Below are 55,881 nucleotides of genomic sequence, written 5' to 3'. Positions count from 1 at the left end.
GATCTGCTCCGACAAGACCGGCACGCTGACCCGCAACGAGATGATGGTGCAGACCGCTGTGACGGCGGTCGGCACCATCACGGTGGCGGGCGAAGGCTACGAGCCGCGCGGGGCGTTCCGGAACGACGGACGCGACATCGTGCCGGCCGACCTGCCGGTCCTCGACGACCTCGCCCGCGCGGCGCTCCTGTGCAACGATGCCGACCTGCGCCAGGCCGAGTCCGGCTGGATGATCGACGGCGACCCGATGGAGGGGGCACTGGTCTCGTTCGCCGTCAAGGCCGGGTACGACGCCGCGCTCGTGCGCAAGCAGATCCCCCGCACCGACGAGATCCCGTTCGACAGCCGCCATCGTTTCATGGCGACGCTGCACCACGCGCACGAGGACGCGGCGGTCGCGTATGTGAAGGGTGCGCCCGAGGTGGTGATCCGAATGTGCGCCCGGCAGGCCGGTGCCGACGGTCCGGAGCCGCTCGACGCCGCCCGCTGGGCCGACGCGGTGGAGGCGCTCGCAGCACAGGGGCAGCGCGTGCTGGCGCTCGCTCGCCGGACCATGCCGCACGGCGCCGTCACGCTCGACGTCGCCGATGTCGAGAGCGACCTGGTGCTGCTCGGTCTGCTCGGCCTCATCGATCCGCCGCGCGAGGAGGCGATCGCCGCGGTCGCCGAGTGCCGGAGCGCCGGCATCGGCGTGAAGATGATCACCGGCGACCATGCGGCGACAGCGAGCGCCATCGCGGCCCGGCTCGGCCTGCCCCGGCCCGACGCGGTGATCACCGGCGACCGGCTCGCCACCCTCGACGACGATGCCTTCGCGGCGGCCGCCCGCGACACCACGGTGTTCGCCCGCACGAGCCCCGAGGACAAGCTGCGCATCGTCACCGCCCTGCAGGCGGACGGCGGCGTGATCGCGATGACGGGCGACGGCGTCAACGACGCCCCCGCCCTGAAGCGCGCCGATGTCGGCATCGCGATGGGCCAGAAAGGCACCGAGGCCGCCAAGGAGGCGGCCGAGATGGTGCTGGCCGACGACAACTTCGCCTCGATCGTCGCCGCGGTGCGCGAGGGCCGCACCGTCTACGACAATCTCGGCAAGGTGATCGGCTGGACGCTGCCGACCAACGGCGGCGAGGCGATGGCGATCATCACGGCCATCCTGTTCGGGCTGGCGCTGCCGATCACGCCGGTGCAGATCCTGTGGATCAACATGGTCACGGCGGTGGCGCTCGGCCTGACGCTGGCCTTCGAGCCGACCGAGCCCGACGCCATGCGGCGGCCGCCGCGGGCCGCGGACGCGCCGATCCTGTCCGGGCTGCTGGTCTGGCGGGTCGTGCTGGTGTCGTTGCTGTTCGTCGCCGGCGCCTTCGGGATGTTCTTCTGGGCCGAGAGCCGCGGCCTGTCGATCGAGGAGGCCCGCACCATCGTCGTCAACACGATCGTCGTGATGGAGATCTTCTATCTGTTCAGCATTCGTTATCTCCACACGACGTCGCTGACCTGGACCGGCGTGGTCGGCACGCCCGCCGTGCTGATCGGCGTCGGCGTGATCACGGCCTCCCAAGTCCTGTTCACCTATGCGCCGTTCATGCAGGCCATGTTCGCGACCCGCCCGGTGTCGCTCCTGGACGGTGTGGCGGTGGTGCTGATCGGCGTCGCCCTGCTGCTGGTGCTGGAGGTCGAGAAGCTGGTGCGGCGGCGCCTGTGGCCGTGAGGCCGCGCGCGGCCGGCAGGGCACCGAGCGCGACGCGACGACCGCGGCCGGCGCCGCGTCAATACGACATCAGCACAGGCAGCGACGGGGCGGCCAAGACCGAGCGGGTGGCGCCGCCGAACACCAGTTGCCGCACCCGCGCGTGCCCGTAGGCGCCCATCACCATCAGGTCGCCCTCCAGGCGCAGGGCCTCGGTCATCAGCTGCTCGCCGACCGGCAGGCCGCCGAGCCCGACCGCGTGATGACGCGCCGCGATCTCGTGTGCCGCGAGATGCCGCACCAGGTCGTCGCCGCTCGGGCTGCGGTCCAGCGGCTTCTCGTCGGTGATCGAGACGATCTCGACGCGGCGGGCGCGGCGGAGCAGCGGCAGCGCGTCGTGCACGGCGCGGGTCGCCGCGCGGCTGCCGTCCCAGGCGATGCAGACGACGTCGAGACGCCCCTCCGCGGTCGTGTCCCGGGGGATCAGCAGGAGCGGACGGCCGGAGCCGAACAGCACCTGCTCGACGATCGGCGCCGCATGCCCGGCGACCATGTCGGCGGCCGGCACGACGACGAGATCGTGGACGCGGGCCAGATCGGCGACGAGGTCCGGCACGTCCTCGGGCGTGCCGTGACGGAGCATCACGTCGTGCGGGACTTCGCACGCCCCGGCGGCCGCCCGGACCGCCTCCTCGGCCCGGCGGGCCGCCGCATGCCCGGCGCGCCGTCGCTCCGCCAGTCGGGCGATCGCCTGCTCACGCTCGCTGTCGAACACGGCCCGGTCGAGCTCGGTGTAGTCGACCACATCGGCGTCGATCACCACCGCGCGGAGGCGGGCGGCGAAGCGCGCCGCCACTGCGACCGCAACGCTGGCCGGCCCCGCGGCCTCGTCTCCGGTACCGACATAGGCCAGGATCTCGCGATACCACATGGGACACCCGTCATGGTTGGGATCCGGCAGCCCCCGCCGGAACGAGCGTGATGGCGTAGGGCCGGTCACTCTTCGGGCGCCTCCGAGGCGCGCAGCGGCGGTACGGCCAGGACGTCGACATCGAGGCTGCGGAGCACCGCTTCCGCGACGCTGCCGAGCAGCAGCCGCGCGAGCGCGCCGCGTCCGTGCGTGCCGACGATGACGAGATCGGCTCCGAGCTCGCCGGCGACACGACCGATGGCATCGAACGGCGCGTCCTCGACCAGATGCACTGCGGTCTCGACGACGGTCAGGCGGCTCGCCTCGAGGAAGACGGACAGGTCGCGGCGCACCTGGTCGCGCTCGCGCGCCACGTAGTCGCCGAGCACCGCGCCGGGAACGTCGACAGCGGCCAGCTTGCCCTTCCCGGCCGCCGTGAAGGTATGGACCACGGCGAGCATGTCCGCGGCGACGAGCCCGAGGGCGAGCGCCGTGCGGACCGCGCGGACCGACGACTCCGACAGGTCGATCGCCGCCAGGGGACGGACGTGTGGGCCGGCCACCGGACCATTCACCATCAGCACCGGGAACGGCCCGCTGCGGATGACGCGCTCCACCGTCGTGCCGACGAAGATGTCGCGCAGGAGCTGCCGGCGATGCGGTCCCATCACGATCAGATCCGAGCCGCGCGACTCGGCGGCGCGCAGGATGCCCTGGAACGCCTCGCCGGTGACGACCAGCGCCTCGCACCGCACGTCGCGCAGCTCGGCCGTGGTCGCCGTCAGCCCCGCCATGATCCGGACCGCCTCGTCGCGCTCGACCGCGATCAGGCTGTCCGGCTGCTCGTCATCGACGACGTGGACGAGCGTGACGGCGCAGCCGGTCGTCCGGGCGATCAGCCCGGCGCGACGCAGGGCGCGCTGGGAGCGGGCGGAGAAGTCGGTCGCGACCGTGACGTGGCGCATCGCATCCTCCTCGCGGCGGATCATTTGGCGATGCTGGACGACGCCGGGCCGCCGCGCTTGATCCCGGTCAAGACGCGGCGATGCGTCGCGGTTCAGGACATCGTGAGTGCGGAGTGCAGGCGCCGCGTCGGGCAAAAGGTCGGGCGAGAGTCGCGGCCCCTTACTCTTCGACGAGGTGGGCGACGCCGACCAGATCCTGCACGGGCACGACGAAGGCGAGGCCCTTCCCGGGACCGTCGAGCTCGGCCGCCGCCACGATGGCGTCGAGGACGGCGGCCTTGATCTCGGTCGGAACGAGCGTGAGGACGATCTCCTTCTCGGGCTCGATCTGGATGCCGAAGACCCGGAGCTGCTCGTTGCGGCCGATGCCGCGGCCGAGCACGATGGTGCCGCCGTGCGCGCCGGCCGCCATGCTGGCCTCCAGCACCGCGTCGCCCCATCCCTTCCGCACGATGGTCACGATCAGGCAGCGGTCGTGCATGGTGGTCACTCCGGTAGGGGCCGCCGCGACGGCGGCGTCGCGGGCGGTCTCTCGGCCGTTCTCGCGCGGACCAGCAGCCCGAGCAGGCCGACCGAGATGATCGGCGCGACGGCGATCAACGCGACGAAGCCGAAGCCCTGCACCACCGGGTCGGCGCCGACCGCCGTCGCGGCCCCCAGCGCCAGCGCCAGCAGGAACGAGTTGGCGAGCGGCCCGGTGGCGACGCCCCCGGCGTCGACCGCCACGGCGACGAACTCGCGGTCGCCGAGCCAGACCAGCACGAGCACCACGAGATAGCCCGGCACGAGCAGCCAGAGGAGCGGAATGCCGAGCGTGATGCGCAGCATCCCGATCCCGACCCAGGCGGCGACCCCGACGCACACCGCGATCAGCACCATCCGGCCGCGGATCGCGCCGCTCGACGCGCTCTCCACCTGGTCGGCCAGGATGCGGACCGCCGGCTCGCCCCAGGTGACCAGGAACCCGAGCAGGCCGGCGATCGCGACGACCAGCCACATGCTGTCGAGCGCCCCCAGCGCCTCGCCGACCGCCCGGCCATAGGGCAGGAAGCCGACGCCGATGCCGAGCAGGAACAGGAACAGGCCGACGCCGGCGATCGCGGTGCCTTTCAGGATGTCGCTCACCTGCCGGCGCGGCAGGCGGAGCAGCGTCACCTGGAGGATCAGGAAGACGGCCCCGAGCGGTAGCACCGCGACCGCGACGCTCTCCGCGACGGCGACGACCTCGTCGATCAGAAGCGGGATCACGGCAGCAGGATCTCCATGATCAGGACGGCGATGATCGGGCCGATCGAGGCGAAGCCGAGGAGCCCGAACCCGTCCGATACCGCGGAGCGGCCGGCCAGCACCGAGCTGAGGCCGATGGCGAGCGCGATCACCACCGGAGCCGAGAGGATGCCGGTCGTCACGCTGCCCCCGTCGAAGGCGAGCGGCACGAAGGTGCCGGGGGCGACGAGGGCCAGCGCGAGCATCAGTCCGTAGGCGACCGTCAGGGCGTACTTCATCGGCCAGCCGGTGACGATGCGGGCCATCGCCAGCGCCGCGAAGACGGCGAGCCCGGTCGCGATGACGAGCAGCACGGCGAGCCGCGAGATGACGCCGTCGGACGCCGCGTCGATCTGCCGCGACAGCACCAGCACGTCCGGCTCGGCGACCGTGGTGGCGAAGCCGAGCGCGAAGGCGACCGCCAGAATCAGCGCCAGCGAGCCCTCCCGCGGCAGCGCTGCGCCGATGAACCGGCCCATCGGCAGGATGCCGATCTCGATGCCCATGAACAGCAGCAGCATGCCCACGACGGCGAGCAGCGATCCGGCGAGAAACTGCAGGAACAGCGCGGTCGGCGCCTGCACCAGCACGAGCTGGAGCACCACCACGACGACGATGAACGGCCCGACGGCTCTGAGCACCTCGAGCAGCTTGTCGCGAACGAGGGTCATCATGCGGCGACGGTATCGCCGCACGCGGCACACGGTCAACCGAGCTGCACCGGCCCTCCTGGGCCAGGTCCGATCGTGCCGGCATGCGCGCCGCGAAACCGCCCGATCGCGTCGACAAGATCGCATCCATGGTCCAACCGGAGCGCACCGAGCGGAAGCATATCGTGATCGTCGCCGTGTTCAGCACCAAGCCCTATGATCGCCATTTCCTCGCGGCAGCCGACCCGGACCGGCGACATCGCCTGATCTGGTTCGATGCTCGCCTCTCGGCCGAAACCGCCATGCTCGCCGCGGGAGCGGACGCCGTCTGCGCCTTCGTGAACGACGTGCTCGACCGCGCGACCCTCGAGGCTCTCGCGGCGCACCGGGTGCGTCTCGTCGCATTGCGTAGCGCAGGCTTCAACAATGTCGACCTCGCCACGGCTGCCGCGCTCGGCCTGACGGTCTGCCGGGTGCCGGCCTACTCGCCACAGGCGATCGCCGAGCACACGGTCGCCCTGCTGCTCGCCTTGAACCGTAAAATCCATCGCGCTTACAACCGCGTGCGCGAAGGCAACTTCGCGCTCGACGGGCTGCTCGGCTTCGACCTCGCCGGCAAGAAGGTAGGGATCGTCGGGACCGGCCGGATCGGCGAGGCGGTGGCGCGGATCCTCGCCGGGTTCGGGTGCCGTCTGCTCGCCCACGACATCGCCGAGAACCCGGCCTGTGTCGCGCTCGGGGCGCACTACGTTCCGCGCGAGGACCTGTTCGCCGCCTGCGACGTGGTGACGCTGCACTGTCCGCTCACGCCGGACACCTGGCACTTCGTGAACAGCGCCCTTCTGGAGCGTGCCAAGCGCGGCCTGATGCTGATCAACACCAGCCGCGGCGGCGTCATCGATACCCGCGCCGTCATCCGGGCCCTCAAGGACGGGACTCTCGGGAGCCTCGCCCTCGACGTCTACGAGGAGGAGGCCGACCTGTTCTTCGAGAACCTCTCCGACCAAGTGCTCCGCGACGACGTCTTCGCCCGCCTGCTCACCTTTCCCAACGTCCTGATCACCGGGCACCAGGCGTTCTTTACCCGCGAGGCGCTGAGCGAGATCGCCGCCACGACCCTCGCCAACATCACGGCCTTCGAGGACACCGGACGGCCGATCCACGGTGTGTCGACGGATGTGGTCGCGCCGCCACCGGCCGAATGAGACCGCGAGCGCGCCGCCGCTGCCCGCGCGCACATCGTGGCAATTACGGGACGCTCCGGTAAGCTCGAGCCATCGCAGCGTCGAAGCCGCGCGGAGGCCCCCTGTACGACACTCCTCTGTCGTCGCCACGATCGTCGCGGGTCTCGGACCGCGTTCTTTTTCGCGCGGGTGCTCCTGCAGCCGCGGTCACCGCCGATCGAAGGTCACTTATCCACCGGCGCGATGTTCGGCACTTCTGCGCCGGGCTTCGTCGCCGACCAGAAGCTCCCGAGTTCGTCGAGTTCGGCGTCATCTTCGTGACGTTCGGCGTCGGACTCCACTTCTCACTGTATTCTCCATTCGGTTCGGGCGGCTGCAGTCCCGGGCGCCCTGGTGCAGATCGCCGACGCGACCCTGTTCGGCATCGCGCTCGCATATCTGCTCGGCTGGGGCTTCCGGGTGGGGTGCTAATCAGCGTCGCCTTGTCGGTCGCGAGCACCGTGGCGCTCTAGCGCGCACTGCAGGAACGGCGCCTCATCAGACGAGCGCGGCCGGATTGCGGTGGGCTGGCGGATGGTCGGGGACATCAGGGGGGTGGAAGGTTAATATCACCTTATGAAGTTCACATTCAACCAACCACCTTGGGCCGAGTCCCAGATTCGTCAGGCGATTGTCGCCCTACATGTCGGCGGGTATTTCGGGTGTCGGCGTTGCCCCCTGCCCCTCGACCTCGATCGAGACCTCGTGGATGAAGCTATGGCCCTTGGCGACGCGGCGGCCGAGGGCGTCGAGGAAGGCCTGATAGCGCTCGGTGCCGGTGGCCTTCGCGGCCGTCCAGGCGGCGTCGGGGATCGGTGGGGTGGCGATCAGCCAGAACCGCACGAACAGACCGACGGCTTCGCTCGAGATCGCGACATCGCGCGTCAGCCGCTCGATCTGCCGACTGATGCGATCGAGCCGCCGCGCGAACGCGGCCTCGCGGCGGTCCTCGGCGTCGGGCGACAGGAACGAGGCGACCGCGGCTTCGACGACCAGGGATTTCGACAGGTTCCGGCGGGCCGCGAGGTCGGCGACCTTCTGGAGGAGCTCCGCCTCGAAATACACGTTCATGCGCGTCTTCATGCAAAGCTCCTTCAGAGATCGATGCCGTCGTTCGGGTCCATGGCGGCCTGCCGGGCGGTTCCGCGCATGCGTTGCCCGAGTCCATCGGTCGGCGGCGGGACGTCGTCCACGTCGTCGTCGATCAGATCGAACTCGCGTCTCGCTGGCGGCGTCTCGGGGACGATCGCCTCGTGCTCGGGCAGCTCCGGCTCGCGGCGGATGCCGGCATTGTCCGGATCGCTCGCTCGGGTGAGAGACCCGGCGGCCGAACCGTTCGCGACAGGAGACAGCGGGATCGGGTCACGGGAGCCCGTCCAGTCGTCGGCCTGTGCTCGGGGTCGGCCGCCGGGACCGCCCTTCCCGGCCGAGGCCGAGGGGGGCGGCATCAGCCGCGCCGTAAGGCGTCTGTCCTCGTAGTAGCGAGCCTTCTTGGCGCGGATCGGGGGCAGGCCGGCGACGAGAACGAGCTCGTCGGTGACCGGCAGCTGCATGACTTCGCCGGGGGTGAGCAGAGCCCGGGCGGTCTCCTGGCGGCTCACCATGAGATGCCCGAGCCAGGGCGAGAGCCGATGGCCGGCATAGTTCTTCATGGCGCGCAACTCGGTGGCCTGGCCGAGCGCGTCGGAGACGCGCCGGGCGGTCCGCTCGTCGTTGGTCGCAAACGCGATGCGGACATGGCAGTTGTCGAGGATCGCGTTGTTCGGCCCGTAGGCCTTCTCGATCTGATTGAGCGACTGGGCGATCAGGAAGCTGGTGAGACCGTAGCCGGCCATGAAGGCGAGCGCCGACTCGAAGAAGTCGAGCCGGCCGAGCGCCGGGAACTCGTCGAGCATCAAGAGGAGCCGATGGCGGCGGCTCTTGGGGTCGAGCTCCTCGGTGAGCCGCCGACCGATCTGATTGAGGACGAGGCGCACCAGCGGCTTGGTCCGGCTGATGTCGGAGGGTGGCACGACGAGGTAGAGGGTCGCCGGGCACTCGCCGTCGACGAGGTCGGCGATCCGCCAATCGGAGCGGCACGTCACCGCGGCGACGACCGGATCGCGGTAGAGGCCGAGGAAGCTCATCGCGGTCGAGAGCACACCCGAGCGCTCGTTCTCGCTCTTGTTTAGAAGCTCGCGGGCGGCCGACGCGATCACCGGATGCGGGCGGTCCCCGAGATGCGGCGTCACCATCATGGCCCGCAACGTCAGCTCGATGGGGCGGCGCGGGTCGGACAGGAAGGTGGCGACCCCGGCCAGCGTCTTGTCGGGCTCGGCATAGAGGACGTGCAGGATCGCACCGACCAGGAGCGAGTGGCTGGTCTTCTCCCAGTGGTTCCGCCGTGCGAGCGCGCCTTCCGGATCGACCAGGATGTCGGCGACGTTCTGCACGTCCCGCACCTCGGCGTCGCCACGTCGGACTTCGAGCAGAGGGTTGTAGGCGGCGCTCGCCGCATTGGTCGGGTCGAACACGTGGACCCGACCGAAGGTCGCGCGCCATCCGGCGGTGAGTCGGAGATTCTCGCCCTTGATGTCGTGGACGATGGCGCTGCCCGGCCAGGTCAGGAGCGTCGGCACGACGAGACCGACGCCCTTGCCGGAGCGGGTCGGCGCGAAGCAGAGCACATGCTCGGGTCCGTCGTGCCGCAGATAGGCGCGGCCGAGCCGGCCGAGCACGACGCCGTTCGGGCCGAGCAGCCCGGCGGTCCTAACCTCACGCTCGGTCGCCCACCGGGCCGAGCCGTAAGTCGCGGCCTCCTTCTCCTCACGGGCGCGCCACACCGACATCCCGACCGCGATGGCGATCGCAAGGAAGCCGCCGGAGGAGGCCATGACCGCGCCCTCGAGGAAGATCGTCGGGGCATAGGCGTCGAACCGGAACCACCACAGGAAGAATGCGGGCGGTGGATAGAGCGGAACACCGAAAGCCTCGGTCCAGGGCTGGCCGAGCTGGGGCTGATAGGCGAGCCGCCAGGCGGTCCACTGCGTCGCGCCCCAGGTCGCGGCGAGCACGATCAGCGAGACGACGAGGACTTGGCCCCAGAGGATCTTTGTCGCAGACACGCTTGGTTCCTCAACCGTGATGCTGCGACTAGACGAGCGCGGTCGGCGGCCTGCAACGGGCCGCGTGGCGTCGTCGCACCGTGGCGAACGCGGTCGTGCAATGACCGGGATCGCGAGAGCGGTGTGGCAGGGGAGAACGATCCGAGAGGCGACCGACTCACGAGGCCGAAGCAGCCATCAGATGCCAAGGCCGCGTTGCCGGCCGAGCGTCCAGTCGATGCCGCCGGCTCGGACGAGACCGGAGACCTGCCGCCCGATGTACGGCTCGAGCGACGGCCGCCAGGGCACGAGCGCGAAGCCGAGCCCATCGTCGATCATGGCGAACCGACCCGAGGCGAGGGTCAGGCGCTGGCGATAGACGCTGGCGATGGAGTCGCCTTCGGTGGGCGCGCGATGAGCCAGTCCGGTCTCGGCCGTGATCCGGGCCGTTGCGGCATCGAGGTCACGCCGCCGCAGCGTGGCGAGGAGATCGCGGGCGAACACGACGCGGCCGCGCTGGCGGCGCGCGAGCCCCTCCCCGACCAGATGGTCGACGCGCCGGTCGAGCGCGTCGCGCACCTCGCGGCCGAAGCCGCCCTCGGACAGCGCCGCCTTGTCGCGCACCAGAAGCTGGTGGTCGAGCCAGGTCGCGCCGCTCGCCGTCACCTGGGCCTCGAGCGTCAGATCGGACCGCACGCTCAGGATCCGATTTGATCTTCTCCCGTCCTCGGCCTCGAGATGCCGCACAGCCGCGATCCCGCCGATCGGCGGGGCGTGCTCCAGCCGATCGAGGTCGGGGAAGCGGACATGGTGGAGCCGGCCGTCGACGCCGTCGATCACGGCATAGGCTTCGCCGCCGAGCTCGTCGTGCAGCCCCTTGGCGATGAGGCGTCCGGTGATCGTCGGTCGGTCCTTGTGATCGTGGATTATGAAGTCGGCGATCGGGCGTTCGATCCCCTGCGCCGCGGCGGCATGATGCATGACCTCGATGATCTCGCGGCGAGCGCCGAGGTCGCGAAGCGTGCGCTCGGCATCGGGAAGGACGGACCACCGGGCAGCTCCCTCGGGCCGGGCGAGTCCCATCTGCTCTAGGCGCTGCAGCCGGCCGATCATCCGCCGGCGGATCTCCGCATCGGTCCCACTCCCGGCCGACATCCGCAGGTCGATCAGCCCGGCTTCGTCGGCGTGACGTCGGATGGCGGTGTCGAGCCTAGTCCATCGGTCCGCACCGACGTCGCGGTCGAGCGATGCCCACATGTCCCGCTCGGTCTTGGGGCCGAGCTCGATCGTGACGAGGTGCTCGGCGCGCTCCCGCATCCCGCGGGTGATGTAGTCCCGGCTGATGACGAGGTCGCGGCCGTCCTCGGCCCGACCTCGCACCAGCAGATGGACGTGGGGGTTGTCGGTGTTCCAGTGCTCGACCGCGACCCAGTCGAGCCTGGTGCCGAGATCGCGCTCCATGTCGGCGAGAAGATCGCGCGTGAACGCCTTCAGGTCGGTCAGGTCGGACGCCTCTTCCGGACTGACGATGAAGCGGAAGTGGTGGCGGTCGCCTGCGCACCGCTCGACGAAGCCCTTCTCGTCGGTATCGCCGCCGGCGTCGAACATCCGAGCCCTCTCGCCTTCCCGGCCCACGCCCTCGCGCCGGAGGTACGCGACATGGGCGGAGAGCGGCGCCGCCCGGAAGGCCTGGCCGCGGTGGCGCATGATGCGGGCCTTGACCAGGACCCGGCGGGTCGGGTCGAGAAGCCGGCGTCCCCCAAACAACGCGCCGCGTCCGCGCCCGAAGGTGGAACGTCCCGACGATGGCGACCGGCCCGGTCGTGAACGCTTGCCGACATGCCCCGCCTTCTGCGCGGCGGCGAGGACCTGGCCGACGAACGTCTTGGGTCTCGCGCGGGCACCGCGATTGCGGATGCGGCCCGGCCTGACGCGCAGGTCGTCGGATCGACGATCCTTGGTCATCGGCGCCATCTCGTCTGCTCGGTGCCGCCAACGCCCTTGTGACGGCTCGTGAATCTCCATGCGGCGGCACGCCGACCGACCGATGGCACCGCCGATCGCCGAGCCCTGGCAAGGGCTTGGCGAGACCGGCGTGCCGCGCCTTTAATCTTGCAATCCTTCGGTCGTGGCGTCCTCACCCCTCCCCTCCCGCATTCTTCACGACAGGCTGCGATCAGATTCCGAGAGTCCCCGGTCGGCGATCAGGGCTGTCGCCGTGAGGAGCGAGCGACGAACAGGCCGTGCGCCGGCGGATCGTCGGCGCGTGGTCCGACATCCGGTTTGCGGTCCCGCTGCACGGGACCGGCTGCTGGACCGATGATCGATCGTCGCTCGGACGGGTCGCCGGACGACGCCCGGGGCAGCGGGAACAGGCCACTGCTCCACCCGCGCTCGCGGTCGTCGGCAACCGATAATGGCCGGGACGAAGGGACGTCAGATGCGGGCGCGTCGAGGTCGAGCACCACGTCGCGGAATGCGAGGCCGGTGTCCTCCGGCATGTCGAAGTCCGGTGCGTCCCCGTTGGCGACCGAAGCTCGCACGGCGGCCGCAAACCTCGTGTCGGGGCGTTCCCAGGATCCGCGATAGGCTGCAAGGGCACATGAGATCGGGGCGACGTCCGTGCGCCCGCTCGCCTCGCACCGCGTCCGGAGTTGGACGATCTGGCGCGCCGCCGTCGCGATGTTCGGACAAGGCAGGAACGTCATCATGGTCACGGCGGACGGCGGCACGGACAGACCCGCAAGACCGACCCGGACCGTAGCGGTCGCGGAGACGGCGCGTGCCTCGGCCACCACATCCCGCACCTTCCGGAAGACGCGCGGCTCGGCCTCACCCGGCACGGTGAAGGACCACGGCTCGCCACCGGATTGATGCCAGACTAGCGCATGCATCACCTTCGGATCGACACCGATCGAGCACAGGGCCACCAAGGTCACGAGGTCCATGGCCGGTCACTCGGGAGATGCACGGAAGCGTGTCCGAAGCACGCTGCCGACTTCGTCAGGAAGACGCGCGATCTCGAAATAGGCGAAGGAGACCGAAACCATCATTCCTCCGACACCCAGACCGGGATCGCACGACCGACGACACTGCTGACCGGCAGAGGCCCGAAGTAGCGTCCGTCGAACGACAGCGGCTCGTCCCAGTTCATCAGGAAGACCTCGCCGTGGCGCAGGACACGACAGCCGTCCCAGCTCGGCAGTGGTCGCCCCTGCCGGTCCTGCTCGAGCGCTTGCCCCATGGCGAGGGCGTCGACCGCGATCTCGAGCCCGGTCCGGCAAACCGTCTGTCCCGGCAGTGCGACCACGCGTTTGATCAACGGGACGCCAGCCGGAAGAACACCACGCTCGGCGAGCTCCTTGGCGAGGGGTTCCGGCGGAATGGCGACCACGAGGTCGGTGACGGCGAGCTTGCGCGCCGGCTCGACGGCGTAGAGCCCGGTCGGGACGCTCGCCGACACGTTCCAGACGAAGGACGGGCGGGGCTTTGGCCCGAGCGTCGAAAGGACCACGATCGCCGCCGTCGCGGCCGTGGCGATGATCGAGAGCCGACCGCTCATGGCCGCACCCTCCGGCGATGCAGCCAGGCCTTGTGCTGGTCGCGCGTGTAGGGCCGCGCCTGCTCGTTGACCGAGAGGCGGTTGTGAACATGACGCCAGTGCTCGGGCGCGACCTCGACCGGATCGATCCCCTGCGCCTCGATCGGGTCGATCACGCGCAGCGCCTTCTCGACCTTCGGCCAGCCGGACAGATGCAGCAGGATGTCGGCGCCGGGATGAATGGTCGGCAGGGTCGCATACCGCTCGCGCGGCGAGACCGCACGCAGGATCATGATGCGCGACGCGACCGTGCCGTAGTCGTTGGCGGCCCATCGCACGACCGCGAAGACGCTGTTCGGCTCGAAGCTGACGACGCGGCAGCTGCGATCGACGGGATGCTCCTCGACGATGCGACCGAACCGAATCCACGACTCGACGCGCTTGGCCATCCACACAAGCTCGACATGGGTGAGGCTGGTCATGGCACGCCTCCCATGCATGACGGCGGCGCACCGGCGGCGAGACATGTGCTCTCGACTTCGCGACAGGGGCCATTGGTCGCAACAATCCCTGACGATCGGCGGACACATTCGGGTGACGCTGAACTGCAGCTCTTCCGACATAGGACTCGCATGCTGAAGAGACCTCGTTAGATCTGCCTTGATCTCCTGACGAGCCGCGTCACGCGTGAGACGACAGCGGTCCGGCTGCTTGGCGCTGTGTTCGTCGGACCCGGGACGTCGTGCAGGGTTTTCGCGACGCAGGCGTCTTCGCGATGTCAAACCGCGACGTGATTGCCGCACGGCGCGACGCTCATCGGCGCGACGGAGTCCCCGGTCGGGCGGCGTTCTGTGCAGCGCCGCGCTTGGCCGGATGAACGGTCCCGACACCCGGATCCGAGGTCGAGCTCTTCGTCGCGAGATCCGTCCAGGCCTTCAGATCCTCGAGCGCGTAGACGACGCGACCGCCGATCTTCCGGTACTTCGGACCCGTTCCGTAGGTCCGGTGCTTCTCGAGCGTGCGACCGGACAGGCCGACGAAACGCGCCGCCTCGGGCGTGCGCAGAAAGCGCGGCGGCAGGCCGGAAAGAGGATCGGGCATGGCGGCTCTCCATCGTGTCGGTGACCACCGCCGGACATCGGCGGCGTATCGGCATCACGATGTCGAAGCACGGCCGCGGAGGGGGATGGCGAAGACGGCCGCACGTTTTGCGCCACCCCTCCACCGCGTGCTCGCTCGCGAATGGGAGTCGTTCGGCCGCCCGTGTCAGCGGACATAGAGCGCCAGCACGAGGTCTCAGCGCGAAAGCACGAGGAGCAGGTCGAGGTACCCGCCGCGCATCAACCTGGTTCCGGAGCGGACGAGGCGGATGGTGCGGTCACGCAGGTCGTGCGTCTTCCACGCCCGGCCTTTCGGGACACGCGCATCGCCGAACAATCCAGCAGCAATGGCGCGATAGGCGTGGGTGCCGTCGCGAATGTGGTTGGAATCCGGGTGACGTGATCACCGGGCACTTGAAGGTACCGTGTCAGGCGGCGAGGTCAATGGGCTGAGCGATGGGGTGCGTGGCGAGGGTCTGCCAGCCGTCGACCTTGCGCATGGTGATCTGACCGGATGCGAGCAGCGCCCAGAACAGCATGGCGGCCGTTTCGGCGGAGGGCAGCACGGTCTGCGTCTTGATCCTGCGCTTGAACTCCTCGTGCAGCCGCTCGATCGCGTTTGTCGTTCTCGCGCTCTTCCATTGGCTCGGCGGCAACCGCGCGAACGTGAACAGGCGCTCGCCGGCCTCCTCCAGGCTGTCGGCGACGGCGCGATTCTTCAGGCGCCATTTGCGGAGGAATGCCTTGCGGCGCGCCTCGATCTCCTCGGGGCTGGTCGCGTAGATCATGTCGGTGTAGTCGGACGTGATCTCCTCGTGCAGGCGCTCGGGCGCATGGGCGAGCAGGTTGCGGTGCTTGTGCACGGTGCAGCGTTGCACCGGCACGCCGTCCCACACGGCGGCGATCGCGGCGTCGAGCCCGGCGGCTCCGTCGACGATCAGGAACTCCGGTCGACGCAGACCGCGGCGAATCAGATCGTCGAGCCCCGTGCGCCACGCTTCGGCGCTTTCGCCGCCCATGCTTCTCACCGCGAGCAGCACCTTCTGGCCGTCGGCCCGCACGCCCATCACGACCAGCAGCGAGATCGCGGTCGCCTTGCGGTCGAGCCGCACCCGCACCACCGTGCCGTCGAGGATGAGCCGCACGACCGGCTCGTCGGCCAGCGAGCGGGCGTTCCAGGCGTCCCAGTCGCTCTTCACCTTGCGCCACGTCCGGCTCACGATGTCCTTGCTCACCGCGCCCCCGAACAGCGTCGTCAGTGCTCGCCGGACGCGGCGCGTGTTGGTCCCGGCGAGATAGCTGCCCGCGATCAGCGCATCGGCGGCCAGCGTGCGGCGCTGGTACGCGCGCAGCGCCTGGCTCTTCCATTCCGTCGTGCCGCCGTCCGGTCGAACCAGCCGTGCCCGCGGCACGCTGATCTCGGTGGTCCCGAACGTTCCCGTCAGCTTGCGCGCTCGCTTGCCGTGGCGGTGTCCGACAGCGCCCGGCGAAGGCTCCGCCGAATCATCGTTCACCGTCGCCCGGCGTCCATAGCGCGGACGGTCCAAAGCGGCTTCGAGCTCGCTCTCGATCAGCGCTTCGATGAACGACCGAACACGCCGGCGCACCGCGGTCTCGATCGGATCGATCCAGTTGTCGAAAAGGCAGGAGGTCGGCTCGGTCGCCGGCTGCGAGAGAGCGGCCTTCGTGGTAGGGCTCGTCATGGCGTGGTCTCCAGTCCGGCGCGCCAACGCCGGATGATTCGAGGTTCAGAACCCCGGAGACTACGCCACCCTCAATTCCCACCAATCCCGCGACGGCACCTAGGCGTGCCCCGCCAGCCGACCGTCGAGCGCCCGCAGCGACAGCGCGAGGCGCTGTCGGCGCTGCCGGGTCAGAGGATCCGTTCGATAAGAAGCACTGTGTCCATTCAAGTCGCGCCACAGCTGAAGCGCGGCCACGATCCGGGCCGGGAAGCGTGTATCGAGCGGGATCAGGGCTGCGGCCGCACTGCTTACCGACATGCCCTCCGCCAACACGAGAGACACGCGACGACCGCCTTGGTCGGCGACCGCATAGGTGCCCTCGCTCGTCGTTTCCCGGACCATCAGCGACAGCGAAGCGATCGTCTGCGTGTCGCCTAAGCTCAGCGGCGCGGGCGCGAGAACGACGACGTTCGGGTCGAGACGCGGAAGCCAGACGACGGCAGCCTCATCGGCGCTCTGCTCGGGATCGACCGCGAAAGGGCAGCCCCCAGCGACGCGGGATCGTCTTGTCCGGAGTGGCGGGACGTTCGACGGATTTGCGATAGTCGCGCTGGTAGGCGGGATTGCGTCGCAGGAATTCCCATGCGAGGTCGGCGGGGTCGAGATCGGCGATGTAAGCATAGGCGGCCGGTGACCGCCAATCGGAACCGATCGGCATCCGCGATCTCCGTACGTCACGCGAAAAACGTGCTCACATGCAGAAGGTATTACTCAGAGTCGCCACGACAACGTGGCGATTCTACGAATCGAGCCTCGAGAAGTCCGATGAATGAAAGCAGGTCTGGAGTGAATTCGATCGGCGGGCAATCGAGATACATTCAGCAGTTCTGATAGATATGGCTCTCCGTACGAGATCGTCGCATCGGTCTGATCACGAGATGCGGCGCGCTCGTGATCAGCGCGATCTCGCGCTGTCGAGAAGATGGCGATAGCCGCGCTCGGTCATCCACTTGGCCCGGCTCAGATGGGATTCGAAGGCGCGCCGCGCCCGCTCGGGCTCTCGGACCGGGTCGATGTCGAGCACGATTTGCGCCACCTCGCGCCAATCGGCACCGTCGGCTTCGGCGTCGAGGAGCCGAAGATAGAGGACCATGTGGCTCTCGTCGTATGCCGTCAGGCCCTCGGCGCTCGGAGCCAGGTCGGCGATCGATGAGGCTGGCGTCTGCTGGGACATCGTCGGTTCCTCACACTCCAACGGACGAACGCGAGCGGCGGCGAGAGCTGAGCAAAAGCGGCGGGTACTGGCAATCGCGCGCTCGTTGTACCTCACCGGCTCGACCAGGACACGACGTAAATCCTGCCGAGGCGTTTTGTATAGTATACTCCGTGGTGAAATACTCGACAACGCGCTGCCTTCTCGGTCATGGAGATCCGAGAGGTGCTGGCAATCAACCTGAGACGGCTGCGTCAGGCACAGGGCCTGTCGCAGGAGGAGCTGTCACATCGCGCCGAGATCGATCGGACCTATGTCAGCTCGCTCGAGCGCTGCGTCTACGCCGCCTCCATCGACGTCGTCGACCGGCTCGCGACCGTGCTCGGGGTCGAAGCCTCCGACCTGCTCCAGAGACCTCCGGCATCCGCAGACGACGACGCTTCGGCTGGGTAGCCCGGCGTCCACCCAGGCGCCGTCCGCCACGCGGCTCTCCCCTTCCCTTCCTGATCTCTCGCGCCGAAGAGCTCGGCGCGTGCCCTGCGAGGCCGCTCTTGCGGCCGAGAGGTTGCGAGCGCCCCGCCGACGTCGGCGGGGCGCTGCTGGGCCGGCGCGTCAGTCGCTGACGCGGCGCGACCAGATGAGCGAGAGGCCGTCCTCGCCTTCGACCTCGACGAGCGAGGCGTAGATCGGGCTCGCGAAGCTCGGGTCGTCGAGCTTGACCGAGAGATACTCGCGGCCCTCGGCCGAGGTCTTCTTCCAGGCGGCGCCGAACTCGGTCCGGCCGGCGAAGATGCGGAAGTCGGGGGCCTTCTCGTTCGCCTTCTCGACCGGCGCGATCCGCGCCTTGACGTTGAGGGTCAGCGTCTTCACAGCGCCGGTGTAGTCGCCGTTCTCGGACTTCTTGAAGGTGCCGATGGTCGCCATGGTGGTCTCCTGTCTCGGTTCCGGGTCGCGCCGATCGCGGCCTCGATGGCGATCGAACGGCCGGGGGCGATCGGACCGCACCGCTCGCGGCCGCAGCGAAGCGGAGGACGGCGCGACGGCGACTTTCTTGTCCCGCGAGGAATGCCGCGCTTCGAGGCCCGCTCGCGGGGCGCGCGGCAGGGGAAGAAAGTCGATCGGCCGCCGTTGCGGGCAGACGATCGAGGCGCAGCCGTCCCTCGGCCAGATTCGCCCATCCGAGATCCGCGTGGTGCGCCCCGGACAGAGCGCCAAGAGACGTGGCCGAGCCTCGCCCCGCAAGAGCCCGAAGCGACCCGGCGTATGAAGACCTGCGCCTTCGTACCGACGGCAACGAATCGGATCGACGGCACCTTCGCGGACGGCACATCGCGACCGATGGGCTGGGTGATTGCCATCTTCGGCGTCGGCAGCTTCCTCTCCGCCCCGGCGCTAGTCGCATCCGACCCGAAGAGCGCGGGCCTGCCCTAAGTCGTCGACCGCCACCGCTTCAGTCGCCATGGTGGCGGAGAATTCTCACGAGCAGGGCCAGGGCCGACGACGAGTGCCGCCGGCTCGGAGAGTAGAGGTGGTAGTCCGGGAAGCAGTCGCACCAATCGTGCGGCACCCGCACCAGCCGCCTCTGCGACACGTATGGGCAGCACGGTGTCCTCCGGAAAGTCGGCGATGCCAAGCCCGTCCACGTCCGAGCGCAACCTCAGGTCGAGATACTGAAGACGAGATGGCCGTCCACTTCCCCGGGGACCTCACGCGTGTCCTTTCCTGGTTCCCGGGAGAACAGGCCACCCCAGGTCGGACGCCGAAAGTCGGTACAGGTGTGCGTGTCCCGATTTTGAGGTATTCGCGGAGCCGGATGCTGCGCGCCGAAAAAAGCCGACGTGCTGACGACCGCCAACCACAATACAAGCGGCTGTCCGGTCACGCAGCCTTCATGTCGATCACGAAGCGATAGCGGGCTTCCTTGCCGACGACGCGATTCATGGCTTCGTTGATCTGGTCGGGTCGAATCAGCTCGATGTCGGCGGTGATGTTGCGCGCCGCGCAATAGTCCACCACCTCCTGGGTCTCGGCCATGCCGCCGATGATCGACGCGGAAATCGAACGCCGCCGGCGCCAAAGTCCGCCACCGGTGACCTTTTCCAGCTCGAACGGCGTGCCGACGCTCACCAGGGTTCCGTTCAGTCCCAGCAAGAGGAGAAAGGGGCTCGCATCGAAGCTCTTCGGAATCGTCGAAATCAGGAGGTCGTAGGAGCCGGCATGGCTCGCCATCGCCTTCTCGTCGGTGGACAGCACGGCGTCACGCGCGCCGAACCGCCTTGCGTCGGCGATCTTGGACGGGGAGGTCGTGAATGCCGTGACGTCCGCGCGCTCCGCGGCCGCGAGCTTCACGCCCATATGGCCGAGCCCGCCGATACCGATGATTCCGACCCGCATGCCCGGCTCGACGCGCCAATGTCGCAACGGCGAAAATGTCGTGATCCCGGCACACAGCAACGGCGCACGACCCGCGTGGTTTCCGGTCTGCGGCATCCGCACCACGAAATGCTCGGTCACGACGATTCCCTGCGACCATCCCCCTTGGGTGTAGCCGCCGGGAACATCGGCTTTCGACTGGTAGGTGAGCGTGCTGCCTTTCAGGCAGTACTGCTCCAGGTCGGCGATGCAGTTCTCGCAGGTCCCGCAACTGTCGACCATGCAGCCGACCCCGGCGATGTCACCGATCTTGAAACGGGTGACGTCGCGCCCGACACCGATGACGCGACCGACGATCTCGTGGCCGGGCACGCATGGGGTCTGGATCGGCCCCCACTCGCCCTTCACGGTATGGATGTCGGAATGGCACAGGCCGCAATAGAGAATCTCGATAGCGACATCCTTGGGGCCGACAGAGCGCCTTTGGAAACCGACGCGCTGAACCGGACCTCCCGGCTGCTGAACGCCGAAGCCATCGACGGAACGCGGACCGGTTCGATCGTCACCCTGGAGGGTCTGGGCGTCGGCGGATCCGGCGAGGCCGACGCTTGCCGCACCTGCGGCAAATCCGACGCCGGCCTTCACGAGGTTGCGCCGCGCAGCGCCGTGAGCACTCAGGTGCTGGCTCTCGTTCTTGCAGGTCTCACACATTTCAAGCTCCTTTCCCAGGTGCGGTTGGCAGAGGGCACTCTTTCCGTTCGCAGGATCGTGACCTTCATGCCGGCATCCGGCGGGGGGTACGGGACACAGGCGGCTTTGCGACCGGGAACTCGCCCCGTCCCCGAGGCGAGCTCCCTTCGGGGACGAGCGGATCCGCTGGCGCGGTTATCCCGCGGACTCCACGTCGAGCGAGGCCATGTCGATGACGAAGCGATAGTGGACGTCGGATTTCTCCATGCGTTCGAACGCCTCGTTGATCTGGTCCATGCGGATGACCTCGCACTCCGGCATGATGTTCTTGCGCGCGCAGAAATCGAGGAGCTCCTGGGTTTCACGGATGCCACCGATCAACGAGCCGGCGACGCGGCGACGCCCGAAGATCACCGGCGGCGTGATCAGCTCCTCCAGCGGGCCGATCTGACCCACGAGGCAGATCGTCGCGTCGATGTCGAGGAGCGGCATGTAGGGGTTGATGTCGTGCTTCACCGGGATCGTATCGATGATCAGGTCGAATCCGTCGGCCGCGACCTTCATCGCCTCGGCGTCGGAGGTCACGAGAAAGGCGTCCGCGCCCAGGTCGATGGCGTCCTTCTTCTTTCCCGGCGAACGGCTGAGAACGGTGACGTGTGCGCCGAGGCCGACCGCGAGCTTGATCGCCATGTGGCCGAGACCGCCCATTCCGGCGACGCCGACGCGGCTGCCCGGCCCGACGTTCCAGGTGCGGAGCGGCGAGTAGGTGGTGATGCCGGCGCACAGGATCGGCCCGGTCCGCGAGAGGTCCAGCCCATCGGGAACCCGCAGCACGAACTCCTCGCGCACGACGAGATGCTTCGAATAACCGCCGTAGGTGTTCTCATGGGAGATGCGGTCGGGCGAGTTGTAGGTGGCGGTCAGGCCTTCCCGGCAGAACTGTTCCTCGCCGGCGTGGCACTGGTCGCAGTCCTGGCAGCTATCGACCATGCAGCCCACGGCGACGTTGTCGCCGACCTTGTAAGTCTTCACCGCGGAACCGACGGCGGTGACCCGGCCGACGATCTCATGGCCGGGGACGACGGGATAGACGGTGCCGCCCCAATCGTTGCGCACGGTGTGCAGATCGGAGTGGCAAACGCCGCAGTAGAGGATTTCCATCGCCACGTCGTTCGGCCGCAACGCGCGACGCTCGAACGAGAACGGCGCGAGCGGAGCGGTCTTGTCCTTTGCCGCGTATCCAATGGTCTTCATAAGATGTCTCCGGTCGGTTGGTTGCGCGTCGTCGCGGGCGCGCGCGTTTCGGCGTCAGAGCGCCTGAAGGGGGCGGTTCGGGGCATTCGGGCGCACCCGCGCGCCGCTCGAGGACGGTTCCTCGATCCGAGGAGGCGGGCTCGGTTTCGGCGCTCGGTCACGACGCTCGGTCACCGGGGCCTCGGTGTTCACGGAACTGTTCGCGCGCGGTCGCGAGATAGACCCCCAGGGCACCGAGCAGCGAGAAGGAGGCCGAGACGAGAACCGCCATGTTCCATCCCGACAACAACCCGGCGATTCCGGAGGCGGCTCCGCCATGCGTGACGAGGACGGCGCATATGGTCAGGCCGGTCGCCGAGCCGAGATATCTGGCGGTGTTGTTGGCGCCGCTTCCCATCGCGCTGCGGTCGGCGGGAACACTCGCCACGGCCTGCCAGCCGAGCGCCGCATTCAGCACGCCGTTCGCGGCACCCGCCAGCAGCATGCCGGGAACCACCCGAAGCACGGAGCTGTCGGCGCTAAGCCCATAGACGGCGAGCTGTCCGGCGGCACACGCGACGAGGCCGCCGATCATCAACGCCGTGGGAGATGCGCGGATCCAGCGCGCCGCGAACGCCGTGACGGCGCTCGTCGCGGACCATGCGAGGAGCACGATGGCGCCCGTCATGGCTCCCACACCCATCGCGCGCTGCAGGATCATCGGGATCAGCGACATGATGGACAGCACACCCGCCCCGGACGCGAGCGCCGCGAGCGTCGCCCCGACGAAGTCGGGACGACCGAACAGGGACAAATCGAGCATCGGACCGGCGACGCGCCGCTCGACGACGACGAATCCCGCCAGCAGAAGCACGGCGCCGATCAGAAGCACGTAGACCGACGGCTGGTCCCAACCTGTCCGACTCTCCGTGAGGCCCGCCAGAAAGGCGGCCATCCCGAATCCGAGCAGCAACGTGCCGGCCACGTCGACGCAGCGCCGGTCGGCGGCCTGCGATTCCGTGAGAAAGGCCTGGGCCGCAGCGGCCAGCCCTGCGGCCGCGAGCGCCGAAAGCCAATAAGGAAGGCTCCACCCGCCGAGGCGATCCAAGCCCGCCGACAGGATCGGCCCGACCGCGACCCCGGCGCCGAGCGCCGCCGCCCAGACGCCGGCCGCATGACCGAGCGCGGGTCCAGGATAGGCCTGACCGATCAGCCCCAGACCGCAGGCGAGAATCACGCCGCCGCCGAGACCCTGCACGATTCGGGCGACGATCAGCACCAGTGCGCTCGGGGCGAGCGCCCCGAGAACCGAGGCCATCGCGAGCACGACCGTGCCGGCGACGAACGTCCGGCGCCGTCCGTAATCGTCGCCGATCGCGCCGCTTCCCAGGAGAGCGGACGCCGCCCCGACACTCATCGCGCTCAGGATCCACGCCTGCTCGCCAGGACCGGCGCCGAGCGCTTCCGACGCGCTCGTCAGCGTGGTCAGCGGGACGGTGAAGACGACGAGCACCAGTGCGGTCGCGATGGAGGCGACGGCGAGAGTCGCCGCCGGTCCGCCTCGGGGACGGTTCGAGCGCGGCGGGTTCGAGCCCGACGCGTCCGGGCCCGAAGACGGACCATCACGTTGCTCGTCGGCCCGGGCGCTGTCGCACCTCATGACCGGCCGGCTTCCGCCGGCGCGGACGACTCGCGCGGCATGATTTTCATGGTCGCGGCTCGCGACCGGGCGCCGATCATGTGACCGAGATACGGACTCGTCCGATATTTCGCCCGATAGGCTTCGTCGATCCTGTCGGCGACGGCGTCCGACACCGGCTCGAACACGACCTCCTTCGTCATGCCGGCGGCCGTGATCCGTCCGGCCTTCCGACGAAGGGCGGCCTGGTACCAGCTCGAGCTGGTGCCGTTGTAGGCGCGGACGTAGAGTGCTCCGTCCACCGCGACGGACCAGATCCATGTCGGCGTGCCGTACGTCACTCCGTCGTCGCGGAACGGCGAGACATGCAGATCGTCCGCCTCCGCGATCCGTCTCAAGTCCTCTCCCGGCCAATCCGTCAAAAGTCGTTCTCCTTGTTTCGGGCGCCGCTTCCGGCCCAGCTCCCGCGTGTCCGCGACGGCGGGACGAACCGGACGCCGTGGACCGGCGCGCGCGGCCGAGGCCGCGCCGGAACGCCGGTCGGCCCATCGTCCTCCGGCGCGCCATGACCGTCGCCTCGGGCGGAATCGGTGAGACGGTGAATGCGGTGTGGCTGCGGCCCTGCCGTCGCCGAGGATTTCGACGTCGCCGTCGCGAGCCCGTCGCCTCACATCTGATAGCCGGGCTTCTTGTAGAGGGTCGCCGGCTTCCGAACGATGTCCGGCTCGTAGACCTGCTTCTTCCAGTCCTTCGCCGCCACCTCCTCGATGCCCACCGAGACGGACTCCTCGCCGTAGCCGAGGATGCGCATCACCGACTCGGTGATCTCCTCGGCCAATCTGCGCTTCTGGGCTTCGGGCTTGCCCGGCCAGACCTTGACGACGACGTGCGGCATGTTCGTTTCCCGTCCGGACGCTGTCAGCGCGACCGCTTCTCGATCACGTCCTTCACCACCGGCAGCGCCGAGAAGACGCTCGGCCATCCGACATAGAAGGCGAGATGCGTGAGGACGCCACCCACCTCCGGCGGCTTCAGGCCGTTGTCCATCGCCCGCCCGAGGTGGTAGGGGATCTGAGCCGTCTGTCCGGTCGCGATCAGAGCGACGACCGTGACGAGGCTGCGATCGCGCGGCGCCAGATCCGGCCGCAGCCACAGGTCGCGGAACAGGACGTCGGTGGTGTTCCGAACGAGCCCCGGCGCGATCGCCCCGAACTGCCGGCCCACGGTCTCGGCACGCGTCGCCTCGGCCTTCTCGTCGAGCGGCAGCGGATCGGGTGACGCCGACGGAAGCTGATCCGGACCGATCTTGCGGGCCGCGAAGACATCCTTCGCGACCGCCACGGCCGACGTGGCATTCGGCCAGCCCGCATAGAACGCGAGATGGGTGATGATCTCCGACACCTCGCGCGGCGCGACGCCGTCGTCCAGAGCACGGTTCATGGTGAACGCCATCTCGCCCGGCTCATTCCGCGCGATCAGTGCCGCGAGCGTGACGATGCCGCGGTCGCGCGCCGACAGGTCCGTCCGCTTCCACACACCGCCGAGCAGCGTCTGCTCGCGGTATCTGTCGAGAGCGGGCGCCACCGCCTTCAGGGTCTCCGACATGCGACTCTCCTGTGCGTTGGCCGATGGCGTCGCGAGCAGCGCGGCCGCGACGGCAGCAGCGGCGACGATTTTCATGGCATCTCCTCTCGTGTCCGATTCCGTATTTCGGCTCCGTATTTCGGCCGGCCTTCGACGTGCGCAGACCTCATCGTGTGCCGCGCATGCGGTCCAGCGTGAAGACGAAGTCCTGGCCCGCCTGCGACTTGTGGCAGGCGAAGCATCGGTCGAGCGTTTCGCCGCGATTCACGGTGCGGTCGGCGCCGAACGCCTGATATTCCCATTCGCCGTTCCGACTCTCGGGCGGACGATCGACACCCCAGCCGCTGCGCTTCTCCATGACGACGTACCGGAAGAGCTTGCCGTCCCGATAGTCGACCAGCGTGATCACGGTTCCGCCGGGGAGAGGCCGGCCTTCCTTCACCGCCTCCACGGCGGCCCGGCTGGTGAAGATCTCCTCGCGGATGTTGCCGCGCTCGACGGTCGTGTAGCGGACGCCCTCGGCGTAATTCTCCGGGAAGGCGACGAGGTCGCCGGCCGCCCGAACCTGTCCGGGGAGGAGACCCGAAGCCGCCGAGACGGCGAAAGCGACTGCGACGAAGGCCGAACGCGTGATCATGTCGTCTGATTCCCGATTGCATCGCGGAGAGCCGTGCGCGCACATCGCCGCACGGACAGCGAGATGCCGCTGTCGTGACGACCCCCTGCCCCGCAGCCCGCGAACGAGTGCGCACCGGCCCACCGCAGACGCGCAGCGTCACGGGCGCAGCAGCGCCTTGATGGCGCGGCGCTCGTCCATGGCGCGGTAGCCTTCGGCCACCTGGTCGAGCGGCAGCGTCAGGTCGAACACCTTGCCGGGATCGATCTTGCGGTTCCACACGAGGTCGATCAGCGTGGGCAGATATCGCCGGACCGGTGCCGGACCGCCGTGGAGATGGACGGCCTCGAAGAACAGCTCGGTTCCGTCGAGCGTGACGCCGTGCGGAACGCCGACGAAGCTCGCCCAGCCCCCCGGCCGCGTGGCGTGGATCGCCTGCATCATCGACTGCTGCGTGCCCACGCATTCGAGCACCGAGTCGGCACCGACGCCGTTGGTCATGTCCATGATGCGGGCGACGCCCTCGTCGCCGCGCTCGGTCACGATGTCGGTCGCACCGAACTCGCGCGCGAGCCTCTGGCGCGTCTCGTGCCGGCTCATCGCGATGATCCGCTCGGCGCCCATCTGCTTGGCCGAGAGGACCGCGAGCAGGCCGACTGCGCCGTCGCCGACCACCGCGACCGTCGATCCCGGCTTCACGTTGGCGGCGTCGGCGGCGTACCACCCGGTGCCGAGGACGTCGGAGGTCGTCAGCAGGCTGGCGAGCAGATCGTCCGGCGGGATGTCGGGCGTCGGCACCAGGGTTCCGTCCGCGTGCGGAACGCGGAGCAGCGGCGCCTGCGCCCGGCTGATGAACTCGCGCTCGACGCAGGACGACTGGTAGCCGTGCCGGCAGTGGGGGCAGACGTTGTCGGACGTCGCGAACGAGCCGATCACGAACTGGCCCGGCCTGACCGACGTCACGGCGCTGCCGACCTCCTCGACGATGCCGCAGTATTCGTGTCCCATCGGGGTCGGCCCCGCGAGCGGCTGCAGCCCGCGATACGGCCACAGGTCCGATCCGCACACGCAGGTGACGGCGATCCGAACGATCGCATCGGTCGGTCGCTCGATCTTCGGGGTCTCGCGGTCCTCGAAGCGAATGTCACCCGGTCCGTAGAGAACTGTTCCCAACATGGTCTCGTCTCCTTGATCGTCACCTGTCCGACCGCGGGGCGCGTCGCGTGCCGCGCCGGGACACGGTCGGCCGGTCGTTCACGGCACGGTCATGCCGCCGTCCACGGTGAGTGCCTGGCCGACCACGTAGCTCGCCCCCGGGCTGCACAGCCACAGCACCGCCGCGGCGATCTCCTCCGGGTGGCCCGCCCGGCCGATCGGAACGGCCTTCTCCATCTCGGCATAGGCCTGCTCGTTCCCGTCGACGACGTCGCGGGCGATCTGGGTGTCGATCAGGCCGGGGTTCACCGCGTTCACGCGGATGCCCTTCCTGATCACCTCGAGCGCGGCGGTCCGGGTGAGGCCGACGACGCCGTGCTTCGAGGCGATGTAGGGAGCGATGCCGGGATTGCCGGTCAGCGCCCCGACCGAGGCATTGTTGACGATCGCACCGCTGCCTTGCCGCTCCATCTGCCGCAGCTCGTGCTTCATGCAGGTCCACACGCCGCGCAGATTGATCCCGATCACCCGCTCCCATTCGTCGGGCGTGCCGTCGGTGACGGGAGCGATCCTGGCCATGACCCCGGCATTGTTGAACGCGGCGTCGAGCCGCCCGAGCTCGGCGACGGTCCGCTCCACCATCGCGGCGACCTGGGCGTCCTCGCTCACGTCGCACCGGATCGCGACGGCCCGGTGACCGGCGGCCGTGAGCGCCCGAGCCGCCGCGCTCACCGCGTCGCCGTTCACGTCCGCCAGGACGACGGCTGCGCCCGCTTCCGCGAACGCCCGCGCCGTCGCCAGCCCCATGCCGGCGGCAGCGCCGGTGACGAGCGCGACCTTGCCGCCGAAGTCCAGCGGGTTGCTCATGATCTTGCGTCTCCTCGGCGCCGGTATCGCGCGTCAGCGCCGGTACTGCGCGTCGCTGACCTTCTCCAGCCAGTCGACCGCCTTGCCGTCGCGGGACTCCTGGATGGCGATGTGGGTCATCGCCGTCGTCGGCGTGGCACCGTGCCAGTGCTTCTCGCCGGGCGGGAACCAGACGACGTCGCCGGGCCGGATCTCCTCGATCGGGCCGCCTTCGCGCTGCACCCATCCGAGGCCCGACGTCACGATCAGGGTCTGGCCGAGCGGATGCGTGTGCCAGGCGGTGCGGGCGCCCGGCTCGAACGTGACGCTCGCGCCGCCGACGCGCGCGGGATCGGGCGCCTGAAAGAGCGGATCGACCCGGACGTCACCGGTGAACCACTCCGTCGGCCCCTTGCGCGAGGCTTGCGAGCCGGCGCGTGTGATCTCCATTGCCCCGATCCTTTCTCGTGTTGCGCCGGTGGTGGACCCGGCCGGGACCTCGCCGACGAGAGCCGGGAGGACCAGTGCGCCGCCGGCGCCGATCATGCCTCTGCGCGTGATCATCGAACCTCCGGAGTGGCTGCTGGATTCGCCGGCTCGGTCGTCGACGACGGCCGGCGGGGCCGAGCTGACGGCCCCGCTACGGGGACAATTTAGGGGCTGGCGGCTCCACGACTACCCGCTACAATCTGCTAGGACCTATAAGCAGGAGCGATGAATGCCGAAGGGAAGCCTCGACGACCTCCGATCCTTTGTCGCGGTCGCACGGGAGCGGAGCTTCACGCGAGCGGCCGGAAAGCTCGGGGTCTCGCAATCCGCGCTCAGCCAGACGATCCGCCAGATCGAGGAGCGGCTGGGCGTGCGACTGCTCACCCGCACGACCCGCAGCGTCGCCCCGACCGAGGCGGGGGAACGGTTGATGCGCACCGTTTCGGTCCGGCTCGAGGAGATCGAGGCCGAGCTGGACGCCTTGAGCGAGCTTCGTGACAAGCCGGCCGGCACGGTGCGGATCACGGCCGGCGACCATGCGATCCGATCGATCGTCTGGCCCAAGCTGGAGAAGCTGGTCCCGCTCTATCCGGATATCAATCTCGAGATCGTCATCGATTACGGCCTGACCGACATCGTCGCGGAGCGATACGACGCCGGCATCCGGCTGGGCGAGCAGGTCGCCAAGGACATGATCGCGGTGCGGATCGGGCCGGACGTCCGCTTCGCCGTGGTCGGGTCGAAGTCCTACTTCTCCGGGCGCGCTCTTCCTCGAACGCCGCAGGACCTGATCGAGCACGACTGCATCAATCTCCGCCTGCCGACCTACGGCGGCACCTATGCCTGGGAGTTCGAGAAGAACGGACGCGAGCTGAACGTGCACGTCGAAGGCCAGCTCGTCTTCAACAGCATCTTCCAGGTGCTCGATGCGGCCGTTGCGGGACTGGGTCTCGCCTTCGTGCCGGAGGACATCGCGGCGCCGCATCTCGCCAAAGGTCGGCTCCGGCGCGTGCTCGAGGACTGGTGTGCGCCCTGGTCGGGCTACCACCTCTACTATCCTCATCGCCGCCAGTCCTCGCCGGCCCTGGCCGTTCTGGTCGATGCGCTTCGATACCGCGGGTGACGCGCAGGTCAGGCTGCGATTGTTGCACCTGGGCCTCGCGAGAGGCAATGGGGTGAAGCGCTGATAGGAACCGAGTCGGGCGGGTGCGGACCTGTCCAGCGGGGGGCTGGTCCGCACCCGGCCGTGGTTCGCCTGGCTACCAGGGCAGGTTCCCCGAATCGTCTGCGAAGGAGCCGGTCGGTCCCGCGCCGTCGATCAGCGCGAACGTGATGGCGACGACCGCCGCCTGCTCCGGCGTGCGCGACCCGGCGTAATTGGTCGCCGCGGTCGCCGTGTAGCCCGGGCAGATCGCATTGACCTTGATCCCCTTCTCGGCCAGGCGGTCGGCATAGCTGAGGGTGAGCGAGTTCAGCGCCGCCTTGGACGCCTGATAGGTCGGCATCTTGGTGTCGGCGAAGGCCCAGCTCGGGTCGGCGCGCAGACCGAACGAGCCGAGCACCGAGGACACGTTGACGATGCGCGCCCGGTCCGACTTCTCCAGCAGCGGAACCATCGCCTCGATCAGGCGGACAGTGCCGACGACATTGACGGCCAGCGTCCGCTCCATCCGCTGCACCACCGACAGCGACGGGTCGTAGTCGAGCCCGATGCCGGCGTTGTTGATCAGGATGTCGAGATGGCCGAAATCGCGGGTGATCCGTGCGGCGAGCGCCGCGACGCTGGCGTCGTCGGTGGTGTCGAGCTGCACCGGCCACACCTGGAGGCCCTCCGGCCGCAGCGCGACGGCGGCCTCCTCGCCCTGATCGAAATTGCGGCATCCGAGCAGCACATGCACGCCCTTGCGTGCGAGCCCGGTCGTGATCGCCAGCCCGATGCCGCGATTGGCGCCGCTGACGAGGGCCAGAGGCCTTTTCGTTCCCATGATGTCCGCTCCAGACGAGCCGGAGCGAGCCTGCACGACGCGCGCGAGAGGCATCGACTCCGTGATCACCCCGGCCGTCTCGGCCGAGGGACTTGCACAGACAAGCCGACGCTCCGTATAAAACCTCGAGCTTACTCGAGGTCAAGGAAATACCCCGTCTTGAGCCTAGGTAGAAAACCGCCCTCGTTCCTGACCGTGGGCGAGGTGGCGCGGCGCAGCGGCGTCGCCGTGTCGACGCTTCACTTCTACGAGGCCAAGGGGCTCGTCGCGGCGACCCGCAGCCGCGGCAACCAGCGGCGATTCTCGCGCGACATCCTGCGGCGGATCGCGATCATCCGGGTGGCGCAGCGGCTCGGCATGCCGCTCGCCGAGATCGCCGTCCTCCTGAAGCCGATCCCGCCCGGCAAGCAGCCGTCGGCGGCCGACGTTCGCGACATGGTGGCGAGCTGGCGGCGCGCCCTGCAGGCTCGCATCGACGGATTGACGCGGCTGCGCGACAGCCTCGACGGCTGCATCGGATGTGGCTGCCTGTCGCTCGAGGACTGCCCTCTGCGCAATCCCTCCGACCAGCTCGGCCGGGACGGCGAAGGAGCCGTGCTCCTGCGGAACGACGACGTCAAGGAGATCAGCACCGAGGAATGAAGAGAGGCTCTCCAATGCTGCTTTTCAGATTGTGGGGCTTCAGTGTTCGGGTTCGGGGGGCAACGAAAAGCAGTCGAAAGCAGTCGAACGTCGTGTAGATCTTGCCGCGCTCGCCGCCAACCCGGCGGAAGCCCTCCAGGGCGGGCCGATACGAGACGCAGCGCGAGGTGCGTTAGAACAATGCCAAAACGGCCGAGCTGTCTCTCGCCATCGATACGGCGCTTGCCGCGGCTGCGCTACGACAGCGAATAGAGCGATCTTTTAGTGTGATCTTCTAAAACGACGTGGACCCACTTCTGGCACTCACGAGCAATTTGCCTTTCGGAAATCGAACAGCGGGATGCCGAGAACTCGTGCCTTGTCGGCGAGGTTGTCGGTGACGCCGGAGCCGGGGAAGACGACGACGCCGATCGGCATGGTCTCGATCAGCTGGTCGTTGCGCTTGAACGGGGCGGCCTTGGCGTGACGGGCCCAGTCGGGCTTGAAGACGATCTGTGGCACCTTGCGGGTGTCGGCCCAGCAGGCGGCGATCTTCTCGGCCCCGCGCGGTGTACCGCCGTGTAGCAGGACCATGTCGGGGTGCTTGGCATGGACGCGGTCGAGTGCGTTCCAGATGCGGTGGTGATCGTTGAAGGTGACGCCGCCCGCGAAGGCGATCTTGGTGCCGGGCGGCAGCAGGACCTCGGTCTCGGCGCGCCGACGCGCCATGAGGAAATCTCGGCTGTCGATCATCGCGGCCGTGAGCGTACTCCGGTTGACCAGTGACCCGGTGCGCGGGCGCCAGGCGTGGCCGGTGTGGACCTCGAACAGTTCCGCGGCTGTGTCGCGCATGAACTCGAAGCTGTTGCGTCGCTCGATCAGGGTGAGCCCCTGAGCGAGCAGGCGCTCGAGCTCGACGGATCGGACCTCCGAGCCGTCCTGCTCGTGCTGGCTTCGGCACTGGCCGGCCTCGTTGGCATCGAGCTGGCGTTGAATGCGATCGACGCCGCGGTGGAAGACGTTCACGATCGACCAGAGCAGGTCGGGCAGATCGGGCTCGAGGCGGGTGTCGCCGAGCGTCGCGACGAAGGCGTCGAACACGTCGGCGAGTGCGCCGTGCAGGCGGCCGGCATCGGGAAGCGGGCGCGGATCGGGATCGTCCTCGAAGGGGCGATGACCGTGAAGCTGCAACTCGTCGAGAAGACGGGCGGTCGGTGATGCGGCGTGGTTCGGTTCGAAGTCGTCATTGATGAGCCGGTCGGCGTCCATGGCTCGGATCTCTCGTCGGGTGGCCGCACCATCGCGGCCTTCACGGCGATCCCTCGCCGGGAGCGGCGCGGACCTGCACCCGGAGGGCCGAAGCGAAGCGGAGGACGGCGGAGCGCGCTCGTGCCTGTCGGAGAGGGCCGACGTCGGATGCCGCGCGCAGCCGTTGCGGGCCCTTGCCGATTCCGGCCCCGATCGCCCTCTGGAAGGCCGCGGCGCGGCCCTCCCGGCGCATGATCCGCTCCGCCGACCGGGGATCTCGATGGCGATGTAATCGACCGGTCAGTACCGGCCCGCGGCGAATCGCGTGGTGTCTTCGGGCATGAGCTGACGACGGAGCGAAGCAGCGAACCCGATCGGGCCGAGAAGACGCAGGTCGACGTTGAAGTCGTTCCTCGTCGGGCTGAGCACGGCCGTCGCGATCCCGACCTCCTCGGCGCGGTCGCGGAGTGTCTGCGCGGCACGGCGCCCGGCAGCGTCGTTGTCCTGCGCGACGTAGAGGCGCCGCATGGTCGGTGAGACGATCACGGCAGCGAGGTGGTTGGCCGACAGGGCGGCGATCAGCGGCATGTGCGGGAGTGCGCAGCGGATCGACAGCATGGTCTCGATCCCCTCGCCCGCGACGAGAACGTCGGCGACGTCACCGAAGCGAACGCCGTTGCCGAGGAGATGCCCCATGGCGCGGCGGGGCGTGATGAGCGGCGCCTTGCCGGCGCCGTCGCGAGCGAGCCAGGTGCGATGGACTCCGGTGATCGTGCCGTCGAGATCCGTGACCGCAGCGAGCAAGGCCGGCCAAGTCTCACAGGGGCTGGTCTCGGTCGCGCGGTGGAAGCAGCGTGCGTGAAATCGGAGTGCCGGAAGGTCGCGAAGATCGCCGATGCCGCGGCTGCGGAGATAGGCCTCGGCGAGCGTGCCCCGGATCGGTCGCCCCATGGCGAACAGGCGCTGGGCGGATTCAGGAGAGCCGGCTGGCATCGGTGGCAGGGGTGGGGCGGGTTCTGGGCGAGGCTGGTTGAGGAACCGGCGTGCTTCGTCGAGCACGTCCGGGACGTCGGTGAGGTGGCAGTTGTGCGCGATGAGGTCGAGAAGATCACCGTGCTCGCCAGTCGCCGCATCGGTCCACTTGCCGGCGGCGCCCTTGCCGCCGTCGGACCCGTGCAGCCGGACATAGAGGCTCCGGCCGGGAGTGTTGTCGACGTCGCCGACCACCCAATAGCGGCCTTGGCGGCGGCCGTTCGAGAGGTAGTGGCGACACACGGCCTCGGCGTCGTGCGCGAGTCGCTTGGCGAGATCGGCGGCAGGTCCGGGCATCGTTCCCCTCCAAAGAAGTGGCCCGCCGGTGAGGCGGGCCGGAGGTCTCCTGGGCTTGTTATTCGGCGGCGATGCCCGCCGACGCCTCGGAGTCTTCCTCCTCGGCCCCCGATCGGTCCATGGCCGGTTCGCCGCCCGTGGCCGCCGATTGCGCTTCGCCGTTGTCGGCCTCGACTTCGGCACTCACGACGACGTCCTGCCCCGGCGTACGCAGCGGCTCCGGGACCCAGCGCGAGCCCGCGAGCAGCGCCTCGGCGGCACTCGCCATCTCGGGCTTCTTGAGATGCGCGATGCGGTCCGCCGCCCCCCTGCCCTTCGCCTCGTGCACCGCCGCGAGGATGCGACCCTTTGTGACTCGGCCGAAGTAGGTGTCGACGGTCGGACGCCACCCGACCGCCGCCATGTCGAGGCCGACCATCTCGGCGAGGCGATCGGCGTGGGCGAGCGCCTTGGGCCGCCGGCTCCAGCTCTCGTGCACGGCGTTGACGGTGAGCGAGACACAGTGCGCGAACAGCGCCCGCCGACTGTCGTGGTCGAAGGCGACGAGCCCATCCCACAGCGCGCCCGAGTCCCCCGGCAGCTGGGCGGACCACGCCGCGTGACGGGCGTCGATCGCCTGTGCCGACACGGTATCGGCGAGACCGGGGGCTTGGCTGCCGAACATCGCGCTCTTCGGCTCGATCTCCAGGCAGGAGTCGAGGCCGTAGCGGTAGAACAGCTTCAGGCAGAGGATATGGAGGACCGCCAGGAAGGCGGCGTCCGGGTCGCTGCCGAGCGCATCCCGCAACGCGACGGTGCGGTGCGCGGTCAGCTCGGTGAGCAGCCGGTCGGGGAGCGGCCGGACTCCCTCGTCGTCCTCCGGCTCGGGCACCGGGTCGCTGGTGATGGCCGGGTCGGTGGCGGAGGCCGCCGGCTCGATCTTGCTCGCGCCCGTCGTGTCGGGCTCGGGCTCCTCGGAGGACACGACCGGCGGCTCGTCCTCGCGACGGACGAACCCGCGCTCGATCCGAAGCCCACCCGCCCCGTCGATGCTGACGAAGGCCCCTGCGCGGGCGATCTCGGCCGGGTCGTAGGCCATGGGGCGGTCGTCGAAGGCGGCGAGCGCCGTCTCGATCGCGGCGAGCCGCTCGTCGACCTCCTCGGGAATGTGGTCCGCGTCGGCATGGGCTTGCTCGAGCCCTTCGTACTCGGTCCGCAGCGCATCGCACGCGCTCGCCTCCTCCTCGGTGAGCGACCGCTGTTGGCCGATCAGCCGGCGAAGCCCGTAGGTGTGGCCATACGGGAAGTCCGGCGCGACCTCGACCCAGGCCCAGCCCTCGGCGCGAACGGCATCCGCCTCCCGATCCAGCTTCTCGGTGGCGAGCCGGTCGAGCAGCGCCGGGTCCTGCAGCCAGCCGCCCTCGTCGGACTGGAACAGGTCGCGCAGGACGATGCCGCCGGCCGCCTCGTACGCCTCGAAGCCGACGAACTGCGCCCGCTTGTCGGACGCCCGGACAGCACCTTCGGTGAGCAGGCGCCGAATCTGATACGGCTCCTTCGAGAACGACCGCTGCACCGCCTCCCAGACCTGCTCCTGGCGGGCGTGATCGGGATTGATCGTGAACGCCATCAGCTGCTCGAGCGTCATGCCATCCTCGGCATAGACGTCGAGGAGCGCCGGCGACACCGCGGCGAGGCGGAGCCGCTGGCGCACGACACTGACCGAGATGAAGAAGGCGGCCGCGATCTCCTCCTCGGAGCGCCCCTTCTCCCGCAGCGTCATGAACGCCCGGAACTGGTCGAGCGGATGGAGCGGCGCGCGCTGGACATTCTCGGCGAGGCTGTCCTCCTCGGGCGTCCCGTCGATCCGGATGACGCACGGCACCGGCGCCGTGCGGGCGAGCCGCTTCTGCTTCACCAGCAGCTCGAGGGCGCGGTAGCGCCGGCCGCCGGCCGGGATCTCGAAGATCCCCGTCTCCGCGCCGGTCGCGTCGACGATCGGCCGGACCGTGAGGCTCTGCAGCAGGGTCCGACGGGCGATGTCCTCGGCGAGCTCCTCGATCGAGACGCCGGCCTTGATCCGCCGGACATTGGACTGGCTGAGCACCAGCTTGTTGAACGGGATGTCGCGCGACACGCTGAGCGTGAGCTTGGGACCAGGCTTCGCCATGATGCTTCTCCACGACGGCCGGCCGAAGACCTCTCTCTCCGACCTCCAACCGTCACGGATCGGCTCGCCGACCTCTCACTCGCGCGGCGGCACGGTATCCGCGGGAGCCGCGATATTGAACACCTCAGCCCCGGCGTCCCGGTACGCCTCCGCGAGCACGGCGAGCGGGACGTAGGAGAACGCGTGCCACGGCTGCGGGCTCGGATCCTCACCGACCGCCGGCATCGGACCCCTGACGGCGAGGCGCACGACGTCGTCGAACGGAACCGTCCGGCTGTCGATGACCGGCAGGCCCGCAGCGATGCAGCAGGCCTTCACGTGATCGCAATCGTAGCCGCTGAGCGTGGCGCCGCGCGCATAATGAATCGTGAAGCCCCCGCGGCCGATCGACAGATGTCCGCCCTCGGTGCGCAGTGCGCTCTCGATGTACTCGGCGTAATCGAACGCGTCCGAACCATCCCGTTTGCTCATCGTCGTGCCTCCGCGACGGATGCCACGATCTGCCGTGGCGCTGATCCGTCACGGCGCAGACAGCCGCCCTCGGACCGAGAGCGGCCGTTCCTGTGGTGCGGGCTTCGGAGGGTCAGATCGCGTCGGCGTGCTCGTGACCAGTGAACCGACGATCCGGAGCCGAAATGGAGCCGCGAGCGTCGAGGTCCGTCTGAAAGGCGAGCAGATAGTCCGCGGCCTTGGACGCGGCCGAAGCGGCGCGGACGATGGCTCGATTGTCCTCCCGCATCACGTCGAGCCAGGAACCGAGATAGTCGGCATGCCGCACGGTCGGCACGATGCCGAGCGACGCACACGCGAACGCCGCCGTCATCTCGGCGACGAGCTCCTCCTGGGCGTACATCTTCGAGCCGAAGGATCCGGACAGGTCGCGGGCCAGCCGGTGCTTGGCGCCCGACCAGTGCCCGAGCTCGTGCAGCGCGGTCCGATGCCAGTTCACCGGCTCGAAATAGGCCTGCGGCGGCGGCACCCGGATGGTGTCGGCCGTCACGTCGTAGAAGGCGCGATCGCCGCCGATCCTGATGTCCGCTCCGGTGGCGCGGATCAGGGCTTCGGCCTGTGGCAGGATCAGGCCGGTCTCGACCGGCGGAGCCGCTGCCGCGACCCCGTCCGGAAGGCCGTCACACTGCTCGGCGTTGAAGACCGTGAACCGCTTGAGAAACGGGATGGCCTGCGCATCCTCGCCGGTCTCGCGCGCCCGCTCGCGCTCGCGGTCGGGAACGAAGCGATCGGCGAACACCACCGTGGTCCCCCGTTCGCCCTTGCGGACACTGCCGCCGAGCGCGAGCGCCTGACGAAATGTGAGCCAGCTCTGCGACGAGAACCCGAGCGCGACCACCGCGCCCCACAGGATGAGCACGTTGATCCCGGAGTACCGCCGTCCCGTCGCTGCGTTCTTCGGCATCGTGAGCGGCGCCCGCACCGCCGAGGATCCCCACGGCTGAACCCACGGCACGCGGTCGGCCGCGAGCTCGGCCATGATCGTCGTCGTGATCTCTTCGTAAAGGTTGGTCCGGTCGTTCGCGGTCCGGCCGCGAGCCGCGGCACTCGCCTGCATCCGGGTCATGGCGCATCCCCACGACGGGCCGGCCGAGAGCCTCTCTCTCAGCCTCCAATCCCGTCACGGCGAATGCGCCGATCTCTCGCTCTGCGGAGCCCTCGGACGCTGATCGGCTGCGGCTTCTTCAACGATTCGCTCAGGCATCAATCGTCGACGCTTGCCGATCCGGCGAGTTGACATCAGGAGCGCAGCCGGTTTCCAATATCCGGCCAAGGAAGGAAGCCCAAAGCTCCAAAGCGGCTCGCTTTTCCTTGGCACGTTCGTAATGGTCGTAAACACGGCCCGTGATGTCCGTTCTGATGTGATGCAGAACTGCGGACACGTCTTCACGCGCGACACCGAGGCTTGCCAATCGTGTTGCACACGTCCGCCGCAAATCGTGTGGTGTCGGCGGGCTCGCTTTCCAGGTCTCTGCACCGGGCAAGCCATCCGGGACCACGTCGGCAAGGCGGCTCATCGCCACTGCGAGTGCATGTCCGTCGATCGGCCCATCGATAGTGCGCGACGGAAACACATGGTCGTTCTTGTCGCCAGCCATGCGGATCGCCTCACGTATCGTATCGAGCGCCAGGGTGGCGAACGGCACATAACAGGCTTGGCCGTTCTTGACCCGATCGCCCGGAATCAAGGCCGCGGCGCGTATCGGGTCCTCGAGGAACACGAGTTCGCGACGAGCGAGCCCCGCGACTTCACCAGCTCTCATCCCAGTCGACAAACACAAGCGAAGAGCAAGACCGACCGGCTTCGACACAGGAGGCAGCACCGATCGCTTCCAGAACAAGCGCAGCTCATCATCCGATAGAACACGCGTGCGCGTTGTCTCGACTCCGCGCTTTCGAAGCCTCGCGGCGGGGTTTCTGTCGACAAGATCAGCGTCGAGCGCGAACGAGTAGATCGACGAGACGAGCGCATGCACCCGGTTCGCGAGGACCGGCTTTCCGACAGCGACCAGCTTCTCCACGAGGCTGATCACATCACGGCGAGCGATCTGGTCGTACGGACGATCGCTCCATTCCGGAAGGACATGAAGGCGAAGGTTTCGCTCGTCGGCATCCGCGGAACGCTTGAACCGCCGGGCGTGCTCGTCGAGGTAGCGATTTGCGAGAGCTTGGAATGTCTTCGTCGGCGCCTCGGCCCGCTCCTGCCGCTTTCGCGCGACCGGGTTGCGGCCGTCCGCAACCTCACGGCGAAGATCCTCGGCGCGCTCGCGGGCGCGAGCCAATGAAACATCCGGATAGGTTCCGATCGTCGCGCGGGTCGTCTTGCCCGACCGAGGGTCGCGAAAGCGGAAGCACCAGGTTCGAACGCCTCCAGCCGTGACACGAAACGCCAAGCCCGAGCACCGCTCGTCAGTCAATTCGAGGCGCCCGGTCCCTGGCGGCTTCGCACCCCTGACCAGGACGTCTGTCAGTGTTTTTCGCATGGCCATCGGATCCCGTGACGATCGGCCGGAGACCGTGACTGCAGTTTTCGGGGACACACGGGGGACACAGAATGATCCGGCTGCCCACGAACAGCTCCGAACGAGGTCGAATACTTTCCATTGATCCGCCAACAGCTTGTTCAATTCATGACGTCCGCCGGCGTTCGCCGAAATCCACTTCTGCATGACTGAAAATCACGGTGTCGGTGGTTCGATTCCGCCCCTGGGCACCATTACCCCTGCGCATAGCTCTCCATAAATCCTCAAAAATGCCCCGCAATCAGTGAGTTGCGCGCTCCTTCCGTGCGCATGGCGACTCATGCGCGAACATTGCTACTCAGAATTTTGGGGGTAGAATCGGGGTCATCGATACCCCCAGCGCGAGGCGATACCCCCATGTCGCTGACCGACGCCGCGATCCGTGCCGCGAAGCCCCGCGACAAGCCGTTCAAGCTCTCCGATGGCGGCGGGCTATACCTCGTCGTTAGCCCGAGCGGCGGCAAGCTGTGGCGCCTGAAGTACCGCTACCTCGGACGCGAGAAGCTCCTCTCCTTCGGGCCGTACCCGCTGCTGCAATTGGCGGAAGCCCGGCGCCGCCGCGACGATGCAAAACGCCTCCTGCTCGACGGAACCGATCCTTCAATCCAAAAGAAGCAGGATCGGCTCGCGGCCGAGGCCGCCACCCGCAACACGTTCGGGATCGTGGCCGAGGAGTACATTGCGAACAAAGAGGCGAACGAGGCGGCCTCGATGACGGTCAAGAAGCTGCGTTGGCTGCTTCAGGACCTAGCTGCCCCGCTCGCCAACCGTCCGATCGCCGACATCAAGCCCGCCGAGATCCTCGACGTGCTCCGCCGTGTCGAAAAGAGTGGCCGTCGCGAAAGCGCTCGGCGGCTCCGCGGCGCCATCGGCAGCGTATTCCGCCTCGCCATCGTCACGCTGCGCGCCGAGGCCGATCCGACCCTTCCCCTGAAGGGAGCCCTCCAGCCGCCCAAGGTCCAGCATCGCCCCGCGATCGTCGACGAGAAGCACCTCGGGGCGCTCATGAACTCGATCGACGAATATGACGGCTGGCCGACCCTCACGGCGGCGCTGAAGCTCACTGCCCTCACCTGCGCGCGACCCGGGGAGGTGCGTGGCACTCGCCGCGAGGAGATTGACTTTGAGAAAGCGCGATGGCGCATTCCGGCCGAGCGGCTGAAGATGCGCCGTCCCCATGACGTCCCGCTCTCACAGCAGGCCATGGCAGTTCTCAAGGAAATCTGGCCGCTCTCCGACCACGGCGAACTCGTCTTCCCGTCGATCCGCTCCAACCGACGCCCGCTGTCGGAGAATGCGATGAATTCGGCGCTCCGCCGCATGGGCTACGAGAAGGACGAGATGACCGCCCACGGCTTCCGCTCGTCCGCGAGCACGATCTTGAACGCCCGCGGCTTCGATCCGGATGTGATCGAGGCCGCGCTCGGTCACCAGGACGAAAACGTCATCCGGCGGATCTATAACCGCGCCACCTACTGGCCGGAGCGCGTGAAGCTGATGCAGGCGTGGGCCGATCTGCTCGACGATTTCAGATCGCGGAAATAATCTCACTTGTTGGAACTGATGCGCGCTCAATCCGAGTATGGGTCGCTTTCAGGCGACCGTCCCGACGCAAAAGATTCACCGAAGCGCAGAGAACGCCTTTCACCCTCATAGCGTGAAGCGTATAGTTCGCCCTGCCCGCTAGCTGGTTCCTGGCGAGCATCGCGATGCTCCCTCTCACGAGGGAGTGTCCGATGACACGGAAACTGGTATCGAAGAAGGAATTGAAATCGATCTATGGCGTGCCCTACTCGTTCGCGCACATTGCGCGGCTCGAAGTCGCCGGCTCATTCCCCCTGCGGGTACGGCTGGGCGCCTGCAGAGTCGCGTGGGTCGCCGATGAAGTGGAAGCATGGATAGACGAGCGTGTCGCTTCACGCGCCAACGCATCTCCTTCTTGATTGGGTGGAGCCCCGGGGTCCAACCCGGGGCTTCCCAATTCAGCAACGGTTCTTTCCCCGCTCGATGCAGCGTTCCTCCAGTTCGAACCTTATGATCCGACGGACGGAGGCTCCCGTGGCTGATGACGACTGGAAATGGGCACAGGTCGATGCAGACGCCGCAGCTCAACGAAAGCAAGAATGGATGCGTGAGCGGAACGAGCGACTGGCACGGCTTGGATTGTCAGGATGCGATACGCGACCCCGCTGCATCCACTGTGGACAACCATTCGAGATGTTTACGTCTGGTGCGGGCCAATACGGCATCTGCCAACAGTGCGTCGATCGCTAGATCAGATTTTCGTTGAACGAAATCACATCGCCAGCCCCGCCACTTCTACACCACGGCGACCACCCGGATTTCTTCCCTATCAAGCGCTTTGGGGATAAGCCGGCCACGCTTGGTTGCGCCGCGCTATCATCACTGCATGAGCGACGACAACCTGCGACAAGAGACGGCGACAGGCCCCGACCTGTCGCGACAGGTCGCGACCAGCGAAGACAGCCCACGACAACCCACCTTTCGCTCGGACAGCGACTTCACTCTCACGATCGAGGACGCGCTCGCTCGCTATGAGCACGCCGGGCATCCGCGCACTCCCCGAAGCATTCAGCGCTATTGCGCGAAGGGACACCTAGACTGCCGTCGGATCGAAACCCCATTCGGTGAGAAGTACCTCATAGATCCTGAGTCGGTCGCGAAGCACATCGCATACATCGAGGAGGTGCGACCAGTCACGACAGGCCACGACATGTCGCAGCCTGTCGCCCCTTCCGGCGCCGCTGTAGAGCCGAGCGACAGGCCACGACAGGAGACTCCGACAAGTCCCGACCAGTCGCGACCTGTCGCGACAGGTCGCGGTAATGAAGTCGAGCAAGACGAGCTGCGACAAGCTCCGACAAGCCCCAACCTGTCGCAGCCTGTCGCCGCAGAGGAGCGCTACGTGAAGGCGATCGAGCGCGAGAACGCGTTCCTCCGCGGACAGATCGTCACGAAGGACACACAGATCAAAGAGCTGACCGAACGCAACAGGGAAACGAACGTGCTCGTGGGAAGCTTGCACCGACTGCTGTCGCCGCTGCTCCCATTGCTCGGCGCATCAGAGCAGAACCGGCCGCCCGACCCGCTGCGTCCGATCGATCCGCCTTCTCCTCCGGCATACTGACCTGTCCACACGCTCGCGCTGAGTGTCCCGTTGATGCCGCTATAATGAGCGGTACGTATGGAACGGAAGGCAACGGGATCCGAGAAGCCAGCGAGCATCGAAAGCTCGAAACTCTACATGGAGAGCACGCTCCTGAGGATCGCCGGTGCTCTGTTCTGCCACGACCAAAAGAGCGCCGTGACGCGCACAGCCGAAATCGAACTCAACAGCGGTATTGTCGACAAGCACATCGTGATCCGCCCCGATCCCAAGCTCGGCCAGCCAGGACCACTCGCACACAAAATCTTCGTCGCCCTGATCAAGAAGCACTCCGACTACGGCAAACCGGTTCGATCAGAAATCCACTTCACGAAGCGGGAGATCGGCCGGCTCATCGGCCGCAAGGATTGGGGCGGCCGCGACAGCGAGCAACTCTCACGCGCCCTCCATGAGATCCATTACACCTTCGTCAAAACGCATTTCAAAAAGCCAGGGGGCACATTTCAGGAGCACTCGTTCACCGTCTTCCCGGAGATCCTCATCGAACGCCGGGAGTTTCCAAGCGATCCGATCGAGGCATGCACTATCACGCTCGCGGCACCGATCGTCCGCTCCCTGGAGGACGAGCATTTCACTTGCTTGAACCACGCACTCATGCAGCGCCTTGGGACCGTCGGACAGGCGCTGTACATGCGCATCTTTTTTCACTTCGCAAACCTGTACACGGGCGCCAATGGGAGCCACCTGGAGTTCGTCAAGCGATACGACGACATCTGCGCAGAGTGGCTCGGTGGGCTTACTGTCCTCCGGTACGAATCCGATATTCGCCGTCAAATCGGCACGCACCTCACCCAACTCGTTGAGGAAGGCGTCCTCGCTTCGTTTACGCTCGCGAAGGCCAAGAGCAAATCGCAAGGCGGCTGGGTCGTCAGCTTCCGACCAGGAAACACCTTCTTCGAGGACTATGCTCGCTTCTACCGCCGGCAGCAGGCGGGCCGCGTGGAGGCCCAATTCGAACCCCAGCAGAAGGAGGTCGGGGAACCCCTGAAACTCGCGTACCTCTTCGCGGAAAAACGCACAGGCCAGCCCGCCGCCTCGATCGCATACGTCAATTCGAAGGACGTAGAGACGGCAAAGGACATCCTCGCAGAAATTCCGTTCGACGATGCCACACGCTTCCTTGATTTTGCCCTCGCCGCGGCAGCGGCGACCCGCTTCGATGTACAGACCCTTGGCGGCCTCAGGCAGTACATCGCTCCGTACATGGCGCGCCAAGCCACGGACCAGGCCGCAGCCGCCCGGGAGGCGGCGCGCCGGCAAAGAGACGACGAAGAGCGGCAACGGTACGCCTACGAAAGTTATCGGCGCAACGAGGCAAATGCGATCTTCGCAACCCTCGCCGCCCCCGAGCAGACGGAAATCGAGGAGATTGCCCGGAAGGGGACGGCTGGCCTCAGAGGCTCTCTCCAGAAGATGATGTTCGAGTTCAAGCGTGCCGATGCGACGGCACAGCGGTACAGCGACCGAATCGCTCCATTCGAGCAATGGCTCGCAGGTCGATGAGGTGTGGGTTCTGACACGAGACCGGCTCGACTGAGCCGTTTTTTAACGTCCTTGGGCTGTGGGTTTTGACCCGAGAGAGTGTGGGTTCTGACACGAGAAAGTGTGGGTTCTGACCCGAGATTTTTGCACTCGGGATGCCGAGAAATGGCTCTGTTGTGCGCCATCTCGGAACGAGCCGCGCTCTCTAATATCTTCTTGTATATTCAACACAGGGGAGTGTGTTCTCAGGGAAGAAAGAAACGGCCGATCCACAGAGCTTTGATTACCCTGAGCCGGCCGATCAGCCGGGCGCCCTAAGAAGGGCACATCGCGCTCCCGACCCGTCAGCCCTCGATTTGACTACTGCTGTTCAAGATGAAATTCACCCTTCGATTCACCGAAGGGGAGCCATTGACAAAAACGCCTCCGCATGGTGTCGCACAATATCTATTTCGCGACACGCCCCAACCGAGATGTCAAAGTTTGCGGCCTTCATTGCGGATTTCCTCATCTGCTTTACAATTCCCGCATATGACCGAGGTGCAGATCCGAAACCTTCTCGAACGAACGGCCGAGTGGCCGGCGGCGGCTCAGGAAGAACTGATCCGCGTGATGACGGACATCGAGAACCGCTACAGCGCGGTCTACCACGTTGACGATGAGGACCGCGCCGCTCTCAACCGCAGTCAGGCCGATGTTGAGGCCGGTCGCTTTGCTTCTGATCAGGATATCAAGGCGACCTTCGAGCGCTTCAACCTTGGCCGAGCATGAAGCTTCGCTACACGGAAACGGCCCTCGCCGAAATCGACGAGATCATCGCCTCAATCGAAAAGGACAACGTCACAGCCGCCGCTCACGTAAGTGCGGCCATTCAAGCCGCCGTGCGAAGGCTTAGCGAATTTCCCCTGCTCGCGATCGAGACCGACGTTCCCGGGGTTCGAGTGCTCCCCGTCCTCCCCTATCGCTACGTCATATTCTACAATGCCGGCGACGATGCGATCGTCGTTCGCAACGTACGCCACACGTCACGCCTCCGCCGATTTGGTGCAGTCGCCCCCGACCGACATTTGGAGAGCCTGTGAGCGTGGTTGTTCTCGGCGAACTATACCGCGCCACGAAGCATGGAATCTGTCAACACCGCCGCTCTTAAATGACATGCAGTCCCCTCAGTTCCGCCGCCGCAGACGATCGGAATGAGCCACGAAAAGCACTGCGAACGTCTGTGTGAACGCCACTGTTTCCTGTTCACATAGGCCGAAATCGCACGAAATCGGCGATTCAGCCCATATTTCCTACCTTTCCGCACCACTGTCCGTCGGGCTCTAAGCCACGACTTCCCTAGCTTCCGCTCGGCCTTACGGCACTCGCGCTCCGCCACTGGTCATGGTGTCCCCCTGTCGCTGCGAGCCGATACAATCGACCTCACTGACGTTCGGATCGGCTCTCCGCTTCTGAGGGGGACACACATTCCCAGGGGCAAGCTAGGGAAGTCGTGGCTCTGCGAGCCAACGACGGAACAGTGGGCGGAGCGATTTTCCCAGGACGGGAGCCGTTCCCTTCCCTACCGGCGACCGTTCCATTGTTCCCCTCCAGCATCGCGGTCGCGAGATTGCCGATCGCGCTCGCGATGCTGCGGCCATTTCGTCGTTTTCCCGAGTTCGTCGAGCTGCAATGTTTGAAAAGTCGCCAAATCGAAATTTCTCGATTCGTCGTCGCGCGTTTTTTCGATTCCGGCGCTCGGGCTGCCGCGGCCGCGATATAATGAGGGATGGGCAGTTCTTTTGGCCACAGCGTGGCCAGATCGAGCCCCGACTAGACCGGCGAACGAAACTCGGCAGATTTTGGGTCGCCGTGACGCACGATCCCCTTTCGGATTGTAGTGTTACCGCTTCGGACCTGTGCTCGGTGTTTTGCTCCGAGCGCATCGCAACCGAGGTGCCTCACTCGGGGCTCCTCTTTGACCATGCATCAGACGCCGCTCGTTCTCGGGGAGACTCTGCACAAAGAGGTCTTCGCTATTTCGCAGGATGACCGGCGGCGCCATCTGTATGTGCTCGGCGCGACAGGCACCGGCAAATCTACATTCCTGGTGAACCTGATCCGTCAGGACATGGCCGAGGGCCATGGGCTCGCGTTCATCGACCCCCATGGTCAGGATGCGGAGAAGGCGCTTTCATACGTTCCCGCGAAGCGGGTCAAGCACGTCACCTATTTCAATCCGGCCGATCTCGACCGCCCCGTCGGGTTCAATGTTCTCCAGGATGTCGCCGAAGACCAACGCGACACCGTGGCGGACAATGTAGTGTTAGCGTTCAAGCATCTCTGGCAGCATGAGAGCTGGGGCCCGAGCCTTGAACGCCTGCTGCTCCACAGCGTCCGCGCGCTGCTCGACACCGAAGGTTCCGACCTCCTCGGTATTGTCCGCATCCTCACCGAGGAGCGCTTCCGCGACTCGGTCGTCAAGCAATCGCGCAATCCTCTGACCTCACATTTCTGGCGCGAAGAGTTTCCATACTGGGCCGATCGCAACCTCGACCAGCGCATCGATCCTGTGCTCAACAAGGTCGAACGCGCTCTCGCACATCCTGCCGTCCGGAACGTGCTCTGCCAGTCGCCGAATCTCATCGACCTTCGCAAGACGATGGACGAAGGGCGGATCCTCGTCGCCAACTTGTCGAAGGGTGTGCTCGGCGAGGGCAACGCTGCGTTCCTCGGCAGCCTGCTCATCTCCGCCATCGCACAGGCGGCGATCTCGCGTAGTGTTATCGCGGAGTCGGAACGGCGGGTCTTTCATCTGTACGTCGACGAGTTCCAGAACTTCCCCACCGCGAGCATCAGCCTCATTCTCTCGGAAGCGAGAAAGTACGGGCTGACGCTCTGTTTGAGTAACCAGTTCCTCGGCCAGGTCCCCGAACTTCTACGCAAATCCGTCCTCGCGAATGCCGCATCGTTTGTGGCGTTCCGTGTCGGCGCCGAGGATGCGCCGTTCATCGCAAAGCATCTCGGCTGGCCAAACCCCGATACGCTGCAGGGGCTGCCAAATTTTCGGGCTATGGGAAAGTTCTTGATTTCCGGCAGTCCGAGCAGACCGGTGACATTACGAGCGCACCCGCTTCCCAGCCCAGACCCCGATCTCTCTGCCGAAGTTATCGCGTTCAGCCGCGCGACCCGGGCACGCGCACGATCGTCCGTAGAAGAACGTATCGTCCGGTTTTTGAAATCTGCCCAGCCCGCGCGCCGCAAGAATACTAAGCGCAAGTGGTGACTTTCCGCGCTGCGATCTTGACGCGAGCGTGCACTACCGGCTGTATTTACCCGACGCTTGGGCCCGACGACATGCCGCTTCCGTCCGCAGAACTCTGGCGAACTTTCGACGCCATCCTGCTCGTTCTCATCGGGAACGCCGGCGTAGTGTTATCGGTGCCGATCCTCCTTTACGTCATCCGGACCTGCCGACCGGAGGCGGTCGATCACTATCTGCGACCGAGCATTGTTGCCTTCGTGGTCGCAACACCAATCGCAGCGTCGTGGATATTCTCGATACCGGGCCCGGAATTGCCGACGTCCGAACGCGCCCGTTTCGTCATTTATTTTGCCGCCATATTCCCCATCCCGATGACACTGATTCTGATCGGGAAGTTCTTCGCATCGGAATACGCCGCTCACGATCATTCGTTCGACTGGGAGATTCCTGCCGCGCTCGCTGCGGTGTTCACCCTTCTCGCGAAAGCCATGTTCTCGGCCTACATCACGACACCGGCGGCGGACATGCCCCAGCTGGTGACCTGGTCGCTCGCGCTCTGCGGCGTAGCTTTCGCGGGAGGTTGGCTGGTCGACCACCATCCGACCCTGTCGTTTTCCCAAGGGGAACCATCGGACGCCGAACTCGCCGCTCCAACGTCCACAAAGAGCACCGATGCAGCTGCCATTTTCGGAGCGTCGACTCCTCTTCTTCAGCCGGACGAACACGTCCCGAGTACGCAGGCACGCACCGTGGCCAGCCCCGTGGCTCTGGGGGAACCTCTCACGCCATTGTCCGAACCTCCCGCCGCGGCGGCGCTCGAAGACACGACCGAAAACACCTTCGATGATTCTTCGTCCCCCGCTGTCCCGATCGAACGAGAAGCCTCCACCGAAAATCTCGAGTTATACATTCCCGAAAACCTCGGCGCCATTGCCGCTCTCCCCGCCACGATTTCTGCCGGCGACGGCGCGCCTCCTCCGGTTCCCGAGATCCCGTCCGCCTCATCGGTCGAAACGATCCAGCTCAAGCTGAAACGCTCACAACGCTCCTCTGTATTGGGCGCGGTGATATTCACGGTGGATGCGCGCGTATCACTCCCGCGCGCCGACCTGGAACTAGTACGAAAATATCGACTCGGCAGCATCATCGTCTACGACAGCAAGGCTCGCACGGCGAGTTCCGAGGCGCTCACCGAACACCTGAAAGGCGTCCGGGATGAGGGGTTCGCCGGTCTTCGTAGCGACAAGCCGGTCAACAGCATCGGAAAGAGCCTGTACCGCCTCGCCCGCGCATCCGCGAGCGCGACGATGATGGCCCTCGCCTTGCGGATCACCATCGAGAGCCTGATCAAGGGCGTCCATATCGAATGCAAGAGCCTTGGCGAACTCATTGAAGCGGAGAACGCGATCTGCGAATCCGCCGAGTTCATTAAGAAGTACCTTTCGCTGGCGTCCACGTTCGACGGCCGGGAGGAGATCGTTGAAATCTGACCACCCGGTGTATACGCCCTTTCTTCGCCGCTTCACTGACGAGGCAGCGCGCGACCTCACTGGCACGATTGAGCTGTATCGTCGGGTACAGGCCACGTATCAAGCGAGTGTCTTCTCTCAGTCGGATGCCGCTGGCCGGTTCCATTCGATTGTCATCGACGGTGTCGGGAAGGTCGTATCCCTTCCGTCCAGTCCCGCAATCGGACAGGCACTCGATCGTTGCCAGCGGGCGATCATCGCCGACGAAGAAGTGATCTTCAGCTTCCCGGACATCGACTGGCCGAACGCCCGGCTCTCGATGAAGGAACAGACCGACCTTGCCCGGTTCCTTCGCGCCAAGGAGCACTTTCTCGCCAACCAGGACAAGGTCATCGAGAAGCTCTACCTCGCTCTCGGCAACCTTATCGCGGGCATCATCAAGGATCTGCCTCCCCTTCCAGCCGCGAAGGCATCGTTTCTCGTGCCGCTGGTCGTGCTCCTGCCGGAGCCGGGCGCTCTGATTGCCGCTCTCACCAACGCACTTGCCGACCCGGCGATCGGCGACGCAGGAATTCTCACGAAGCTCCGCAACCAGCTCGCAGACAATGTTTGGGCCGCTTCAGGCATTCCGCCTGACACCGAGCCCAAGAAGCCGCTGCTGACGGCCGACGATTCGGACCTCTCGCCGGAAGAGCTCGCGCAGACCTATCTCAACGGCACTCCGCTACTCGACCTGTTCCTCACGCCGGTTCCGTTCGTGATCCCCGAGCGGGTTCGCATGGAGCACACCCACATCATCGGCGGATCGGGCCATGGCAAAACGCAGCTGCTGCAGCACTTGATCCTGAGTGACCTCCGAGGCGACACGCAGCCCGCCCTCATCGTCATAGACAGCCAGGGCGAGATGCTGAACACCATCCATACCCGCGATTTCGGGAGCGCTATAACCGATCGGGTCGTCCTCATCGATCCGGAGGACATCGAGCATCCGCCAGCCCTCAACATGTTCGACGCAGCGAACGGCCGACTTTCCGGTTACTCGCGCCTGCACCGAGAGCAGATCGAAGCGAGCGTGATCGAACTCTACAATTACATCTTTGCCGCGATTGCAGCCGAAATGACATCGCGGCAGAGCACCGCCTTCGCCTTCGTGACCCGCCTTATTCTCTCCGTTGAAGGAGCGACCATTCACACGTTGCGAGAACTGATGGAAGAGCCCGCGGCGACCATCCAGCAGAGCCGCTTTGAACCTCACATCAGGCGTCTCGACCGTACGTCCCAGGCCTACTTCGAGAACCAGTTCTTCACGAAGAAGTACGCTGACCTGAAACAGCAGATCGCCCGCCGCCTGTACTCCGTCCTCAGCGTCCCGAGCTTTGATCGCATGTTCTCCTCGAAGGTGAACAAGCTCGACATGTTCGAGGCGATCCAGAACCGTCGTATCGTCCTCATCAACACGAGCAAGTCATTGCTCAAATCGGACGCCTCTGCGCTCTTCGGCCGGTATGCCATCGCGCTCGCCATCCGGGCGGCATTCGAGCGCGTCGCCACCCCCGAACGCCCGCCTTGCTACCTCATCATCGACGAGGCCCAGGAGTACTTCGACGAGAACATCCAGACCCTCCTGGAGCAGGCCCGCAAGATGAACGTCGGCGTCGTGCTCGCCCACCAGCACCTCGACCAGCTCACCCCGGCTCTGCGCTCGTCGATCGCCGCGAACACCAGCATCAAGCTTGCCGGTGGGATTTCGGACAGAGACGCCCGCGCCCTCGCACCCGACATGAATTCGACCGGTGATTTCATCCGGTCGATGCACAAGAAGCCGCGATCTACTGAGTTCGCCTGTTACGTCCGGAACCACACGAGCTGCGCCATCCGTCTCGAAGTCCCCTTCGGAACGCTCGAAGCGCAACCGCGACTGACGGCACATCGCCACGCTGACCTGATCGCCAGCATCCGGGCGCGATATGCGTATCGGGCCGACGAGCTACCCGTCACTCGCGAAACGCCAGAGGCGCTCGCCGCGACTGCAGAGGCGTCCGATAGTAAGCCCGCCGCCCCGGAACCGGCGCCGGCACCGGAGAGTGCCAAGGCTCCGGATGCGTCCGTGGGAAAATGGTAAAATATTTCTCGGAGCGCATTGCTTTGCATAGCGCCACATAGCTGCGCGTTCCGCAGTATTGGTTACGTTGACCAAAGCATTATTGAGCGTATTCCACCATGCATGGAAACACTCACGACCCGTCACTATAGATCGCGATGGAAGCCCGCCCCTCTTCTCGGCAAGAACGGCGAGAAGAAGGAAGCTCGCATTCATCCCAGAGATATCGAGGCGTTCGCCGTGCTCGACCGCTTCGGCGTGCTGCCACTCGATTACGTTCACGCCCTCATCGGGGGCAATCTTGCCGCACTCCGCTCCCGCTTCAATCTTCTGTGGTCGCCCCCAAATTTTTTCCTCAGCCGCCCCGACGGCCAGCGGAGATGCGCCAACGCGAACTATCGTTACCTGGTCTACGCGAACGGCACCCAGGCCAAGGCACTCTTGCGGGAGCGCGGTCATGCCCTTGCTCACCGGCGCGCGAGCCCGTTTCCCCACCAGCTCATGGAGTCGATGATCGCGGCGTCCATCCACATCGGGATCGCCGGATCTCCGGATCTTCGTCTCATCGATTGGAACCGAATCAAGGCCGAGACCGGCAGTCCCGCCGCTTCGATCCCGCTTCCGCGCGGCAGCTCGATTGTCCCCGACTGGGAGCCGTTTATCATCGAGTATGCCGGTTCGCCGAAGTCCGCCTTCCGGTTCTTTCCGGGGTTCGAGGCGGACACCGGCACCGAGCCCGTCGATGCCGCCGACCTTGAGCGGTCGTCGATCCGTGGAAAGTTCGAGGACTACCTCTCCGTCCTTAAGGCCCGCACGTACGAGTCGCACTTCGGCGTGAGCACCTTCTTCATTCCCTTCGTCACCACGACCGAACGGCGGATGACGTCGATGATCGCGCTGCTGCTGAAGCTCACGGGCGGCAAGGGCTCGCCCCACTTCCTCTTCAAGCACGTCCCGAGCTTCACGGCTCCGGAGCGCCTTGCTCCACCGACCGGCCACATGCTGACCGACCCTTGGCAGCGGGCTGGCTTCCCTCCAATCAACCTCGACACAATCGAAGGGAGGTGATGCGAATGACACTCGACGACAAGATCGCCCGCGTCAAAGATCTCATCGGCAAACGCGAGGAGATCGATGCGGAACTCGCCGTGCTGCTATCCGGCACCGCGCGGGAGCCGCGCAAAATGCGTTGCTCGATCTGCGACACCGAAGGCCACACGGCTCGCACATGCACGCAAAAGACCGGGGCGGCTTAGCCGCCGCCCCGTACTTCCGCCCGACCGCTACTCTTCAGGATCGGGTGCTTCCCCGTTCTGGAGCGGAGGGATGAGGACGAACTGTCCCTCCCACGCTCCCACGGGGATGCTGTTGAGCTTGACCGAGAGTCCTTCCTCGCCGTTGCGCAGCTCCCACGCTGCGCCGATCGTCTGCCATCCCGATCCGACCTTGGCGCGGGCGAGGTACTTCGGCCGCCGGACTTCCCGCTGCCGCGAGCGCGCCGGCAGTGCGCGCGATACGTCCACCATTCGTCTCTCGCTTTCTCCTGCCCTGAGTGCAGGCGGCCGAGCGTGATTGGTGGCCGTCCCGCGCCTCCGCCTGCACTCACTTCTGTCCACATCGTAGCATCCGGCCGACGGCTGCCTCCCCTCTCCCATGAGACAATGTACATAGGAGAAAGGAGGCACACATGCCCTCGTTCGTTGACTTCCAGGAGTTGAAAGCGAAGGTCGGGTTCGACCAGGTGATCCAAGCTCTGGGTCTCACGCTTAAGAAGCACGGGCACCAATACCGCGGCTGTTGCCCAGTTCACGCCGGCAACGACCGTACGCTCGTCGTCACCCCTCCCAAGGGCTTCTACTGCTTCGCCAAGCGCGAAGGAGGAGACCAGATCGCTCTAGTCGCCCACGTTCGGCAATGCCCTCCCAAGGAGGCTGCCGCCTTCCTCGCGGAGCGCACCGGAACAGTACAAGTTCCCCGCACACGGAACGGTACCGTTCCCGGAACAGTTCCAGCCCCCCAACCGTCCCCAGGAACGACGGCCTTGCGGCCCCTCGACTACCTCGTCCCCGAGCACGACGGCGTCCAGGCTCTCGGCATCTCGCCGGAGACCGCGAAGGAGTTCGGGGCGGGATACGCCGGCAAGGGCATCATGCGCAGCCGGCTCGCGATCCCGATCCACGACCGTGCGGGCACCTTGCTCGCCTACTGCGGCCGGGCGATCGGCGACCAGCAGCCGGTGCTCACCTTCCCCAACAACTTCCATCCCGAGGGGGTGATCTTCAACGCGAACCGGGCGACGTCGGGAGAGCTTCACCTCGTCCGGGAACCGCTCGAAGTCCTCACCGCCCACCAAGCTGGGTTGGAGAACGTAGTTTGCTTTCTCACGGAAGGGATCACCGCGCAGCAATGGGAAATGCTCGCCGCGCTTCAGGACGAGCTCCAATGCGAGCGCGTGTTCTTCTGACGGAGCCATTGCTCCGCAGCCGCCCAATTCTCGGGCGGCTTTCTTTATGCCGCCTCCACAATCTGCCGTTCGTCGAAGACGATGTAGACGTCGGTCAGATCGGCCGCAGTCGGGTTCGTCATCATCGCGAAACTGTAGCCGTCATACGTGTTCTTGATCACCACCCCATCATGACCGCTCTCCTTTGCCGCCTCGATCGCGTCCTCGTAGCTGTACGGATCGTACCGGCGACAGCCCATGTCGTAGTAATAGGGACGCTCTATGACGAGACGACGCTCCTTCACGTCGCCGCGTTTCGACGGCCGGAGTTCTCGGAAGATCCCGCGTTCGCGCAGGTCGCGAAACCGGGTCTGCGCCCGCTTCAGCCGGCCGAGATAGTTTCGCGCGAGACTCTTCATCTCTGGATCGCTGTCGTATCCATTTCCGTCAAGCGTCATTTCGACCTCGCGCCAATCAACGCCGAAGGCCTCGGTGACCCTGTGCTCTATCTTCGCGATCGTCGCATCGAGGCCCCGCTCCGCGGCGACCTCGGCCGAGGCATAAGAGATCGCCACGCGCCGGTTCGAGGCGAAGAAGAATCCCTCGCAAGCATCATTGGCCTTAGTGTTCGATCCGCATTCGGCACGATCGAACCACTCGAATTTTGCGAACGTGCCGTGATAGCCGATCGCCCGGAGTGACGCTGGCCCCATGTACCGCGAGTGGCAGCGCACGCATGCACCGGCCCGCCAGGTCTTCTGCAGGTACACGTATCGCCGGCCGCGAATGGTTTTGATGACGCGATACCAATCCATGCCGGACTGATTGCCATGGCCACGGAGTGATGAAACCGTTCGCGATGGTGCGCCATGTGCCGCTGCGTGCGCCCGTGCACGAACGCCGCACCAAAACGTGATCGGCCGCCTTCCCGCTTCCCCGAGGCTGATGGCGGCACATTTCGGCATTTCACGGACAGTGCCTTGGCTACCCCGCCATCTGTCGCCGCTTGTCGAGGCCTGTCGCACCCGGTGCGGCAAGCCGCGGCATTTCGCGACATGTCGCGGCCGGTCATCTCACGTCTGCCGCGGTACAATTTGTTCAGCGCCTCCGTCCCGCACGTCGGCATCCGCCTCGGATGTCGACTAGCGCGACGGAGGAATACATGAGTGTTCTTTCACAGGATGCGAAGGCCGCGAAATTGCAGGCGCTCGCTGAGAGTGCCGGATACACCAGCGTCGACACGATGCTGCAAGACCGCGTCACGGATAGCATCGCCCCGGCGATCTGCACCGATCCCGACTGCTCGTACACGACCGAGATGGAGCCGGATCAGGATCGCGGATGGTGCGAGGCGTGCGCCAAGAACTCGGTCGCGAGCGCATTCGTGCTCGCCGGCCTCATCTGAGGAGCAAGCCATGGTGCGGTTCCGTAATCACTACCGCTGCCCCACGTGCGATTGCACCTGGTCGGACGATTGGGACGCGACGTGCGACGACGATTGCCCGAACTGCGGAGCGCGTCACATCTCACCGGAAGAGAGCGAGGACATCGCGCCGGGGTGCGAACCGCACGAGAGCGCGAACACGTCTCTCAACGACTGACGTTCAGCCGGTCGCCAGCCATCATGACGCGGGCGGAGAACCGCTTGAGCATCGCAAGCGCCGCCCATGGGCTACGTCTGGAGACGTGCCGCAGGAGTGCTACTGCATGGGCTTCCGCGCCCCCACCAGTGCGACCGTTTTGACGTCGAGCCTCGCCACAAGCGGGGCTCTTTCTTTCGATCAGCGCGCAGTGGCGTGTGCAGTCTGCTGCTCGTGTGGTGATTGGACTGCGATGGCGTGAGACAGCGCAAAGACAGACGCCGTCAGAACCGCCGCTGAAACAAGAAGCGAAATCCCCAGCGCCCGAACGCCCCACTCTGCATTCATCTGGCTTCTCCCCACCCGTACCCCCACAGGCGCTTCGAAATGCGTGCGAAGTGAGGCCGTGCGGTAAAATCAGAGCAGCGCCTCCGTCCCGTCCGCCGGCACCCGCATCGGATGCCGGCCCCGCGGAACGGAGAGTCACATGCGTGATCTTTCACACGACCAACGTCACCGAAAGCTGAGGACGCTCGCCAGAGCGGCCGGATACTCATCCGTCGAGGGCATGCTCACAGCGTGCACCCACGCTGCCATCGTGCCCGCCATCTGCACCGAACTTGGCTGCTCGCACACGACCCGGACGGATCGCGACGAGGACAGCGGCCGGTGTGAGGCGTGCGGGCGTAACTCCGTCGCGAGCGCGATCGTGCTCGCGTACTTTGCGTAGGAGGCGGTCATGCAGATGACCGCACTCTACGAAAGCGTGACCCGCAGCATCGTCGAGGATCTGGAGAAGGGCGTGCCCGTGTGGGTGCAGCCGTGGCGGACGAAACGGCGCACGAGCCTCGGACTGCTCCCCGCCAACATCACGACCGGACGCACCTACAGCGGCATCAACATCCCGATCCTCTGGCACGCAGCCAAGCGTGCCGGATACGCCGACCCGGCGTGGATGACCTTCCGCCAGGCGCTCGCCTTGAACGCGAACGTCCGCAAAGGCGAACGAGGCACCCACATCGTCTTCACCCGCAACCTTACCATCACGGAGGAGGACGAAGAGAAACGGATCAGCATGCTGCGGAACTACTGCGTCTTCAACGTCGCCCAGATCGAAGGGCTACCCGCGAAGATCGCAGCGCCGGAGGATGTGCCACCTCCGCTTGATAGTGACGTGCAGCGGTTCATCGACGCGACCGGTGCGGACATTCGCCATGGTGGGAGTGTCGCGTGCTTCGTCCCGTCGCTCGATCTCATCCAGCTGCCGCCGCGCTCGGCATTCACTACGATCGAGAGCTACTTCGCGACCGGGCTGCACGAGCTGGGTCACTGGAGCGGATTCGCCACTCGCCTCAATCGAGATCTGCGGCACCGCTTCGGCTCCCGGGCGTACGCGGCCGAGGAGTTGATCGCCGAGCTAACGTCGGCGTTCCTCTGCGCCCATCTCGGCGTCAATGGCGAGCTGCGGCACGCCTCGTACATCAGCTCATGGGTTTCGCTTCTCAAAGATGATCCCCGCGCCATCGTCACCGCAGCGAGCAAGGCGAGCCAGGCCGCCGACTTCCTCCGCTCGCTCACCGGCGAGCGGCCACGGGAAGAAGACTCCCCCGATGCTGCCTGATCCATATCAAGGCGGCACCGGCTGCAACGGCCGATGGTGTCTTTGGAAACGTCTCGTGTCACGGGGGTGCATGGGACGACATCCCGCGGGCGGCTCGGTATCCGAGTTCGCCCGCATTTTTTTGCCGTAAGCATCTTGGGCCGTCTGGCCGCGCCGTAGCACGCGGCCCGAGGCTCCAGCGGAGGTGCCCATGCGCTATGAAGCCGTCGTGTTCGACTGCTTCGGCGTTCTGTGCCCGGATGTCGGACACCGGTGGCTTGCGCAAACGTTCCCTGAGGCGGAAGCCGCAGAGATCGTCCGGACGCTCTTCGTGGCAGTCGACCGCGGTCAGATTTCCCAGGAGGCTCTCTTCGCGGAACTTGGGAAGAGGTCGCACCGCCCGCCCGCGCTCGTCGAGTTGGAGTGGCTCGGGCACCTGACCGTTGTCAGGCGACACGAC

The 55,881-nt window shown here is 66.6% G+C and carries 58 protein-coding genes (1 of these 58 only partly in view); 21 read left to right on the top strand and 37 right to left on the bottom strand.

What is annotated here, in order from left to right:
• A protein-coding gene (locus tag ABTU92_RS04900) for an HAD-IC family P-type ATPase (protein ID WP_408088213.1) crosses the window boundary here: on the top strand, positions 1-1,711 show its 3' portion. It extends 1,049 nt beyond the left edge of the window; only the last 1,711 of its 2,760 coding nucleotides appear in the window; the start codon falls outside the window, past its left edge; it ends in the stop codon at positions 1,709-1,711.
• Positions 1,712-1,769: 58 nt separating this feature from the next.
• Here the strand turns inward: ABTU92_RS04900 and ABTU92_RS04895 are convergent, their stop codons facing one another.
• The 5 genes from ABTU92_RS04895 to ABTU92_RS04875 form a co-directional block, all read right to left on the bottom strand.
• A complete protein-coding gene (locus ABTU92_RS04895; RefSeq protein ID WP_408088211.1) occupies positions 1,770-2,621 on the bottom strand; it encodes a universal stress protein in 852 nt (283 codons plus the stop codon).
• A gap of 65 nt (positions 2,622-2,686) precedes the next feature.
• On the bottom strand, positions 2,687-3,565 hold the full coding sequence (locus ABTU92_RS04890) for a universal stress protein (protein WP_408088209.1): 879 nt from the start codon (positions 3,563-3,565) through the stop codon (positions 2,687-2,689).
• A gap of 160 nt (positions 3,566-3,725) precedes the next feature.
• Positions 3,726-4,046 (bottom strand): P-II family nitrogen regulator, encoded by a 321-nt coding sequence (locus tag ABTU92_RS04885; protein WP_408088207.1) that lies wholly within the window; start codon positions 4,044-4,046, stop codon positions 3,726-3,728.
• Between the two features lie 5 nt (positions 4,047-4,051).
• Entirely contained in the window at positions 4,052-4,813 is a 762-nt protein-coding gene (locus ABTU92_RS04880; protein WP_408088205.1) for a DUF1538 domain-containing protein, read from the bottom strand.
• Positions 4,810-5,505, bottom strand: coding sequence for a DUF1538 domain-containing protein (locus tag ABTU92_RS04875; protein WP_408088203.1), 696 nt, complete (start codon positions 5,503-5,505; stop codon positions 4,810-4,812). The genes ABTU92_RS04880 and ABTU92_RS04875 overlap by 4 nt, the downstream gene beginning before the upstream one ends.
• A 161-nt stretch (positions 5,506-5,666) precedes the next feature.
• Here ABTU92_RS04875 and ABTU92_RS04870 point away from each other — a divergent pair, with 161 nt between their 5' ends.
• Entirely contained in the window at positions 5,667-6,686 is a 1,020-nt protein-coding gene (locus tag ABTU92_RS04870) for a 2-hydroxyacid dehydrogenase (protein WP_408088241.1), read from the top strand.
• Positions 6,687-7,343: 657 nt separating this feature from the next.
• Here the strand turns inward: ABTU92_RS04870 and ABTU92_RS04865 are convergent.
• The 12 genes from ABTU92_RS04865 to ABTU92_RS04810 all read right to left on the bottom strand — a co-directional run bounded on the left by ABTU92_RS04865 (position 7,344) and on the right by ABTU92_RS04810 (position 17,347).
• Positions 7,344-7,787 carry a CopG family transcriptional regulator gene (locus ABTU92_RS04865; RefSeq protein ID WP_408088201.1) on the bottom strand — a complete coding sequence of 148 codons (444 nt, stop codon included), beginning with the start codon at positions 7,785-7,787 and terminating at the stop codon, positions 7,344-7,346.
• 11 nt (positions 7,788-7,798) lie between these two features.
• Complete coding sequence (locus ABTU92_RS04860) at positions 7,799-9,808, bottom strand: conjugal transfer protein TraG (RefSeq protein ID WP_408088199.1); 2,010 nt, start codon at positions 9,806-9,808, stop codon at positions 7,799-7,801.
• Between the two features lie 177 nt (positions 9,809-9,985).
• Positions 9,986-11,752 (bottom strand): relaxase/mobilization nuclease domain-containing protein, encoded by a 1,767-nt coding sequence (locus ABTU92_RS04855; protein ID WP_408088197.1) that lies wholly within the window; start codon positions 11,750-11,752, stop codon positions 9,986-9,988.
• A gap of 239 nt (positions 11,753-11,991) precedes the next feature.
• On the bottom strand, positions 11,992-12,735 hold the full coding sequence (locus ABTU92_RS04850; RefSeq protein WP_408088195.1) for a hypothetical protein: 744 nt from the start codon (positions 12,733-12,735) through the stop codon (positions 11,992-11,994).
• Positions 12,736-12,836: 101 nt separating this feature from the next.
• Positions 12,837-13,349 carry a S26 family signal peptidase gene (locus ABTU92_RS04845; protein WP_408088193.1) on the bottom strand — a complete coding sequence of 171 codons (513 nt, stop codon included), beginning with the start codon at positions 13,347-13,349 and terminating at the stop codon, positions 12,837-12,839.
• A complete protein-coding gene (locus tag ABTU92_RS04840; protein WP_408088191.1) occupies positions 13,346-13,810 on the bottom strand; it encodes a DUF2840 domain-containing protein in 465 nt (154 codons plus the stop codon). Before ABTU92_RS04840 ends, ABTU92_RS04845 begins: the two co-directional genes overlap by 4 nt.
• Before the next feature lie 331 nt (positions 13,811-14,141).
• A complete protein-coding gene (locus ABTU92_RS04835; protein WP_408088189.1) occupies positions 14,142-14,429 on the bottom strand; it encodes a helix-turn-helix transcriptional regulator in 288 nt (95 codons plus the stop codon).
• Positions 14,430-14,624: 195 nt separating this feature from the next.
• Positions 14,625-14,807 (bottom strand): DNA -binding domain-containing protein, encoded by a 183-nt coding sequence (locus tag ABTU92_RS04830; protein WP_408088239.1) that lies wholly within the window; start codon positions 14,805-14,807, stop codon positions 14,625-14,627.
• A 49-nt stretch (positions 14,808-14,856) separates the two neighbouring features.
• Positions 14,857-16,131 carry an IS256 family transposase gene (locus ABTU92_RS04825; RefSeq protein ID WP_408088187.1) on the bottom strand — a complete coding sequence of 425 codons (1,275 nt, stop codon included), beginning with the start codon at positions 16,129-16,131 and terminating at the stop codon, positions 14,857-14,859.
• Between the two features lie 99 nt (positions 16,132-16,230).
• Positions 16,231-16,431 (bottom strand): DNA -binding domain-containing protein, encoded by a 201-nt coding sequence (locus ABTU92_RS04820; protein ID WP_408088237.1) that lies wholly within the window; start codon positions 16,429-16,431, stop codon positions 16,231-16,233.
• A gap of 187 nt (positions 16,432-16,618) precedes the next feature.
• Complete coding sequence (locus tag ABTU92_RS04815; protein WP_408088185.1) at positions 16,619-16,831, bottom strand: transcriptional regulator domain-containing protein; 213 nt, start codon at positions 16,829-16,831, stop codon at positions 16,619-16,621.
• A gap of 237 nt (positions 16,832-17,068) precedes the next feature.
• Entirely contained in the window at positions 17,069-17,347 is a 279-nt protein-coding gene (locus ABTU92_RS04810) for a DNA -binding domain-containing protein (protein ID WP_408088183.1), read from the bottom strand.
• Between the two features lie 189 nt (positions 17,348-17,536).
• Between ABTU92_RS04810 and ABTU92_RS04805 the strand changes: the two genes are divergently transcribed.
• Positions 17,537-17,779 (top strand): helix-turn-helix domain-containing protein, encoded by a 243-nt coding sequence (locus ABTU92_RS04805; RefSeq protein WP_408088182.1) that lies wholly within the window; start codon positions 17,537-17,539, stop codon positions 17,777-17,779.
• 159 nt (positions 17,780-17,938) lie between these two features.
• Here the strand turns inward: ABTU92_RS04805 and ABTU92_RS04800 are convergent, their stop codons facing one another.
• Positions 17,939-18,250 carry a DUF736 domain-containing protein gene (locus ABTU92_RS04800; RefSeq protein ID WP_408088180.1) on the bottom strand — a complete coding sequence of 104 codons (312 nt, stop codon included), beginning with the start codon at positions 18,248-18,250 and terminating at the stop codon, positions 17,939-17,941.
• Between the two features lie 339 nt (positions 18,251-18,589).
• Here ABTU92_RS04800 and ABTU92_RS04795 point away from each other — a divergent pair, with 339 nt between their 5' ends.
• Complete coding sequence (locus ABTU92_RS04795; RefSeq protein WP_408088178.1) at positions 18,590-18,757, top strand: hypothetical protein; 168 nt, start codon at positions 18,590-18,592, stop codon at positions 18,755-18,757.
• 447 nt (positions 18,758-19,204) lie between these two features.
• On the opposite strand, the gene ABTU92_RS04790 is transcribed toward ABTU92_RS04795, so the two are convergent.
• The 10 genes from ABTU92_RS04790 to ABTU92_RS04745 form a co-directional block, all read right to left on the bottom strand.
• Positions 19,205-20,410, bottom strand: coding sequence for an NAD(P)-dependent alcohol dehydrogenase (locus ABTU92_RS04790; protein WP_408088176.1), 1,206 nt, complete (start codon positions 20,408-20,410; stop codon positions 19,205-19,207).
• A gap of 174 nt (positions 20,411-20,584) precedes the next feature.
• Positions 20,585-21,643: an NAD(P)-dependent alcohol dehydrogenase gene (locus ABTU92_RS04785; protein ID WP_408088174.1), complete on the bottom strand. Its 1,059-nt coding sequence runs from the start codon at positions 21,641-21,643 to the stop codon at positions 20,585-20,587.
• Between the two features lie 157 nt (positions 21,644-21,800).
• Positions 21,801-23,282 carry an MFS transporter gene (locus ABTU92_RS04780; protein WP_408088172.1) on the bottom strand — a complete coding sequence of 494 codons (1,482 nt, stop codon included), beginning with the start codon at positions 23,280-23,282 and terminating at the stop codon, positions 21,801-21,803.
• Complete coding sequence (locus ABTU92_RS04775) at positions 23,279-23,659, bottom strand: DUF2255 family protein (protein ID WP_408088170.1); 381 nt, start codon at positions 23,657-23,659, stop codon at positions 23,279-23,281. The genes ABTU92_RS04780 and ABTU92_RS04775 overlap by 4 nt, the downstream gene beginning before the upstream one ends.
• A 269-nt stretch (positions 23,660-23,928) precedes the next feature.
• A complete protein-coding gene (locus ABTU92_RS04770) occupies positions 23,929-24,156 on the bottom strand; it encodes a tautomerase family protein (protein ID WP_408088168.1) in 228 nt (75 codons plus the stop codon).
• A 23-nt stretch (positions 24,157-24,179) separates the two neighbouring features.
• Entirely contained in the window at positions 24,180-24,941 is a 762-nt protein-coding gene (locus ABTU92_RS04765) for a carboxymuconolactone decarboxylase family protein (protein ID WP_408088166.1), read from the bottom strand.
• 70 nt (positions 24,942-25,011) lie between these two features.
• Positions 25,012-25,482 (bottom strand): cytochrome P460 family protein, encoded by a 471-nt coding sequence (locus ABTU92_RS04760; protein WP_408088164.1) that lies wholly within the window; start codon positions 25,480-25,482, stop codon positions 25,012-25,014.
• Positions 25,483-25,620: 138 nt separating this feature from the next.
• Positions 25,621-26,637 carry a zinc-dependent alcohol dehydrogenase family protein gene (locus ABTU92_RS04755; RefSeq protein ID WP_408088162.1) on the bottom strand — a complete coding sequence of 339 codons (1,017 nt, stop codon included), beginning with the start codon at positions 26,635-26,637 and terminating at the stop codon, positions 25,621-25,623.
• Positions 26,638-26,715: 78 nt separating this feature from the next.
• On the bottom strand, positions 26,716-27,483 hold the full coding sequence (locus ABTU92_RS04750) for a glucose 1-dehydrogenase (protein ID WP_408088160.1): 768 nt from the start codon (positions 27,481-27,483) through the stop codon (positions 26,716-26,718).
• A 33-nt stretch (positions 27,484-27,516) separates the two neighbouring features.
• Positions 27,517-27,912, bottom strand: a complete 396-nt coding sequence (locus ABTU92_RS04745) for a cupin domain-containing protein (protein WP_408088158.1) — start codon at positions 27,910-27,912, stop codon at positions 27,517-27,519.
• A 268-nt stretch (positions 27,913-28,180) separates the two neighbouring features.
• Here ABTU92_RS04745 and ABTU92_RS04740 point away from each other — a divergent pair, with 268 nt between their 5' ends.
• A complete protein-coding gene (locus tag ABTU92_RS04740) occupies positions 28,181-29,074 on the top strand; it encodes a LysR family transcriptional regulator (protein ID WP_408088156.1) in 894 nt (297 codons plus the stop codon).
• A gap of 136 nt (positions 29,075-29,210) precedes the next feature.
• Here the strand turns inward: ABTU92_RS04740 and ABTU92_RS04735 are convergent, their stop codons facing one another.
• On the bottom strand, positions 29,211-29,936 hold the full coding sequence (locus ABTU92_RS04735) for an SDR family oxidoreductase (protein WP_408088154.1): 726 nt from the start codon (positions 29,934-29,936) through the stop codon (positions 29,211-29,213).
• 159 nt (positions 29,937-30,095) lie between these two features.
• On the opposite strand from ABTU92_RS04735, the gene soxR reads away from it, so the two are divergent.
• Positions 30,096-30,578, top strand: coding sequence for a redox-sensitive transcriptional activator SoxR (gene soxR, locus ABTU92_RS04730; RefSeq protein ID WP_408088152.1), 483 nt, complete (start codon positions 30,096-30,098; stop codon positions 30,576-30,578).
• 303 nt (positions 30,579-30,881) lie between these two features.
• On the opposite strand, the gene ABTU92_RS04725 is transcribed toward soxR, so the two are convergent.
• The 6 genes from ABTU92_RS04725 to ABTU92_RS04700 all read right to left on the bottom strand — a co-directional run bounded on the left by ABTU92_RS04725 (position 30,882) and on the right by ABTU92_RS04700 (position 38,276).
• Positions 30,882-31,826 (bottom strand): DUF2493 domain-containing protein, encoded by a 945-nt coding sequence (locus ABTU92_RS04725; RefSeq protein WP_408088150.1) that lies wholly within the window; start codon positions 31,824-31,826, stop codon positions 30,882-30,884.
• Positions 31,827-32,105: 279 nt separating this feature from the next.
• The gene (locus ABTU92_RS04720; RefSeq protein ID WP_408088148.1) at positions 32,106-33,134 is read right to left on the bottom strand and encodes a toprim domain-containing protein; all 1,029 of its coding nucleotides are present in this window, start codon (positions 33,132-33,134) and stop codon (positions 32,106-32,108) included.
• 58 nt (positions 33,135-33,192) lie between these two features.
• Positions 33,193-35,283 (bottom strand): ParB/RepB/Spo0J family partition protein, encoded by a 2,091-nt coding sequence (locus ABTU92_RS04715; protein ID WP_408088146.1) that lies wholly within the window; start codon positions 35,281-35,283, stop codon positions 33,193-33,195.
• Between the two features lie 75 nt (positions 35,284-35,358).
• On the bottom strand, positions 35,359-35,754 hold the full coding sequence (locus tag ABTU92_RS04710; protein ID WP_408088144.1) for a hypothetical protein: 396 nt from the start codon (positions 35,752-35,754) through the stop codon (positions 35,359-35,361).
• A 112-nt stretch (positions 35,755-35,866) separates the two neighbouring features.
• The gene (locus ABTU92_RS04705; protein WP_408088142.1) at positions 35,867-36,859 is read right to left on the bottom strand and encodes an ArdC family protein; all 993 of its coding nucleotides are present in this window, start codon (positions 36,857-36,859) and stop codon (positions 35,867-35,869) included.
• A gap of 130 nt (positions 36,860-36,989) precedes the next feature.
• A complete protein-coding gene (locus ABTU92_RS04700) occupies positions 36,990-38,276 on the bottom strand; it encodes a tyrosine-type recombinase/integrase (RefSeq protein ID WP_408088235.1) in 1,287 nt (428 codons plus the stop codon).
• 396 nt (positions 38,277-38,672) lie between these two features.
• On the opposite strand from ABTU92_RS04700, the gene ABTU92_RS04695 reads away from it, so the two are divergent.
• The 11 genes from ABTU92_RS04695 to ABTU92_RS04645 all read left to right on the top strand — a co-directional run bounded on the left by ABTU92_RS04695 (position 38,673) and on the right by ABTU92_RS04645 (position 51,054).
• Positions 38,673-39,860, top strand: coding sequence for a tyrosine-type recombinase/integrase (locus ABTU92_RS04695; protein ID WP_408088140.1), 1,188 nt, complete (start codon positions 38,673-38,675; stop codon positions 39,858-39,860).
• Between the two features lie 191 nt (positions 39,861-40,051).
• Positions 40,052-40,258, top strand: a complete 207-nt coding sequence (locus tag ABTU92_RS04690; RefSeq protein WP_111355312.1) for an AlpA family transcriptional regulator — start codon at positions 40,052-40,054, stop codon at positions 40,256-40,258.
• Positions 40,259-40,725: 467 nt separating this feature from the next.
• Positions 40,726-41,463, top strand: a complete 738-nt coding sequence (locus ABTU92_RS04685) for a hypothetical protein (protein WP_408088138.1) — start codon at positions 40,726-40,728, stop codon at positions 41,461-41,463.
• A 117-nt stretch (positions 41,464-41,580) separates the two neighbouring features.
• Entirely contained in the window at positions 41,581-43,005 is a 1,425-nt protein-coding gene (locus ABTU92_RS04680; RefSeq protein ID WP_408088136.1) for a hypothetical protein, read from the top strand.
• Positions 43,006-43,515: 510 nt separating this feature from the next.
• Positions 43,516-43,755 carry a hypothetical protein gene (locus ABTU92_RS04675; RefSeq protein WP_111355278.1) on the top strand — a complete coding sequence of 80 codons (240 nt, stop codon included), beginning with the start codon at positions 43,516-43,518 and terminating at the stop codon, positions 43,753-43,755.
• Positions 43,752-44,066 (top strand): type II toxin-antitoxin system RelE/ParE family toxin, encoded by a 315-nt coding sequence (locus ABTU92_RS04670; RefSeq protein ID WP_408088134.1) that lies wholly within the window; start codon positions 43,752-43,754, stop codon positions 44,064-44,066. Before ABTU92_RS04675 ends, ABTU92_RS04670 begins: the two co-directional genes overlap by 4 nt.
• An 875-nt stretch (positions 44,067-44,941) precedes the next feature.
• The gene (locus tag ABTU92_RS04665) at positions 44,942-46,249 is read left to right on the top strand and encodes a type IV secretory system conjugative DNA transfer family protein (protein WP_408088132.1); all 1,308 of its coding nucleotides are present in this window, start codon (positions 44,942-44,944) and stop codon (positions 46,247-46,249) included.
• Between the two features lie 71 nt (positions 46,250-46,320).
• Positions 46,321-47,718: a hypothetical protein gene (locus ABTU92_RS04660; protein ID WP_408088130.1), complete on the top strand. Its 1,398-nt coding sequence runs from the start codon at positions 46,321-46,323 to the stop codon at positions 47,716-47,718.
• A complete protein-coding gene (locus ABTU92_RS04655; protein ID WP_408088128.1) occupies positions 47,708-49,819 on the top strand; it encodes a type IV secretory system conjugative DNA transfer family protein in 2,112 nt (703 codons plus the stop codon). Before ABTU92_RS04660 ends, ABTU92_RS04655 begins: the two co-directional genes overlap by 11 nt.
• Before the next feature lie 102 nt (positions 49,820-49,921).
• Positions 49,922-50,866, top strand: coding sequence for a hypothetical protein (locus ABTU92_RS04650; RefSeq protein WP_408088126.1), 945 nt, complete (start codon positions 49,922-49,924; stop codon positions 50,864-50,866).
• 5 nt (positions 50,867-50,871) lie between these two features.
• Positions 50,872-51,054: a hypothetical protein gene (locus ABTU92_RS04645; protein ID WP_408088124.1), complete on the top strand. Its 183-nt coding sequence runs from the start codon at positions 50,872-50,874 to the stop codon at positions 51,052-51,054.
• A gap of 27 nt (positions 51,055-51,081) precedes the next feature.
• Here ABTU92_RS04645 and ABTU92_RS04640 read toward each other — a convergent pair whose 3' ends face one another.
• The gene (locus ABTU92_RS04640) at positions 51,082-51,324 is read right to left on the bottom strand and encodes a hypothetical protein (protein ID WP_111355285.1); all 243 of its coding nucleotides are present in this window, start codon (positions 51,322-51,324) and stop codon (positions 51,082-51,084) included.
• Between the two features lie 161 nt (positions 51,325-51,485).
• Here ABTU92_RS04640 and ABTU92_RS04635 point away from each other — a divergent pair, with 161 nt between their 5' ends.
• Positions 51,486-52,262, top strand: a complete 777-nt coding sequence (locus ABTU92_RS04635) for a CHC2 zinc finger domain-containing protein (protein WP_408088121.1) — start codon at positions 51,486-51,488, stop codon at positions 52,260-52,262.
• 44 nt (positions 52,263-52,306) lie between these two features.
• Here the strand turns inward: ABTU92_RS04635 and ABTU92_RS04630 are convergent, their stop codons facing one another.
• On the bottom strand, positions 52,307-53,056 hold the full coding sequence (locus ABTU92_RS04630; RefSeq protein ID WP_408088119.1) for a hypothetical protein: 750 nt from the start codon (positions 53,054-53,056) through the stop codon (positions 52,307-52,309).
• A gap of 347 nt (positions 53,057-53,403) precedes the next feature.
• On the opposite strand from ABTU92_RS04630, the gene ABTU92_RS04625 reads away from it, so the two are divergent.
• The 3 genes from ABTU92_RS04625 to ABTU92_RS04615 form a co-directional block, all read left to right on the top strand.
• Complete coding sequence (locus ABTU92_RS04625) at positions 53,404-53,646, top strand: hypothetical protein (RefSeq protein WP_111355288.1); 243 nt, start codon at positions 53,404-53,406, stop codon at positions 53,644-53,646.
• Between the two features lie 914 nt (positions 53,647-54,560).
• Entirely contained in the window at positions 54,561-55,442 is an 882-nt protein-coding gene (locus ABTU92_RS04620; RefSeq protein ID WP_408088117.1) for an ArdC family protein, read from the top strand.
• Between the two features lie 190 nt (positions 55,443-55,632).
• On the top strand, positions 55,633-55,881 hold a 249-nt coding region (locus tag ABTU92_RS04615; RefSeq protein WP_408088115.1), incomplete at its 3' end, for a hypothetical protein.

This window comes from Rhodoplanes sp. SY1 (assembly GCF_046000175.1).
Lineage (GTDB): Bacteria > Pseudomonadota > Alphaproteobacteria > Rhizobiales > Xanthobacteraceae > Rhodoplanes.
Note: the sequence above shows the minus strand (reverse complement) of the source record. Positions and strands in the feature narration are given on the sequence as shown.

Excerpts from the sequence above, each read along its gene's own strand:
- ABTU92_RS04895 (WP_408088211.1), bottom strand. The coding sequence starts at position 2,621 with ATGTGGTATCGCGAGATCCTGGCCTATGTCGGTACCGGAGACGAGGCC.
- ABTU92_RS04890 (WP_408088209.1), bottom strand. The coding sequence starts at position 3,565 with ATGCGCCACGTCACGGTCGCGACCGACTTCTCCGCCCGCTCCCAGCGC.
- ABTU92_RS04885 (WP_408088207.1), bottom strand. The coding sequence starts at position 4,046 with ATGCACGACCGCTGCCTGATCGTGACCATCGTGCGGAAGGGATGGGGC.
- ABTU92_RS04875 (WP_408088203.1), bottom strand. The coding sequence starts at position 5,505 with ATGATGACCCTCGTTCGCGACAAGCTGCTCGAGGTGCTCAGAGCCGTC.
- ABTU92_RS04865 (WP_408088201.1), bottom strand. The coding sequence starts at position 7,787 with ATGAAGACGCGCATGAACGTGTATTTCGAGGCGGAGCTCCTCCAGAAG.
- ABTU92_RS04855 (WP_408088197.1), bottom strand. The coding sequence starts at position 11,752 with ATGACCAAGGATCGTCGATCCGACGACCTGCGCGTCAGGCCGGGCCGC.
- ABTU92_RS04850 (WP_408088195.1), bottom strand. The coding sequence starts at position 12,735 with ATGGACCTCGTGACCTTGGTGGCCCTGTGCTCGATCGGTGTCGATCCG.
- ABTU92_RS04845 (WP_408088193.1), bottom strand. The coding sequence starts at position 13,349 with ATGAGCGGTCGGCTCTCGATCATCGCCACGGCCGCGACGGCGGCGATC.
- ABTU92_RS04840 (WP_408088191.1), bottom strand. The coding sequence starts at position 13,810 with ATGACCAGCCTCACCCATGTCGAGCTTGTGTGGATGGCCAAGCGCGTC.
- ABTU92_RS04835 (WP_408088189.1), bottom strand. The coding sequence starts at position 14,429 with ATGCCCGATCCTCTTTCCGGCCTGCCGCCGCGCTTTCTGCGCACGCCC.
- ABTU92_RS04825 (WP_408088187.1), bottom strand. The coding sequence starts at position 16,131 with ATGACGAGCCCTACCACGAAGGCCGCTCTCTCGCAGCCGGCGACCGAG.
- ABTU92_RS04820 (WP_408088237.1), bottom strand. The coding sequence starts at position 16,431 with ATGTCGGTAAGCAGTGCGGCCGCAGCCCTGATCCCGCTCGATACACGC.
- ABTU92_RS04815 (WP_408088185.1), bottom strand. The coding sequence starts at position 16,831 with ATGCCGATCGGTTCCGATTGGCGGTCACCGGCCGCCTATGCTTACATC.
- ABTU92_RS04810 (WP_408088183.1), bottom strand. The coding sequence starts at position 17,347 with ATGTCCCAGCAGACGCCAGCCTCATCGATCGCCGACCTGGCTCCGAGC.
- ABTU92_RS04805 (WP_408088182.1), top strand. The coding sequence starts at position 17,537 with ATGGAGATCCGAGAGGTGCTGGCAATCAACCTGAGACGGCTGCGTCAG.
- ABTU92_RS04800 (WP_408088180.1), bottom strand. The coding sequence starts at position 18,250 with ATGGCGACCATCGGCACCTTCAAGAAGTCCGAGAACGGCGACTACACC.
- ABTU92_RS04795 (WP_408088178.1), top strand. The coding sequence starts at position 18,590 with ATGAAGACCTGCGCCTTCGTACCGACGGCAACGAATCGGATCGACGGC.
- ABTU92_RS04790 (WP_408088176.1), bottom strand. The coding sequence starts at position 20,410 with ATGTGTGAGACCTGCAAGAACGAGAGCCAGCACCTGAGTGCTCACGGC.
- ABTU92_RS04785 (WP_408088174.1), bottom strand. The coding sequence starts at position 21,643 with ATGAAGACCATTGGATACGCGGCAAAGGACAAGACCGCTCCGCTCGCG.
- ABTU92_RS04780 (WP_408088172.1), bottom strand. The coding sequence starts at position 23,282 with ATGAGGTGCGACAGCGCCCGGGCCGACGAGCAACGTGATGGTCCGTCT.
- ABTU92_RS04770 (WP_408088168.1), bottom strand. The coding sequence starts at position 24,156 with ATGCCGCACGTCGTCGTCAAGGTCTGGCCGGGCAAGCCCGAAGCCCAG.
- ABTU92_RS04765 (WP_408088166.1), bottom strand. The coding sequence starts at position 24,941 with ATGAAAATCGTCGCCGCTGCTGCCGTCGCGGCCGCGCTGCTCGCGACG.
- ABTU92_RS04760 (WP_408088164.1), bottom strand. The coding sequence starts at position 25,482 with ATGATCACGCGTTCGGCCTTCGTCGCAGTCGCTTTCGCCGTCTCGGCG.
- ABTU92_RS04755 (WP_408088162.1), bottom strand. The coding sequence starts at position 26,637 with ATGTTGGGAACAGTTCTCTACGGACCGGGTGACATTCGCTTCGAGGAC.
- ABTU92_RS04750 (WP_408088160.1), bottom strand. The coding sequence starts at position 27,483 with ATGAGCAACCCGCTGGACTTCGGCGGCAAGGTCGCGCTCGTCACCGGC.
- ABTU92_RS04745 (WP_408088158.1), bottom strand. The coding sequence starts at position 27,912 with ATGGAGATCACACGCGCCGGCTCGCAAGCCTCGCGCAAGGGGCCGACG.
- ABTU92_RS04740 (WP_408088156.1), top strand. The coding sequence starts at position 28,181 with ATGCCGAAGGGAAGCCTCGACGACCTCCGATCCTTTGTCGCGGTCGCA.
- ABTU92_RS04735 (WP_408088154.1), bottom strand. The coding sequence starts at position 29,936 with ATGGGAACGAAAAGGCCTCTGGCCCTCGTCAGCGGCGCCAATCGCGGC.
- ABTU92_RS04725 (WP_408088150.1), bottom strand. The coding sequence starts at position 31,826 with ATGGACGCCGACCGGCTCATCAATGACGACTTCGAACCGAACCACGCC.
- ABTU92_RS04720 (WP_408088148.1), bottom strand. The coding sequence starts at position 33,134 with ATGCCCGGACCTGCCGCCGATCTCGCCAAGCGACTCGCGCACGACGCC.
- ABTU92_RS04715 (WP_408088146.1), bottom strand. The coding sequence starts at position 35,283 with ATGGCGAAGCCTGGTCCCAAGCTCACGCTCAGCGTGTCGCGCGACATC.
- ABTU92_RS04710 (WP_408088144.1), bottom strand. The coding sequence starts at position 35,754 with ATGAGCAAACGGGATGGTTCGGACGCGTTCGATTACGCCGAGTACATC.
- ABTU92_RS04705 (WP_408088142.1), bottom strand. The coding sequence starts at position 36,859 with ATGACCCGGATGCAGGCGAGTGCCGCGGCTCGCGGCCGGACCGCGAAC.
- ABTU92_RS04700 (WP_408088235.1), bottom strand. The coding sequence starts at position 38,276 with ATGCGAAAAACACTGACAGACGTCCTGGTCAGGGGTGCGAAGCCGCCA.
- ABTU92_RS04695 (WP_408088140.1), top strand. The coding sequence starts at position 38,673 with ATGTCGCTGACCGACGCCGCGATCCGTGCCGCGAAGCCCCGCGACAAG.
- ABTU92_RS04690 (WP_111355312.1), top strand. The coding sequence starts at position 40,052 with ATGACACGGAAACTGGTATCGAAGAAGGAATTGAAATCGATCTATGGC.
- ABTU92_RS04685 (WP_408088138.1), top strand. The coding sequence starts at position 40,726 with ATGAGCGACGACAACCTGCGACAAGAGACGGCGACAGGCCCCGACCTG.
- ABTU92_RS04680 (WP_408088136.1), top strand. The coding sequence starts at position 41,581 with ATGGAGAGCACGCTCCTGAGGATCGCCGGTGCTCTGTTCTGCCACGAC.
- ABTU92_RS04675 (WP_111355278.1), top strand. The coding sequence starts at position 43,516 with ATGACCGAGGTGCAGATCCGAAACCTTCTCGAACGAACGGCCGAGTGG.
- ABTU92_RS04670 (WP_408088134.1), top strand. The coding sequence starts at position 43,752 with ATGAAGCTTCGCTACACGGAAACGGCCCTCGCCGAAATCGACGAGATC.
- ABTU92_RS04660 (WP_408088130.1), top strand. The coding sequence starts at position 46,321 with ATGCCGCTTCCGTCCGCAGAACTCTGGCGAACTTTCGACGCCATCCTG.
- ABTU92_RS04650 (WP_408088126.1), top strand. The coding sequence starts at position 49,922 with ATGGAAACACTCACGACCCGTCACTATAGATCGCGATGGAAGCCCGCC.
- ABTU92_RS04645 (WP_408088124.1), top strand. The coding sequence starts at position 50,872 with ATGACACTCGACGACAAGATCGCCCGCGTCAAAGATCTCATCGGCAAA.
- ABTU92_RS04640 (WP_111355285.1), bottom strand. The coding sequence starts at position 51,324 with ATGGTGGACGTATCGCGCGCACTGCCGGCGCGCTCGCGGCAGCGGGAA.
- ABTU92_RS04635 (WP_408088121.1), top strand. The coding sequence starts at position 51,486 with ATGCCCTCGTTCGTTGACTTCCAGGAGTTGAAAGCGAAGGTCGGGTTC.
- ABTU92_RS04630 (WP_408088119.1), bottom strand. The coding sequence starts at position 53,056 with ATGGATTGGTATCGCGTCATCAAAACCATTCGCGGCCGGCGATACGTG.
- ABTU92_RS04625 (WP_111355288.1), top strand. The coding sequence starts at position 53,404 with ATGAGTGTTCTTTCACAGGATGCGAAGGCCGCGAAATTGCAGGCGCTC.
- ABTU92_RS04620 (WP_408088117.1), top strand. The coding sequence starts at position 54,561 with ATGCAGATGACCGCACTCTACGAAAGCGTGACCCGCAGCATCGTCGAG.